The sequence below is a fragment of the Schlesneria paludicola DSM 18645 genome, assembly GCF_000255655.1.
In the GTDB taxonomy this organism is placed as follows: domain Bacteria; phylum Planctomycetota; class Planctomycetia; order Planctomycetales; family Planctomycetaceae; genus Schlesneria; species Schlesneria paludicola.
In genome coordinates, this window is sequence record NZ_JH636437.1 from 58,024 (window position 1) to 115,694 (window position 57,671).

Sequence of the window (57,671 nt, forward strand, 5' to 3'; positions counted from 1 at the left end):
GGCACATCTCCCATCACCGAAATCGAGAATCGTTCGAGCGGCTTCGAATCGTCGGCCGCGTCGACAGTCAGCGTGACGAACGAAATCGTCGCCACGATCAGCAACGCCATACGCCATCGCCCAATGGAATCTTGGATGCCACCATGCGAGGATTGAGAGCCGTTCATGATCGATCGTGTCATCGTCATCCTCAAATCAAAACTCGTTGTGCCCCTTCTTCGTGATGGTGCAAGGTATGAAATTCGACGGACAAGTGCGAGGATTTGTCGCGATGAAAAATCATTCACGGACGTTGCGGTTTTGAATGCCTCCCATGCCTGACGTCGCCTCGTCACGGTGTCCATCGCCCTCATGCCCGATTTGGAGAAGCGCGAGGATTCCCCGCCGAACGGAAGTTTCTCTCAATTTCCTCAACACATCGGTCGATTTCAATCTGTTGCTTTGTCGATTGAGACGGTATTCTGGACATTTCACATAAAGTCTGCAGCGTTCGTTGTTCGCGAGGCATCACCCGTTCGAGGTGGCAATCCCTTTTCGGTCCATGGCGAGGTGATTGGATGAGTGGTTTGTTTCACGCAATGCCGATTCCCACGATAGCACTCGGCCGCCGTGCATTCTTACAGGTCGGGGCACTTGCCCTGGGAAAGATGACACTTGCGGGAGCACTGCAGCGCCGGGCTCTTGCGGGAGCTCAAGCTGGCGAATCGACCGCCGTAATTCAAATCTACATGGGCGGCGGCCCTAGCCATCTCGATATGTATGACTTGAAACCGCTTGCCCCGCGAGAAATCCGCGGCGAGTTCCAGCCGATTTCGACGAGCCTGCCCGGCGTCCAAATTTGCGAGCACCTGCCCTACTTGGCTGGGGTCATGGACAAAGTCGCGGTCGTGCGGACAGTGCACCACCAGAACGCGGGGCATCTTCCTGCCTCACACTGGATGATGACAGGCCATCAACCGGCATCAGGCAGCACGGGGAACGCGAATCCTGCGGTTGGCGCGGTCGTATCGCGACTGCGGGGTTCGAACCATTCGGGCGTTCCCGCCTATGTCAGTATTCCCCGTCGGCAACTGCTGGGGGCATCGGCGTTTCTTGGCCCCGCGCACAACCCGTTCACACCGGAAAGCGATCCCAGCAAGAATGACTTTGCCGTCTTCAATTTGAAGATGCCGTCAGAGTTGAGCGTGCCGCGGCTTGAAGATCGTCGGGGGCTGTTGCAGTCGCTTGATCGCCTGCGATCGAATATGGATATTCGCAACGAGTTCGATGGAATCGACAAGTTCTCGCAACAAGCGGCGGATCTGGTCACCAGCGGACGAGCGCTCAAAGCGTTCGACCTGAAGCAGGAAGATCCTCGAGTTCGGGAAAGTTATGGTCCACACAGCGTGGGACAGGGATGTCTGCTGGCACGCCGGTTGGTCGAAGCGGGAGTCACATTCGTCACGGTACTCAGTGGTGGCGACTGGGACACGCATGTCGGCAATTTCCCGAAGATGAAGGACGATTGCCTGCCGCGCGTCGATCGAGCCATTGCCGCTCTTGTTTCCGACTTGCACGCACGAGGCCTGAATCGCCGGGTGATGGTCGTCGCTTACGGTGAGTTTGGACGGACGCCGCATATCAACAAGGATGGTGGCCGCGATCATTGGCCGGGCGCCAGTTGTGCCTTGTTCGCAGGGGGCGGCCTGAAAGTCGGGCAGATCATCGGACAGACGGATGCTCATGCCGCATTCCCGATCACGCGCGGCTATTCACCAGGGGACGTTCTCTCGACGGTTTATCAATTCCTACAGGTGGATTCGCATCACGAGTTTCGCGAGCAGAACCAGCAGCGTCCAATGCAGGTTCTGCCCGAAGGCCAACCAATCGCCGAACTGATCGGTTGAGTGATCGCTCGACAATTGATTCGTCGGGGAACACCGTCGTCCTTCGATAAAGATTTGGCCACGCAGACTGGCAGCAGACCTTTCGATCCGCGAAAGTCTTCGGCTTAGTGGCGTCGTGACGGCACTAAGCCGAAGACTTTCGTCATGACAATCAACTTGCTGCGCTCGCGATCGTGTCGAGAGGGTTCGTCATGCCGACGCGATGTCGAGCTTGATGTACAAAGGTTTGAAATGCTGGCCTATTTGCAATTGCTTCGTTTGCCGACTGTGTTCACCGCGATGGCCGACATTCTGCTGGGGTTTGTCCTGACTCATCGCTTCATCTACGGTCCTTTCCTCGCGCCAGAAGGCGGGCCGGTGCATCTGAATGTCGGATGGCACGAACCTGAGAAGCTACTGGGATTGCTGGCCGCATCCAGCGGCCTGTACCTGTCGGGAATGGTCTTTAACGATGTCTTTGACGTACAACAGGACACCATCGAACGCCCCGACCGCCCCATCCCGTCCGGTCGGATTTCGCGACAGAATGCGACGATCTTTGCACTGATTCTGATGCTGGGTGGATTGGCCTGTGCGGCGCTCGTGGGGCCGGTCAGCCTGCAGGTCGGACTGCTGCTGATCGTCGCGATTCTGAGCTATGACGCATACCTGAAGCGAACACCGCTCGGACCGATCGCCATGGGAAGTTGCCGCTTCCTGAATGTGCTTCTGGGAGCCAGCGTTCAGCCGGACTGGATTCCCTCACTGTTGTCGCAACCGCAGCTCGCAGCCGCCGCCGGGTTGGGACTCTATATTGCAGGCGTCACCTTGTTTGCCAAGACGGAAGCCCGAACCAGCAATCGCTGGCAACTGGCGCTGGCTCAACTGATCATCAACTCGGGCTTCGCTGTTCATGTCGCGTTGATTCTGACGAGCGCACATCAGGTGCCGATCGAAGTTCCCCTGGCGATGCTGTTCGTCGTGGCCTTCACGATTAATCGCCGCGCCACGGCAGCCGTTCGAGATCCTTCGCCAGCGCGAGTACAGGGAAGCATCAAGGTCATGCTGCTATCGCTGGTTATCATCGACTCGACGCTGGTTTTCTGGTTCTTGAATACCCCGGAAGGAGCTGGGTATGGCGCGGCACATGCAGTGGCGACCGCCATTCTCGTGATTCCCGCGATGCTGCTCTCACGTCTGATTCCCATGACGTAAAAGCGGCAAATGGCCTGGTTGCGATCGACGCTGCCCCTTGCCAACCAAGGTATGAATTCCACATCTCCGCGCCGTCGACAGGCCGTTTGCCGGAACGACCTATTGTGGCGATTGCGCTTCGATCGTTTGCAGCTTTTCGGTCAAGATTTCCTTGGCGTGCTTCAGCGAATTCGCAAATAGAACGCTGAACAACCCCAAGACCGCCCCCAGGATCGCCAGACGAATCCAACGTCGTGTCGTCCATTCGCGCAAGGGCGGCGAGAATGCGAGGAACGCCAACAGGGCAGAAATTGTGACCACCGCGTCAAAACTGGCTCGCTGCCAGTATGGTCCGCCCAGATGAAGCCACATCCCGAATTCGTCAAACGTCAAACCCAGTCCGATGGCGTATCCGATCGTGCAGAGATCGTGGATCAACCCCACGGGCTTCATGACCAGGATGTACGCACCCACCCCAGACAGCAGAAAGATCCCATAGTTCAGATGATGAACGTGGGTTCCTTTCACATGCAGATAAAGATCGGGCATCAACCGATCCATAATCAGAAAAACGACCATCCGCGACGTGACAAACGTCAACAAAAAGACGTACAGAATCAAGCGAAGCGTTCGCCGACGATCTCGTGAATTATCCATACACACCCTGAACTCGTACGCCAGCGGATTCCCGTGTCATCGCCGGGCGATCATAATCAGAAGTCTCCACCCATTGCACAGCCTCTGACGAGAAACTCATTTTGGACGACGAGTCGATTCCCGCAGATCGCGATGAATTCCTCAAGCTGGCCATCCTCTTTCAAGGGGGCCTACTCTTGTTGGCGGTCCTCATCGCGTGGCTGGTCGGTCGCCCTGTCTGGTCACAAATCACGTTCTCGTTCGTACAACTGGGAGTGGGAATCATCGCCACGCTACCCATGCTGCTGTTCCTGGGCTTGACGTACAAAAGCCAGTCCAACCAGTTCGCGCAGATCCGAACCATCTTGAGTGACACGCTGGGAGAGCCATTATCCGCCTGCCACTGGTATGACCTTGCCGGACTGGCCCTGCTGGCGGGCGTCTCTGAAGAATTTCTTTTTCGTGGTGTATTGGAACCCGCATTTCAACCCTGGGGCACCGTGCTCGCCATCATCCTGTCTAACTTGATCTTCGGGACCTGCCATGCAGTAACCCCTGCCTACGCGATCTACGCCGCACTCTTGGGTGCTTACCTGAGCCTGACACGATGGGTCACCGACGAGCCCAACCTGATGGTCCCAATCATCTGCCATTCGCTGTATGACTTTATCGCTTTCTTCATCATCAAGAACTCGTATCGTCGATCGGACAAGCAATCCTTGCCGATTGCGGATACGACAACTTCCGCGAATAACAACCCAAACGACCCACTCCACCCAGTCAATCATTAATCTTCTTGCGACGATTGGAAAACTGCCGCTATGATCCGCCCCATCGAAGATTGGCTTGCGTCTTGTTCAGACGGGGATCAAGGATTGATTCACGGGTGAGGGGACAGTGTGAATAAGGAAGCCCAGCGTCGCAATCGACGACGAACGTGACTTGCGCGATGGACATCCTTAAAAACACGAATCAAGCAATCGATTGTCAAACACACAGTTTGAGTCGATAGTTGCCACGGTCGGCTGCAAGGAAGTCGATCCGCCCCGGCAATTGTTTGCAAATAAAAAGTGCCGAGAGATTTGCATGCAGGCGACATCCGTCGATTCTCCTCAAAGATCCGTGCTCACTCAATTACTCAGTAAATTGACAGAGCTCTGCGCGCGAAACGCTTGGGCGACGATTTTCCTGGTGGTGCTCTCTGCCGCCGGATGCGTCTTCTACACGGCACAAAATCTGAGATTTAAGACCGACCGTTCGGATTTGATCGATCCGAAGTCGAAGTTCTATCAGCGCTGGCTGCGCTACACCAAGACGTTCGGCGAATCCGATGACATTGTGATCGTCGTCGAGTCCAAGCACCCTGAAATCATCAAACAAGCGCTTGACGAAATCGGTTCGCGGTTGAATGCGTACCCCACGCTTTTTAAGAGCGTGCTGTACAAAGTCGAGGCGGGCGCATTGCGTGAAAAGGGCCTGCAGTATTTGCCCCCCGAACTACTTACGCACGGGTTGGAGCGCCTTGACGAGTTTCGACCAATCCTGAGTGGCAACTGGGATCTGGTAACACTGAATGGCGTTGTCACACGCCTTCAAAGTCAGATTGCACGCCTACGCCGTCAACCCGAGGCGCAAACGGAACTGCTGCAACATGCACAAGCCCTCACGAGCAGCCTGTTGGCCACGCTTCGCAACAGCGATGAATTCACCAACCCCTGGCCCGAGATTCTCCAGGTCCCCGACGAGATGGAGGACCAGGAAAAACAGACGAGTTATCTGCTGAACGACGCGGGAACCATGGGGTTCGTCATGGCATCGGCCGTTCAGGACAAGGGCTCATTCGAAGGTCCAACGGCTGCCATCGACATGGTCCGTCAGCAACTGGACGAAACCCGACAGAACTTTCCCAAGGCCAATTTCTTGTTGACCGGCATCTCGGTGCTGGAGAATGACGAGATGCGTCGATCGATGGCCGACTCAACCACGGCATCGATTATTTCTTTTATCGGAGTCGCGGTCCTTTTATTTCTGGGCTTCCGTGGATTCCGTCACCCGATGCTCGGCTTGATCATGCTGGCCGTCGCGATGTCCTGGTCGTTTGGATACACCACACTGGTGATTGGGCATCTCAATATCCTTTCAGTATCGTTCGCCGCGATGCTGATGGGGCTGGGAATCGATTTTGCCGTTCACATTATCTCACGCTATCTCGAACTGCGACACGAGGGGCACGACCTGATCGAAGCCTTGGTCGCAACCTCTGATAGCGTCGGCGTTGGCATCATCACAGGCGCGGTCACCACATCGCTTGCGTTCTTTTGCGCGACACTGACCGATTTTCTGGGCGTGGCGGAATTGGGGATCATTGCTGGCGGGGGCATCATGCTCTGTTCCCTGTCGGCCTTCACCATCCTGCCCGCGCTGCTCGCTGTTGCCGACCGTCGTATCGAACTCAGCGAACTTCCAAGACCGATCCAAGCACGACCTCTTCGTCGCCTGACACGCAATCATCCCGGTTTTGTGTTGACCGCATCGTTGCTTTGCATCGGTGCGATTGGGAGCCAGGCCATTGACTGGTCGGGGCCTGTTCCGCAACTGAAGGTTGTCTATGATCACAACCTGCTGAATCTCCAGGCGGAAGGCCTGGAATCGGTCAAAGCTCAGAAGCAGATCTTTGACTCATCACAACACTCGCTACTGTACGCCCTCTCGATCGCCGACTCGGCGGAAGAGGCGCGTACCCTCAAGCAGAAGTTCGAGCAACTCGATTCGGTGCATCAAGTTCAAGAACTTGCCACGCGTTTGCCAAAAACGCCATCGAGCCAGACGAGTCTGCTGGTGCAGGGATATCATTCGCAGTTATCGACACTGCCTGCCGAACCACCCGAACCACGTCCTGTCAGTCCCGCCGGAATCGGACAACTGATGGAACGACTTTACGACGTGGTGAAGCAGCAGAAAGATCCCGTCTCGCAAGAGATCTCGAAAACGATTGATCAGTTTCTGGACGAACTTGAACAGAAATCAGCGAAGGATCAGGTAACGTTCCTGACCGAGTTCCAGTACCGCATGTCCTACGCACTGCTCGCACAGTTTCAGGCGATCGCCGCCGCTGCGAATCCTGAACCCGTCACCGCCGATGACTTGCCGTCCGAACTTCGTACTCGCTTCGTCAGCGCCGAAGGGAAATGGCTGCTGCAGATCTTCCCCAAAGATCAGATCTGGGACATGGAGCCGCTTGAACGGTTCGTCAATGACGTGCGAACGATCGATCCAGAAGCAACCGGAACGCCGCTTCAGAACTATGAGGCCGCACGCCAAATCAAGCAGAGTTACGAGATCTGCGCCCTGTATGCGTTGGGAGTGATCCTGCTGACATTGCTGGTCGATTTTGCCAGGAAGACAAAACTGCTGGGAATCTTTGTCCCCGCAGTGGCCGTGACCCTGTTCGTGGGTTTTATGATGCAGACCAAGCAGATGGAGCTGAGCCTGGGAATGCTGCTCCTCACGTTGACGGGTTTAGCAATGCTGGCCGCACTGATCCTGGATCGGCGCGCCGTCGGCGACAGCATCCTGGCACTCTTCCCCCCCATGATCGGGATGGGACTGACGTATGGACTGCTGGTGATGTTCGAGATCCCGCTGAATCCGGCCAATCTGATCATCCTGCCCCTGATTCTGGGGATCGGCGTCGACAATGGAGTGCATATCCTGCATGACTTCCATGCGAAGCCAAACGAAGTTTATTCCACTTCGCCCAGCACGATCAACGCCATCATACTCACCTCAACCACCACGATGGTGGGCTTCGGCAGCATGATGGTCTCGGCCCATCGCGGGCTGTATAGCCTAGGATTGGTGCTAACGATCGGCGTTGGTGCTTGCATGTGCGTGTCGCTCGTCATGCTTCCAGCCGTCTTAACGCTGATGTCACGGCACCGTACGACCGCGGCAACAGACTTCGCACCGCTTGAATACCCCGATCTGCTGCCGGTTCCAATGATCGACGAACGCGAAGCCGTCGTGATTCAACGCGAACCATTTGTCATCCACGAACCCATTCAGATCGCCTGATTTCGATCGAGATCACCCAGGCGTTGATCTCGATCGCATGGAATCTCTCACAAGAGTCGAGCACATTTCCACACAACACATTCCTCAAGTGACAACGTAAGTGTCGTCACTTGACATTGCACTTTGAACAACCTGTTTCGCTTGAATCGCGGCGATTTCACGGACGGGCGAACCTCCGCAAGACGCAGCCGAGACGTTGTCAGATCGATTTGTCAGTGTTGAGGACTGGCGGCCGCTTGTCAGAGTTTGCCTAATGAGACCATTCTCTGATCGTACGACCTAGATCGATCCCGTCAGGACCAATTCGGCCCAATCGTTCCAAACGATTGGAAGACTGGTGGCAGCTCTTGAGGTGCCGCCATGCAGGAAGTCGGCCTGATTCCGTTTTGCAGATGTTGAAGCAGACGAAGCATTCCCAATTTTGGAGCTTGGGAACGAGGAAAATCCCGTGTGAACGGGCAAGGACGTTCGACAGGGCGACCTCGCAGGACCTTCCATGATCGCTATGCGATTCGCTTATTTCCCTTGAGCATCGAGACATAGCCGATGATGCCGACCAACGACAACAAGACGACGTACTCGACTGGCCCGATGTGATTCCACCAGTCGATCGCGTATTGCTTATAGAACGAGATGTAATTCTGGCAGGTCTGGATCATGGCATCCTCGGCATCTTGCGGTGGGGGCAGCACGGTTGACCCCATCCGGCATTTCAGAAGAAAGCTTCGACAATCCCGTAAAACCTAGCTCATGATTGAAGGTATTGTGACAAAAACTCCTGTTTCGCGGCGATTTCTGGATACCGTCTGGATTTTCGAGGCACAATTCAACGGGCGAATTGAACAGCTGACAGAAACACGACGGCTGGCAGCCTGATGAAAGCAGAGCAGAGGCACCATGGTCGTCAGACGTTTTTGTATCTGCGAGGATTCCAGCCCCCTGTGACGTCAACAGGCAGCTAACCGGTGGTCGCTGGCATCAAAGTAGCGTCGTACTGGGATAACGCATCCGGTTACCGACCTGATCGAGCAAGGCCAGTTTTCCACCGTACGTTTCGCGCAGGTTTTCTGCGGTAAATGCCTGTTCGACAGGACCGCTTGCCACTAAACGCATGTTTAGAAGCAGGACTTCGTCGAAATACTCGGCAACAGTCTGTAGGTCGTGATGGACAACCAGCGCCGTTTTTCCGGTCGAACGCAGTTCGCGCAGCAATTCGACGATCGCCCGCTCCGTCGCCGCATCGACGCCAGCAAAGGGTTCGTCCATTAGATACAGGTCAGCGTTCTGTACGAGGGCTCGCGCCAGAAACACGCGTTGCTGCTGCCCCCCTGAAAGCTCGCTGATCTGGCGATTCGCGAATTCGCCCAGCCCTACGCGCTCCAAGGCTGCCAAAGCCTGCTGGCGATAGAAACGGGTAACGGGGCGAAACCAGCCAATCGTCCGGTAGAGTCCCATCGTCACGACGTCCAGAGCATTGACGGGAAAGTCCCAGTCGACACTGGTTCGTTGTGGCACATACCCAATCCGCCCGCGTTGCTCGTGGTACGGCTTGCCAAAGAAGCGAATCTCGCCATCCGTCAGCGGAACCAGTTCCAACACAGCCTTGATCAGCGAGCTTTTCCCGGCACCGTTCGGCCCAACGATCGCGACCAGTTTTCCGGCCGGGGCATCGTAATCGATGTCCCATAACACACGTCGCCCCTGATAGGCCACCGTCATGTCGTGAATCGAAAGTGGAGATGTCGAAGAATGATCAGCGGCCATGTTTTCCTGAGCGATTCCACGTCCAAAAGTTACGTGCCGAGATATTGACCGTGCTGTGATCTACCGCGAAACAAGTCGCAATTCGCCCGGAGCATTAATGCCGAGAACAAGTTATTGAAAGAAGACGCTGTTGAGCCGTGAAATAATGGGGACAGGCACGTTACGGAGCCAGTCTGCACTAATGCCGCACGCCCGTTCGCCTGAATTGATGGTCGGAATGATCGCGCGACAATATTGGGATCTTGAATACATCGTTCATCGCCTTGCCACGCGTTGCGACGTTCTTCGACCGCAACGCTTAATTTGCCGCGGAAACCGCGCTCGGGCGGTGCTCCCCCCAATGCAGCAGAAATTCGGGTGGCATTGTGATCTAGCATTCCGATGTAGGTGCCTTCGTACGTCCCTTCACTCCCCATGGCATCGGAATACAGTTCCCCTCCAATGCGGACGGTCACCTTTCGCGATGTGGTTCCTTCGATCACCGCCCGAATGTTCTTCTCGTTCACACTGCTTTCCACGAAAATCGCAGGAAGCTTACGCTGTACGAGAAAGTCGACCAGACGGTTCACGTCCTGGATCCCCGCTTCGGATTCGGTGGTGACACCCTGCACGGAGCGAACTTCAATTCCGTACCGTCTGCCGAAATAACCAAACGCATCGTGCGCCGTCACCAGCACGCGATGTTCGTCAGGAATCGACTTGATCACGGTGGTGATGTATTCGTCTAACTCCACCAGTTCCGCCTGATAGTGCTGCGCATTCTGACGGAACTCGTCCGCATGATCCGGATCGATCTTGACCATCACATCCACGATGACATCGAGACACCGGCTCCAGGCGACGACATCCATCCAGACATGGGGATCATAGTGCCCTTCAAACTCGGGTGGCGAGCGCAGAAAATCTTTCTCCAACCGCTCTGTGACCGCGATCACCGGATGCTCGGGCCGATTGACCTGTTGCAGTGCATCCTGCATCCGGCCTTCAAGCATCAGTCCCGAATAGAAGACAATGTCCGCCTCGTGCAACAGATTGATCACATGCCGCGTCGTCTTAAACAGATGCGGATCGACACCGGTTCCGATCAACGTCTTGACGTTGCCATGCGCCCCCACAACGGAACGTACCAGATCCGCCACCATCCCCGTCGTCGCCACGATCTGAAGAGTTTTCTTGTCGCTTCCCGACGGCACGGATGTCGTCGTTCCACCTGAACCTGAACTCCAGCAACCACTGAGCATCAGCAGTGTCAGACATAACGGCCAAGACCAAAATTGATGTGGCAGCATGGAAACAGGTTCCAACAAAGCAGGGCTCTTGCAGAGCATGGGGAAGAAAGACTGGTAAGACTATGAGTATCCTGGAAAGCAAAGTTTTGACTACTCAAAAATACGCCGTTGCCACTCGCGTGTCAATCTCACGTTCGCAACATGTCGAGCGTTTCGGATCACCGAAACCCCGTGTGGGCACGTTGCTTATGTACAGCCGCACTGTTTTGCACCGCGGCAGTGGCACTCGACACAACGCTCTGTAGAAATAAGAGCTAACGACGCACGGGCGCCACGCGTGCCGGCTTTGTGCGGTACTTCCGAATGGCGTCGAGTGTTCGCTGGAAATCATCGGGCAGGGGGGCTTCAAATTCCATTCGCTGCCCCGTCACGGGATGATCAAACCCCAACTTAAGTGCATGGAGTGCCTGCCGCGACATCAAGACTTCGTCGTCGTCTTCGGAAACGCCTTCGACCAGTTCGGAAAGACTGAGCGAACTATTTCCTTCGTAAAGGCGATCCGCCACGATCGGATGTCCGAGGTGATGCATATGCACGCGCAACTGATGTGTTCGACCGGTCTGTGGACAAAGCCTGACAAACGAAAAGCCATTGAACCGTTCCAGAACCTCGTAGAACGTCGCTGCGTGACGCGAGTTATTCCCTTCGGGACAGACCATCATCCGTTCCCGATTGCGATTGCTGACTCGGACGTGCGTTTCGATGTAATCACGATCGAACGAGAGTTCACCCCAAGTAATCGCCCGGTACTCCTTCTCAACCGTCCGTTCTTCAAACTGACGACTTAAGTGATGATGAACCGTATTGTCCTTGGCGACGACCAGGACTCCGCTGGTGTCGCGATCAAGTCGATGCACGATCCCTGCGCGAAACTTGCCCGCAACGTCGCTGAGACGATCAAAATGAAATTGCAGCGCACCGGCCAATGTCCCGAGGTAGTTTCCTCGCCCCGGATGCACGATCATATTGGCCGACTTGTTGATAACGATCAGCGCATCGTCGTCATAGAGAATATTCAGCGGAATATCTTCGGGCGGCAGGGTGCGATCGGGTTCTTCCGGCAACCGAAATTCGATGCAGTCATTCACACGCAACCGACGTGACATTTTGACCGGCAGCCCATTGATCAGGACGCCGTCATCTTCGAGCACGCGCTGAAAGGCGGCCCGACTGAAGTTGGGATAAAGCCGAACCAGATAGTGATCGACGCGCCAACCATGAGCCCGCGCTTCGACGATCGATTTAAGGGGCTCGCCAGGAGCCTGTGCAACTTCTTCGGTGGGCTCGAGTTCAGGTTCTTCGTCGCTCATTTTAATACTACTTCATCTCAGACAATTTAGACTCGGGCCAATCCGACATTGCGGACCACCCCGAACAGACTGCAGGGACGTGCAAGAAGCCCGGCTCCTTGAGGTGGCCGGGCTTCCTGAACGGCGATTTCAATACGATGGACGACTCTTGATCCCGAGTCGGTTTCAATTCTTTTCGGGTGACTTTTCACCATCTTTTGGCGGTTCGGCCGGTTTCGGCTGATCGCCCTCAGCGGGTTTTGCAGGTTCAGCGAGCTTCTCTGACTCTGCGGGCTTCGAGTCATCCAGCTTCGGCAGTTCCGTGTTTTTTTCCTCGGCCTTTGGCTCGTTCGCTTTCGGGTCAGCCGGTGCAGCGGGCGCCGCATCCTTTTTCTCGTCTGCGGCAGGAGTCTTGGCACCGTCCGGCTTGATGTCGAACGGCCGCACTTCTGGCGGCTTGGGATTTTCCTTGCTGAACCAGGTGTAGAACTCGGCGGCGTCTTTTCGCTTCAAAGCGGCCAGACGCTCGTCGGCCACGACTTTGAACATCGTCTCGGGATAGTCTTTCAACAATTGATCATAGGCTTCGATCGGTTTGGAGGTATCGCCGTCACACGTCGCTTCAACGCACTGAGCGACTCCCCAAAGAGCCCGTTCACGAATCGCCGCGGGAACGGACTTTTCGTGCAGCAACTTTTCAAAATCGCCGCGGGCCGACTTCAAATCGGTGACGGCCAGTTCACGATTCGTGAACATCAGCGGCAAGGCAGACTGCAATGTCTTTTCGGCATAGACCAACTGAGCCCACTGCGCCGGCAGCTTCCCTTTGAAGCGGTCGACCACTTTCCCGAAATCATCGAGCGTGCTGGCCTCATCCAGCTCTTTCCAAGCGGCAGCATTGTCCACTTCGCTGCTGCGAGTCCACCAGAACCCGATCGCTCCGAACACCAGTGCCGCACAGAGCACGGCAATCGCAGTTCCGAGATGACGTTCGAGGAAGCTTGCGGTCTTGTTGGTGACAACACCGAGATCATTTGTCAGAAGCTGATGTCGCTCTTCGCTTTTCATGCTGAGACTTCATGAGGGAGACCGGGCCACTTGTACGGAAGACGGTCAGTGTAGGTCGACCCGCAAAGACCGTCAAGGAATGTCTTTCCGGCGACATGCTGAGCTTGAACCTTCTTAGCAGCCTGTTGGAGCAACGGGGACTGGCTCCAATCGGATGAAAAAACTCCATGACGTCCCGACGACCTAACAGCTTGCCCCCTTACTTCAACAGGCTATTAGGTCGCCAATTCGTGGCGAGCCAAGCTGATTAACATCGACTCAGGCAGTTTTTCGACCCCCAACTGCCGCAGCATGTTAACGGTCTGGGCTGTGGTGTAATGGGCGTGCAGACACACATGCAGCAGAATGTCTGCGCGCCGGGTCCCAAATCGAACCCCTGCACCGGCGGTGCTCACAACCTTAAATACAGTGTCCTCGAGTTCCGATGGCTGCAGTCCATTCACATATTCGCTCCATCGCAGCTCAAGTTCTTCCCACTTCTGACGGAGTTCCACGAAATCAGCGATCTTTCCTTCCCCAAGCTGGTTTCCAGGAAGCTTTCCCCGCACATCCCCCTGAACCAGTGGCTCTTCTTCACCATGCAGCGCGCCAAGCCAGACGTACTCCGCGGCGTACATGTGCGTGAGCGATTTCCAGACACTTCCCTGCCCAATCGGAAGCGAAGTATGCAATTGTTCGTCATTCAGCAATGCGACAGCCGCCCGCAAATTGCGATTCGTCCACGCACGATGCTGATTCAACCGGGCAATCAATGGGATCGTCTCCATATTTCATAGTCTCGTTATAAAGGAATTTTTCTCTGTTTCTCCGTGTCCCTGCGTCTCCCTCATCCCCGCTGGTCCCACGACTGCGTTTCGCGTCCTTCGGAAGCACACTGGCGGTGGGGGAGACGCAGGGGCACGGAGAGACAGAGGAAGGAAGAAGAAACAGGTTCAAGGGAGGAGGGCCAAAGAGTTAATTCGCACGTACAATTCAACACTCGACCCCTGTATCGGCGGAAAAATCGACCTCTATCTTGCGGAAGATGTCATGCTCGTGACTTCATTGGACCATCTCGTGCTGACAGTGCGAGACATTCGGACCACCTGCCAATTTTATGAGCGCGTGCTCGGGATGACGGCGGTGACATTCGGAGCAGGGCGAAAAGCACTGCAATTCGGCAGTCAAAAAATCAATCTGCATCAAATCGGCCAGGAAATCGAACCGCACGCAGCCGTTCCCACACCCGGTTCCGCCGATTTGTGCTTTGTGGCGGGAGTCTCGACGAGCGAGCTCTTGACGCATCTAAAACGGGAACAAATCCCCATCCTCAAGGGACCGGTACCGCGGGCGGGTGCGATTGGACCGATCACATCGATTTACCTTCGCGATCCAGACGAAAACCTTTTAGAGATATCAACTTACTAAGATGGATCAAACGCGATTGATTGGAGAATTCTGTTACGAAAGGGACGTCCAGCGTTCTTGGAGTCCGAATTAAAAAATACGAATCGCAAAGCGCCCACCCCGGCAATACATTTGCCGCCTCACGGGATTGTCCCTGAAGTCGATCTACGACACGAAGGGGATAACACAGACAGAATGGCCCGATTTTGTCGCTCATCCAGCCCCCGCACCACTTGACGAGGATGTAAGAAAACCGGTCGGGATGCCACGCAGATGGAGGACGCCGGACGGCGTCCATTTTACAGTAAACCATTATTCAACAAATGTTTGCGACGATTTCAACCCCTACTGAAACTTCGGTGTTCCTCGCAGTTCATTGCTTCTCAACGATTTTGAAGCGTGATAACATTCACAATATAGAGTGAAATGTCGATTTAGCGACGCGTTTCAAGTCATCGCAATCGGGCGAATCACACCCAAAACGCAATCCGGCACACACGATCCGCGAACCTCGCGGTGGCCATTGAGTCAATTTAACGGGCAAGGAAACTGATATGGCGGCAACGAATCCGTTTGGGGCGGAGTCTGTTCTCAAGACGAGCGGCGGCGAGTTCAAGTATTACTCGCTGCCAAAACTCGCGGCCAAAGGATTTGGTCAAATCGATACGCTGCCGTTTTCGATGCGAGTTTTGCTTGAATCGTGTCTTCGCAATGTCGACGGGTTCCTCGTCAACGAAGAACATGTCGCCCAAGTCGCCAACTGGGACGCAGCCAAGCCGCAACAGGTCGAAGTTCCGTTCATGGTTGGCCGCGTCGTGCTGCAAGACTTCACGGGCGTCCCCGCAGTCGTCGATATGGCCGCGCTGCGAGACGCCATGATCCGGATGGGTGGCGACCCCAAGAAGATCAATCCCCTGGTCCAGTGCGACCTGGTCATCGATCACTCGGTGCAGGTGGATTACTTCGGCGCGAGCGAATCACTGCAGAAAAACGTCGATTTGGAATTCGAGCGAAATCTTGAACGTTACCAGTTGCTGCGTTGGGCACAACAAGGCCTGAGCAATTTCCGCGTGGTGCCACCCGCCACTGGGATCGTGCATCAGGTCAACCTGGAATACCTCGCGAAAGTCGTTCTGACAAAGAACGGCGTCGCCTATCCCGACAGCCTGGTCGGAACCGACAGCCATACAACCATGATCAACGGCTTGGGCGTCGTTGGGTGGGGCGTGGGCGGGATTGAAGCCGAAGCGGTGATGCTGGGCCAGCCGATTTACATGCTGATGCCGGAAGTCGTTGGCTTCAAACTGATCGGCAAGCTTCCTGAAGGCACAACCGCAACCGACCTCGTTTTGACCGTAACGCAAATGCTGCGTAAGCACGGGGTGGTGAATAAGTTCGTCGAATTCTACGGCCCGGGCCTCGACGGGATGTCCCTGCCAGACCGCGCCACACTCGCGAACATGGCTCCAGAGTACGGCGCCACGATGGGCTTCTTCCCGGTGGATGATGAAACCCTGAAGTTCCTCAGCCGCACCGGTCGCACCGCCGCAGAAGTGGAACTGGTCGAAGCCTATTACAAGGCTCAAGGAATGTTCCGCACCGCCAGTTCTCCCGAGCCACGTTTCACATCGAAGCTCGAACTCGACCTGTCGACCGTCGTCGCCTCAATGGCTGGCCCCAAGCGTCCGCAGGATCGCGTGCTGCTGACAGACATGAAAACAGCCTGGATCAAGGAACGCAGCACCAGCTTCGGCCACCCCACCCCAGCAGCGCCCGTCAGCGTCAAAGGTTCTGATGCGAAGATCGGCGACGGAGCTGTGGTGATCGCCGCGATCACCAGTTGCACCAATACCAGCAACCCCTCGGTGATGCTGGGCGCTGGATTACTCGCTCGGAACGCCGTCGCGAAAGGCTTGAAAAGCAAGTCCTGGGTCAAAACCAGTCTCGCTCCCGGTAGTCGCGTTGTCACCGAATACCTCGCCAAATCGGGCCTGGACAAACCACTCGATCAATTGGGATTCAACACCGTCGGCTACGGCTGTACCACATGCATCGGGAACAGCGGACCGCTGCCCGATTCTGTTTCGCAGGCCGTGTCCGAAGGTGACCTGGTCGTTTCCGCGGTGCTTTCTGGAAACCGGAACTTCGAAGGCCGGATCAACCCTCAGGTGAAAGCCAATTACCTGGCCAGTCCACCACTGGTCGTCGCCTACGCCTTGGCCGGAACCACCGACATCGACCTGACCACCGAACCGCTCGGCAAGGATCAGGCGGGCAAAGATGTATTCCTGAAGGATATCTGGCCGACTTCCAAGGAAATCGAAGCCACGATTGCGTCGTCGATCACCCCCGAAATGTTCAAGACGGAATATAGCCACGCCGCTCAGGGCCCCGTCGAATGGCAAAAAATTACGGGGGCCACCGGCCCTCAATACAAGTGGGACGAAAAGAGCACCTACGTTCAAGAGCCGCCGTTCTTCATCGACATGCCCGCCCAGCCGAAACCGATCCACGGGATCAGCGGCGCGATCTGCTTGCTGTCCGTCGGCGATTCGGTCACAACCGACCACATCAGCCCCGCCGGATCGATCAAGGCCAGCTCGCCTGCCGGCCTCTTCCTGCAGGCCAATGGTGTCGCACCGCTCGATTTCAACAGCTACGGTGCCCGTCGTGGTAACGACCGCGTCATGACCCGCGGCACGTTCGCCAACATCCGTCTGCGAAATCTGCTTTGTCCCGGCACCGAAGGCGGTGTCACGAAGTACTTCCCGACCGGCGATCAGATGTCGATTTATGACGCCGCGATGAAATACAAGACCGATGGCACGCCGCTGGTGGTGCTCGCCGGTGCCGAATATGGAACCGGGTCGTCACGCGACTGGGCGGCTAAGGGGACTTACCTGTTGGGAATCCGTGTCGTGATCGCCACCAGCTTCGAGCGAATCCATCGCTCCAACCTGGTCGGTATGGGGGTTCTGCCGCTGCAGTTCCGACCGGGCGAAAATCGAGAATTCCTGGGCTTGGACGGAACAGAAACGTTCGAGATCCAGTTAGATGACAATCTGAAGCCGCTGCAAGCGATTGAAGTGATGGCCACCAAGCCAGACGGGACCGCCATTCACTTCGTGGCCACGTGCCGCATCGATACGCCGGTGGAAGTCGAGTACTACCGTAACGGGGGCATCCTGCATAAGGTGCTTCGCGACCTGCTGAAGAGCTGAGGCGGGAAACGTTGAGGAGGAAGCACCACCAAGGGGGCACTTTCCCCCTCGCCTTCCTCATTCCCAAACTGCCGCTTTTGAAGTTGCGCAGTTTGGGGTTCGAATCAATTTGCAATTTCCTCGTTACCAAGCCCCAGCTTGGTAACGCCTTTTGCGATTTGACCTTCTGTCGAGCAGGAAAGCAGCATCGGACCGACGTATACATTTCGGATATGTAGGAAGCGTTCCCAAGCGGGACGGCGTGTTGATTTAATCGAAAAATTGACGACGCGCGACGATTAAATCAACAAGCCGGGGAGCATGGGAACGAGGGAAACAAGAGGAATTCCTGGATGCGCGTTCTGTGATTCCGCGTTCTATTCTGCGGCCGGACCGATCGAGAGCTCTTCACGCGGGTAATAGTGAATGCCGCCGTTTTCCTCGCTGATCAGCAGATCGATGACGCCGCGTCCCAAGTCGACCGGGGCAGGCGAGCAGTCATGAATATTGAAGGCAATCCGTTCGCCGCGGAATTGCACGAACCGCACATAGTCGAACACCGGATCTTCATTCGTGCCGACATTCCGCAGGAACAGAACCGAAGCCTTATGGTTCGGATAGAACGCACTCGGATAGTAGACCGTCTTCGACGCCGGAAAGGACAACCCGCGTGACGTTCCGATCAGCAGATCCATCTTTCCATCTTGATCCCAATCATGCGCCACGAGCTTGGCTCGGCCAGTCTGTCCGGCCTGTTCGTCGACATTGGCGGTGATGCTCGATCCATCCTGCAATGTCAGTAGTTCACCCCGCTCGACGTTTTCATTGTCGATCCGCCAGAAGCGGCGCAGCAGATTCTGTTCATCCAGACCGATCACGCAAAGGCGTCCGCCACGCTTTCCCCAATCGGTGACAGCCGGTTGGCATCGCCACGCCAAATGCAATTGGATTCCGTCGGAATACATCCACTTCGGTTCAGCGAACTTCGGGGTGCCATTCAGCGGCAACTGTAACAAGACGACATAGTCCCCTAGAACGCTGTTGAGAATCACGTCGAGCCGTCCATCGCCGTTCCAGTCAACTAGGGTCGGACAGGTGTAACCCCACATCGCTTCTGCCGGACCTTGCACCGATCCGCGATAGCCCGCCTTGATATCCAGCGGCTTACCTCCGACCGAGACATAGACGGGATTGTCGAACTCGGGACGCTGCTTGGTGCCAATGTTCTTGACGAACATCAATTGACCGGCATCGTTCCCCACGATCAGATCGATTCGCCCATCCTTGTCGAGATCGCCGGGACTGATGATTGGCAGTTCGCCCAGCGACATTGGAATTCCTTCGCCAAGCACCGCGGCAGGGGCTTTGTAGATCGGCGCGCCGTTGGCCGAGAACTTCCCGCTGAATGGATAGAACCAGACTCGCGCCGTATCACCGACAATCAGGTTGGAGAAACCGCTCTTCGGATCAGGAATCGATTTGACGCTCATGTTGATCGCGAAGTGCCGCAGACCATTCTGCTCTTCGTTGTTGACGAAATCATTCGGCTTCAGCGCCCCCGTCGCCGGATCGATCGCGTAGTAGTGGAACACCCCGAGATGTTCGCCGCTACTGAGACCGGGAACATGGTCCTTCCCCAGATTCAGCACCGCCATCCCCCAACAGTCGAAAGGGAATTCGCCCGGCCCTTTGGAAACACGTTCGACCAACTCGACTTTCTCGAGTTTCAATGAGTCGAACCGTGCCCGATAGAGCATCCGACGGGGAATGTTTCCACGCCAAAAACCGGCTCCGTCAAACGGCATGTAAGAGGATCGATGGAAGTAAGGTGGATAATCCCCTTCCTTGAAATCGGGCGGGGCCGGTGGTCGATAGGTCACACCGTCTGCAACGCTAAAGTACACATTTATCTTGTTGCTCGTATCAATGTAGCAAGCGATTCCCATTCCAAGATCGCCCGGAATATCCAGATTCGGCGACTCAGCAAATGGTTCGAAGGTTGAGCTGGCGCGATCGAATCGGCAGACGTGAACTGATTTGCCGCCACTGAACACCCCGTAAATCTGCTGGTCCATTCCCGTCAAGACCATTCCATTCATCGGATGTCCCTTGGTCGTGACCTGGGGACCGTAGTAGGGAGTCCCTTGCTGATCGAAACCACGAAACGGCATCAAACGGTCAGGAAACAGAAAGAGATCAAACGGCCCTTTTCCGGAAACGTCGGCCGTTCCCGCGATGATCGGACGATGCGTATTGCCGACTTGGCCGCGACCAATCTGAGCCATGCCACGCTTAGGTGAAACGCGAATTGCCTCACCTGGTGGAAAGTGCGGAACTGGAAGATTCTCGGCCGCGCCATTCTTCGACGGAGCTTCTGCGCCTGAGGAGGAAATCACACTCGAAACGAAGACGCCAAGGCCGAAAACGATCACAAGTCGGTTCACTAATGGTCCTCTATTCCTCACAACCCAGTGAACTCAAGACGTTCGGCATGCAGATCCGAACCGAGCGAGTCTGAGCAAGATTCCTGCGTCGGTATTGCAACGTCGAACCGGCGGGCTGGTTCAATCGTGAGCGGTTCGAAAATCGCTCCACAACCTCAGCTTCTAGTCCAAGTCAAAGTTGAATTCATTACGGCCTGGTTTGACGGTTTTCTTCAACTCCGAATTCGAGTTGTATTTCTTCGGAATCGATTCTTTGAATTTCGCAGCGGCAGGACTGTCTTCTTCAACGTAAGTCGTAATCCGCACTGTGTGCTCACCGACGAGCGCACCGCGAGTTTGATCGACGTAGACCAGGTCATATTTTCCCGCGGCATTCGTGATGGCGCTTGAACCTCGCCCCGTCGTCGGCTCGAACTGCACGAGGGCGTCCTTCAAAGGTTCACCATTGATTGTTACAGCGCCTGTGACCTGTCCCAATGGAGGAGTTCCGGAGGATCCGCCGCAGCCGACAACCGACAAAAGGAGCAGTGACTGAGCAACACTTCGAAAGTTCTTTTTTAGAATCATGATACTTTGCATAAACCTCTGAGAATCGGTTTCGAAACCTCCAATGGCGATCGAGGGCGACCGCACGAACTTTAAGGGCGAATATTTCGAAACCAGTTCGAGAAAAATGAACATCCAACCCAAAAAGACAGCAAAGAGCGAACGACGTTTCCGTTGCTCGCTCTTTGCTGATGACTCCTCAGGGTCCGGTTCGATCAAACCGCATCCGTGTCACTCGAGGTTGGCGACAACGCCGTCACTGATCGTCCCCATTCGCGACAGAATCGATGCATCAGAATTCTGGCTGATGAAACGAACGCTACCATCACCGTTCAGGAACTGTCCTCCGCCAGTGTGCCGACTGTTATAGGCATTGATCGACGTGCCGTTGACCTGGAAATTCGCCGATGGCAACAACAAACCGACGACCGCCGACTGGAACGTGTCGGCCGGACAGCCGATCCACATCCCTCCCACTTTCTCACCCAAAGTCCCATCGAATGCTTGAAGATTGGAGTCCTTATCAATCCTAAAACATTCGCCAACTGCAAGTGTCGTGCTTGTCCCATCGGTGATGTCTCGGATTCCGACGCAGCCCATCATTGCTGCGTCGCCGAACATTCCCTTGAGGCCAAGAGGATCCACCGATACGCCCGAATAGACCAACGGCGTTTGGCCAGTTCTCGTTTCAAGTCCGTAGAAATTCACCCCGGCAATGGCGCGATAGTTCGACTTCGCATGAGCACTGGGGCTGTTTGGGGTGGTGGTTGCGTCACGTGTCGGATTCAAGTCCGGATCGGAGGCGCTAGGGCAAATGTAGGCGGCAATTTTCGTCCTTTGCAAGACAGCGTTTCCGTTGGCAGGGCCACCGTTGTCGCAAACAGCCTGATTCTGGCCGACATTCAGTTGGTTATACAGGTTTGCTTGATCCAGGTAGGGCAGCACGAAGACGCCCCAACCCCATCCCTGCCCGGTCGAGCTGAAAGTGATGCCGGTTGCGCCGCCCGTAGTTGCTTTAACGATCACATTATTCACGCCCGAACAAGGTGTTGGCGTTGACGTTAAGGCTGGAACTCCCATGTAGCCCATTGGAAACACGTTGTAGACGTCGTGATAGTTATGCATCCCCAAGCCAATTTGCTTGAGATTGTTCTTGCACTGCGTGCGGCGAGCCGCTTCACGGGCTTGCTGAACAGCAGGTAGCAGGAGCGCAATCAACACGGCGATGATACTGATCACAACTAACAACTCGATCAGCGTGAAACCCCGCTGACGAAGCTTCTTTCGAACTTCAGACAATCTCGAATCCGACATGGCGCAAGTCCTCCGATTGAAAAACACTCGACGACAACAGACAGAAAAAAATCGGTTCGCGTGAATTAACTACACGTCCCGTAAGCGCTTATGGATTCGACAGGATCGGCGGAGAGTCGATAAAGTCAAGAATTGACGATCGACACTTAAGAGGCTTCCTCTGGACTCAGACTCTAGGCTCAGAAGTTACTTCAGATAAGAAGAGAGTCCGAGATTGGACGGTCCATCGACTCAATCCCAAACTTGAACGGAGGTTCAAGCGGATTGATTGACCGCCCACGTCAGGGGGCAAATCCTACTGGCACTCTGATATATTCAATAGAACGAACGTTGATTGGAGATTCACCCACACAAGTAAACAATTCCCCGTGCCGCGAAGCGAATGAAGAGACATTCGATGTCTCCGCGGTGGCCCCGAAATATGTATAATTGGTGAGTAGTCGAAGAGTATTCCGCGGGCAGGCCAGAGTCTTGTACATTTGCGACATTCTTTATGCGAAAAGCGACGTCGGGGACAATTCGCCCTTTCATGTCTGATTCAGGTTCGCTGCCTGCGGACGAGAAACAACGCCGTCTCGAAATGCGAGATCGCTGGTTTCGAAGCGTGCCGCCTGAGAATCACTTCAGCCAATTACTCGACGAGTTGACTGGGGTGTTTTTCTTTGCAAAAGACCATCTCGGTCGTCTCATGTTTCTCAATCGCGCGGCACGGGAACGATGTGGTCTACGCGATGACACCGACGTGATTGGACTGAGAGATGTGGAACTGATCCCCGATTTTCTCCAAACCGAGAGCGCAAGAAATGAGGCGCGAATTCTTGCCACTGGCGAATCCGTCCGTGGGTGCCTGGAGCTGTGGTTCGACGCCAACGGCATCCCTGATTGGTATGTCGTCACAAAACTGCCGATTCGGTCCCGAAGCGGAAAGATTGTCGGCGTGATGGGAATCAGTACTCATTACCAACAGGTCCCGAAGTACTCGTCGACCAGCGAAGGCCTGACCCAAGTCGTGGATTACATCCGTCAACATTTCGCAAAAACCCTGACGATTCCGATGCTGGCGCAAGTGGCCCAGTTGTCACCCAGGCAGCTTGAACGTCAGTTTCGAGCCACGTTCGATATCACGCCAAAACAGTTCCTGATCCGTACCCGGCTGAGCGTCGCCTGTCGGGCACTCCGCCAAACACAGGCCTCGCTCGCGGATATCGCCGCCGATTGCGGGTTTTACGACCAGAGTGCTTTGACCCTGCACTTCCATCAATCGATGGGCCTCACCCCCGGCCAATATCGGCGAAACGAAGCCGGTTCACATTGAGCGATTGAAGCATCGACGGAGAAATGAGTCTCGGTTGGAAGTTCAGTGGGACCGTGCTCTCCATGAAACCGCTTATTGCCCCAACCCAAGATGTTTCATGAGGAACAACACTTCCACCGCGCGCTCATAGTCGACATTGTCCTTTTTGGCGAAGCCGTGACCTTCGTTGTTCGCAAAGACGGTCCAAACCGATTTGCCATTCTGACGGACACGTGCGGCGATTTGTTCGGCCTCGAAGAACGGCACGCGCGGGTCGTTCTTACCATGCACAACCATCAGTGACGCGAGAATCTTGTCGGCATTATTCAATGGACTAATTTTCTCGAAGATCGCCTTCATCTGCGGATCGCGTTCGTCACCATACTCGGCCCTTCGCAGATCCACTCGATAGCCCGCAGTCTTCTCCAGAAAGGTGATAAAATTGGCGATCCCGACAACATCAATCCCGGCTCTGATTCGGTCACCAAAGTGAGTCAGGGATGCCAGCGTCATGTATCCACCATATGAGCCCCCCGCGACCGCCACGCGTGACGCATCGAGTTCCGGTTGCTGCGCAATCCAGTCGAGCAGTGCGCCGATATCCTTGACGCTATCTTCGCGTTTTTCGGCGTTGTCGAGTTTCAGATAGGTCTTTCCATAGCCGCTCGAACCACGCACATTCGGACAGATCACCGCGATGCCCAGTTCGTTCACGTAATACTGAAAGATCGGTGAGAAAAACGGCTGGTACTGCGATTCGGGGCCGCCGTGAATGCTGATCAACACCGGCAACCGCGCCGCGCTGGATGTCGCAGCCACTGCGGTACGCGGCTGGAAGTAATAGGCCGGAATCATTCGTCCGTCGAACGATTTGAATTGAATGCGCGAGGGTGTGACAAAGTTCTCGGGATTCAAGCCTCCGACTTCACTGTAGGTCCACCGGGTCAATTCGCCCGTGTCGAGCTGCATCGAGAACGCGTCAGGTGGCAAGTCGGCGCGCGCCAAGGTGAAACCCAGCCGCTTTCCATCGGGCGAAAACCGCATTCCCGAAACGATTCCCAGCGGAAGCTTCAGATCACGCCGCGGCGCATGCTCGTTCGGCAGCAGAAACAGCCGCGTCGCGCCGTCGTCATTCACCGCGAACGCCACCTGGCCTGAATCGGCATGAATTTCGATATCCGACACATTCCAGGGGATATCGGCCGTCAACCACTCGTACTTCCGCGTCGCCAGATCGAACCGTGCCAATCGGTTGAACTCACTTCCGCCATCGGTGGCAATCAAAATCGATTTGCCGTCGGGAGCAATCGCCATCGGTCCGACCGAGGCTTTTTCGTCTGTCGCCAGCGGCAGATCTGTGCGTTCCCCCGTCGCAACGTTCAGCAAGGCAGGATACGATTCGTTGGCCGACACGTATCGGGACAGCAGTATGAACTTGCCATCGCGCGACCAGTCATACGCCTGCCAGGTCTGCTTTTCGACCTGCATCAGCAGGACCATCGAGTCAGGCTTTCGTGGATCGGCGAGATACAGGTCGCTGTCGCGGCCGTTCCGCTGGTTACTGCTGATCACGACCTGCGAACCGTTATCGCGAATCGCGCCCAATTGATTTCGTGATTTCCCATCCGTCAGCAACCGCGTTTCGAACTTCCGGCGGTCGAACAAGTAAACCTGATCATTCTCGTTACCGCCGCTGTCCATCGTCATCAAGATGGCACCATCGGTCGCCTGCGGAATGAACATTCCCGACACCGGCTCGTTGTAGAAGGTGATCTGTTCACGACGGCCCGCGGGTTCATACACGCGATGCAACTGCGACGAATTTCCGAATCGCGTATTGATCAGAATTCCCGTCCCATCCGGCGCCCATCCCCGAAACGCCGCACCGCGAACACTCTGATACTGTGCCAGCTTTGCAAAGATTTCGGCCGGTACGACGGGAACCTCGCGCGCGTCGATGGCACCCGGTCGACGTGGATCGACCACACCTTGGCCGCCGGGCCCCTCCGCCGCAGCCAGGAAATGCCCAGCCAGAAGCACCGCAAGCAGACTTTGCAGCCAGATCTTCATTTTTGAACCCTTACTTTCAAAATCGTCGACGATAGGCTCGGTACAGTGGAAGCGTAACGGACGGCAAAGGTGATTTCGAATGAACCGGCCTCAAGTAAGGATTTCGGAAAACCTGAGGTGGCCCTTCAAACTCGTCCGATTGCAAACCATTACTCTAGAAGATCTTTCGGCATCTATTCCGACTTGACCGATTTCCCTATAGAATTGAGTGTCTCAGCCTGAAACGCGGACAACCGGTCCGTGAATCGAGTTTTTTTTGCCAACAACCTTCCTTCTGTTCTGATCGCCCATGTTTGACCAGCGATTCATTCGTAATTTCTCGATTATTGCTCACATCGACCACGGCAAGAGCACGCTCGCCGACCAATTGCTCCTCAAGAGTGGGGCGATCACGCAGCGCGAATTCCGCGAACAGATCCTGGATGACCTGAAGGTCGAGCGCGAACGCGGGATCACCGTGAAGGCGCGTGCGGTCGCCATCAATTACACGGTCGATGGGCAAGAATACGAGCTGAACCTGATCGACACACCCGGTCACGTCGATTTCCACTACGAAGTCTCGCGTAGCCTGGCGGCGTGCGAAGGGGCGTTGCTGCTGGTCGATGCGTTCCAGGGGGTCCAAGCCCAAACAGTTGCCAACGCCTATGCGGCCCTGAATGTGGACCTGGAAATCATTCCGGCCCTGAACAAGATCGACTTGCCCGTCACACGAATCGACGAAGTTCTGGAAGAAATTGAGACCGTTGTCGGCTTGGATACAGAAGGTTGTCTTCGTGTCAGCGGCAAGGCCGGAATTGGCATCGAAAGTGTCTTTGACGCGATCATCAAACGGATTCCTGCCCCCGCAGGCAAGCTCACCGATCCACTTCGCGCGCTCGTCTTCGACAGCAAATATGATCACTACCGTGGGGTCGTGACCTATGTGCGAATTAAAGAAGGTTCGATTCGCAAAGGTCAGAAGGTCTACTTCATGAAGGCTGGAACGGCCCATGAAGTTCTCGAACTGGGTCAGTTCCGGCCCGAGATGGTTCCGTGCGACGACCTGGGGCCCGGCCAGGTGGGTTACATCGTCACCGGAATCAAGGTCCTGGGCAATGTCCACGTCGGCGATACCGTGACCGACTTCCACAATCGTGCGCCAATCCCACTGCCGGGCTATGAAATCCCACAGCAGATGGTGTTTTGCGGGATGTACCCGATCGACGCCACCGATTTTGAGCGGCTCCGCGAAGAGCTGCAAAAGATGAGTCTGAACGACGCCAGTTTTTCATTCGCGCCGGATACGTCCGAGGCACTCGGTTTCGGTTTCCGTTGTGGCTTCCTAGGCATGCTGCACATGGAAATCATCCAGCAGCGTCTGGAGCAGGAAGCCGACGTCGACCTGATTCAAACCGCTCCCAACGTGACTTATCAATTGAAATTGCGCGGGGGCGAAGTCGCTCTGATCGACAACCCGCAACAAGTTCCCGATTCGGGTCAGATCGAGGAATTCGGAGAGCCGATCGCCAAGGTCGTCTTTATTCTTCCCTCGGACCGGATCGGTCCGATCATGCAACTCTGCTCCGATCGACGTGGTGTCTACAAAACGACGGAATTTCTCGGCCCACATCGAGCCCAGGTGATCTACGAACTGCCGCTCGCCGAAATCGTCTTCGACATGTACGACAAGCTGAAAAGTATCACCGCGGGCTATGGTACGATGAACTACGAAGTCATTGGTTATCGCCACGCCGATCTGGTGAAGATGGATATTCTCGTGAAGGGGGAAAAGGTCGACGCCCTTGCCTGTATCGTCCATCGCAGCCAAGCCGAACGACGCGGACGCGCCCTGTGCAAGAAGCTGAAAGAAGAAATCTCGCGACATCAGTTCGAGATCCCAATTCAGGCGGCACTCAGCGCTCGCATTATCGCTCGCGAGACGATTTCCGCGATGCGAAAAGATGTGACGGCGAAGTGCTATGGCGGTGACATTAGCCGAAAGCGCAAGCTGCTCGAAAAGCAAAAAGAAGGCAAGAAGCGGATGAAGCAATTCGGCCAGGTCGAAATTCCGCAGAAGGCCTTCCTGTCAGTCCTGGACGCAAACAAAGACGACTGACGTCAGGCGAACGGCACTGTCAGCCCGGTCTGATTGAAGTGTGTTGAAGACGCGTCTGCAAATCGAATCTTCGTTGATGGAGTTCGGAGGCCACTCAACGCTGTCACGTACGTGCATGCATCACGTTGTGAGGTCTTTCGTCAGGAACGAGGAAGGACGTGCTCGCTGGCCGCCCGATTCAACCGACAACCACTGCGGATTGTATCAGGCCGCATGACATATTCAGTAGTCGTTCACGGCATGGACCGTTCGGGCCAAGGGCCGGAGCCTCAACTGGTCACCCGACTTATCGACCAGGTAGAGCTCGATTCCGTTCGACGCGGTTTTGATGACCGACTCCGGCAGGAGGAATTCGAAGGCCAGATTCGTATGATCGGTTCGATACGACGTTCCCGTATCAACGATCGTGCCATCTACGGCAATGACCAGGTCGGCTTGAGCCTCTGGCAAATCGGCCGGCTTGAGCTCCCCCATCACTAGGCATGCGACTGTTTGCGATGGTTCGAAACGTTCCCATGAAGACCCCGCCTTGAGCGGATTGAGGGGCAGAAATGGAACGGGCCGAGCATCGATCACAAAGTCGCTCAAGGGGCGGTTGAGCCATTCCGGATGGCTGATCGATTCCCGGGCCGGTTGCTCAAGTTGCCGATCACCGAATAATTCGGCCTGACGCTTCACGGCTGCGGCGCGCTGAGGCACATTCGGTTCGATGATCGTCGTATTTCGATCCAGGTAAAGCGTCTTTCGCAGCCGGGCAGGCTCGCTTAGCACCGAACTTCCGTCAACCGGCGCTGGTAGCTCAACCCCCAAGACTTCGGCAATCGTGGGCAGGACATCGACGGACTCAACATTTCGATCACTGATCTCACCGGCGGATTGTCCCGGGAATTTGATGAACAAGGGAACGCTCAGGATTTCAGGCAGAGTTTCCGCATCGGGAAGACGTCGCGAATGACCGGGCCGGAACGAGACTCCGTGATCGCCGGTAACAACAAGCAGACAGCGATCCAAAATATTGGCCTCTTGTAGCCGATCAAGAATCTTTCCGATGAATTGGTCGAGGTAACCCGCCTGAGCCCGATAGCGCTGCTGATTCCGATACACGATGGGCGGATCGTCATGCCAGTCTTCCCCCAATTCGCCCGTCGCCCCTGTAGGAAAGCGCCACTGCGACGTCTCGGCCAGATACTGATCGCCACTGGGCATAAAGCACCAGGGATGGTGCGGAAACACTGTATGCAGGAAACAGAAACGGGGACGATCCGAACCTTTGAGGCAGCGAAGAAAGTGCTCGAGTTGGATGCGCCGATCTTCGCTACCCGGGTAGTTAAATACCCCTTCGGTCATCTGCTGTCGTTCGATGTATCGCTGGGTCGAAACGTCCCTCACCCCAAACCAGGTGCGGGGGATCGTGGGAAAGGGAATTGGAGTATCGGACGTGAAGATGAGACGAGGATAGACCGTCGCCAGCGTGTGCAACAATTCCACGCAGCGACCGGCAACGCCCGCCTGGACGGCGCGAACGTGCTTGACGGGTTCGGGGCTGAGTCGTGCAACCGGCTCAAACACCGCGGTTTCGTAGGATTTCGTCGAGTCAATGATCTGCAGTAAGTTGCCAGGGTACTCGGCGGCGAGCGGTGATCGAACCGTTGTCGGGAAGACCCCGGACAACAACGTGGGAACGGCAACATCGGTTCGCGGATGGTTCGTCGTCATGTTGCGGTACCAGGTCGACATTCCTGCCAGCCGCGCGAACTGCGGAAATCGAGCGGCATCAATTTCCATCTGCTTATCCATCAACGTCACCGAAGTGAACTCGTCCAGGATGACCATCACGACGGGAACGGGATTCTGGATCGCCAATGCGCCCTCGAGCGATCTCTCGGCCCGAACGATCGCCTGAAACTGCCACACGAACATGACGGGAAACACAAGGATTCCCACTGACGCGAACGTCAGCCAGGCTTTCATCCAACCGGTTCGCACATAAAGAAGCGTCAGCGCAACTGCAGTGGGAACGGCGATGGACAGCGCCAGAATCCCTCCAAGACCTGCGAAGACTAGCCACTCTGCGGCCACATAAGGTCGCAGCAGCGACAACACAAAAATGTTAAACAGCACGGTGACGACCACGTCACGACCGTATCCGTTCGTGCGACGCGACCATCGCGCGGCAAGTTGATCCAGAAGCACCACAATCACAGGGATGACCAGCACCAGCGCCAACAACATCACCCCGATTTCGAGCGTACTGAATTGTTGATCATGGATGTAGACCGTTTGACGTGAGAATGCCGTGAGCAGCGGCCCACTGACCGCAAAGCTACACAACGTGAACAGATGCATCGTTCGCACGCTGATCAGGTTCGAGCGTTCAATGTTCGCAGCGGTCCTTGTCGACATCATCACTCAATCAATGCTCCTGCTTTTGCTCGCCAAAAGATGGAAAAGCGAATCTCAGTTCCAAAGAAGCGCCGCGTGTTGACACACCGTCGTGTGAGACGCATCCAACCGTCGGCTATCTGCTAACCGCGGCGCGCGGCACGGCGTGGTAGATGGTCCGTTCGCCCGATGGCAGAGCGGCCTGGCGGCAAATCTCGAAGTGTTTGACCAGTTCCGATTCGAGGCATTCTTGCGAATAGTCCACGTACTGATCCCGTTTGTTTCGCAGTAACGCCCGGACCATCGCATCTTGCTTGGAAGGAAATTCAAGCACCAATTCGGCCCCGATACCCGCCAGCCAGTCAATGACGTCTGGCAACGGAATGTTCGCAGCGAGGACCAAATGGTGAATCAACCCCAGACATAACACCAGATCCGGAGTTCCTCGATCCTCAAGTCGTTTTCGCTCGCGACCGCGCCACCCCTGCGCGGGAGAGGGATTTGCGAGCTCCACGCACAACGGCAGGATATTCGATTGCTTTGAACTCAACGATTCAAAGAGACGATCGATACAGGCATGATCCTGATCCATGGCCACGACGGTGTTCGCCGACTGTGCGGCAATCATCGAATATCGTCCATCGTTGCAACCCAGATCCCAGACCAGTTTGTGGACTTTTGCATGGCTGACCTGATGCACGAACTGACTCTTGAACTGCCCGTCCTCGGCGACGTGTGGCAGTGAATTGTCGTATCCTGTCCACTGGGTTTTTTCGGGCGACCATGACAATCGCTGGACCAGTTGCGTCAACTTCGAAAGCAATTGTTCGATCATGTTGGACTGAAATCCGCTCGACTTCAGATCGCGAACGGTGCTACTTCCTAATGCCTGCGTCTTTCGCTCAAGCACGGCCTGCAGCCATCCATTCGTCAGTACGCCGGGACGAGAAAAATCACGCCAGCGCAGCCACTGGAGGAACTGACGAGCCGAAATCCCTTCCAACTGACTCCGAAGAATCGGCTGGAAATGGACGCCACGGTAGGCCTGAATCATCAATGGGAACAGCATCAATTCGCAGAACTGACGATAGGCGCACCAAGGCTCACCCGCCACCAGAGGAGTAAACGATCCGATGTCGATAAAGATTTCCCGTGGCCCCAAAAACTGGACGTTGTAGGGTGACGCGTCTTTCAGAATGAGTCCGGATTTGACTGCCTCGGTCAGGATCTGCAGGTGCAGCAGCGCGGCCTTGCGCAGCATCCCGAACGACCACTCGTAGGGATAGCTGACGAACGGAATCGTTTCGTGCCGCAGGACTCCCACCACCTGATCTGGCAGTTGGAACTGCCGATACTCGTCCCACGGCACTTCATCCGTCGCGACAATCCGCTGCCCCGCGACCAGTCGCTGAAAGAACGGTTCATTCGAGGCGTGACGCCACGCAGACAGCGATTCGACATTCAGGCTGCGATAAACCTGACCGTCCCGAACGAAGACTCGCGACGTTCGGTCCCGAAATGATCCAGGCTCATAATTCACCGCGTTTGATTCGGAAATGGAATCTGAATTTCGTGCGAACTCGACATTGCGGTTGGAGTGGCTCGATTGCCGAGAAACTGCATCCATAAGTATCGTCCGACGACAGCGATCCCTCCGAATCCACCCACGAGCGCTTGAAGTAATAAACTTCCGGCGCTCGGATCAAAGTACGCGAACATGAGGTTCATCTGTCACCCTTCCCGTAAGCAGGCATCTTTTCGTAAGGTAATCTGCGGGCGCGTGTGCTCGAACAACGCTTATTTAAACAACGGACAGGGCAGGAAAGTTTCGATGCAGAAATTCTGGCTGCCACTCCTGTCGCAATGCGTCGACAAGATTTCTAGCGTATGAACGTTAAAAGAAGATTGAACTGCGCAGAATTCATAAAGGCTTCAGGTAAACACCTGAACAGAACCAAACGACTACCTATCGATGAGTCTAATTTTGCGACAATTCTGATCCGTCGATTGCGTACTTGGCGGAATACAATAGTCATAGATTTCTTTCATGACATTTTCGTTACGCTCACGATTCCTTTATCGAGTACGAGCGATGCATCGCAACTTCAACATCTTCGCGTTTTTTTTGTGCACAATTTGCGCAATTTCCCTGCCTGAAGAATCATTCGGCCAATCGAAGAAACCACCGGCCGTGCGAAAGCCGAAGTCAACTGGCAAGGCGGAAACGCAACCTGTGTCGGCTTCGATCGAAGTCTACGAATCGAAGAATTTTCGGTTGCAGACCGATCTCTCTGCCGCGGCAGCGAACGAACTGTTGGAACGGCTGGAAAAGATGATCGAACTTGTCTCACGCTATTACGGACAACCGAACTCGCAAACGATAGAGATGTCGGTCGTCGATAGCCGCGAGAACTGGCCTGTGGGATCAATTCCCCCCGAAGCACTTCCCAGCATTGAAAGCGGGGCTGGCATTACCTTGAACGCCACGGCCTTCTTGCAAAATGCCTTGGGAGAAAAGCAGATCACGCGGGTCAAGTCGGTCGTCTGGGCCGTCGCGGAACGCGGAGTTCCGCAGCACGAGGCGGTCCACGCGTTCTGCCATCAAAACTTCGGACGGACGGGTCCGACTTGGTATTCGGAAGGGATGGCCGAACTTGGCAAATACTGGCGAGACCAGAACAAAGGCGTTCAAATCGACGATGAAGTCATGCGATATTTGCAACGCACCGAGCCCCAGTCGCTAGACGATATCACGCATTCCAAACACAAAACCGGTGACAGTTGGCAAAACTATGCCTGGCGCTGGGTTCTGTGCCATCTGCTTTCGACAAATCCGAATTACGCGCCGCGTTTCAAACCGTTGGGACTGGCACTGCTCGGTGGCCAGCCGACCCAGTTCGATGATGTCTATGGTTCGATGTCAAAAGAAATCTCATTCGAATACCTGCTGTTTCTCAAACAAATCGATCAGGGTTACCGATGCGATCTCTGTGCTTGGGACTGGAAAACCAAACCAATGCGGCTCAAGGGAACAAGTACCACTCAAGTCAAAGTCATTGCCAACCGCGGCTGGCAGGCGGCGAAGGTTCAGTTGAAACAAGGTGATCGAGTCTCGTTCGTCGCGACCGGTGACTGGTCATTGCAGCCGAATGGCCCCAAAATCGGTCCGGAAGGTGACGAACAGCAGCAGGGGCGGCTGGTCGGCATCTTGTTCGACGACTACGAATTGTTCGAGCCGTTTGACCTGGGGAAGAACGGCGAGTATGAAGCGGTCCGTGATGGCGTCCTGTTTGTCCGTTGCCAGGACGACTGGTGTCAGCTTGCCGACAACTCTGGAACTGTGACGGTCAAATTTCAGGCCGTCAAACCCCAGCCTGCGAAATCGAAGTAGCCTGAGACAGCCACTTCCACACGCCATGATCGCCACCATCGAGCACAGTGCTCGTTAACACCTAAGGAAAATCTCTTGGCTCGTCGATCGTGGCGGTCTCGACTCAATCCGTTTGCCTGGATTCAACGCTGGTTTACGATCGGCGCCGTCTTCTGGCTGATCGGCACCACAACGCTGCTCGCATTGGCATTTGTGCGCGACGGGGCGAAGGTCTCGGCAATCTTTGCGATCTATCTTCTCTTGACGGTGAGCTGCAGTCTGATTGCATTCGTGCTGTATGGCATCGACAAGCGTCGCGCGATCAAGAATCAGCCCAGAATCCCGGAACGAACGCTGCATATCCTGAGTCTGCTGGGCGGCTGGCCGGGAGCCCACCTGGCAACACGTCTCTTTCGTCACAAAACGCTAAAAATCAGTTTCCGTCTCGTTTTCTGGATGACAGTTGCGATCCATTTAATCATTATTGCCTATGGTATCTGGTCAGGATGGCCCATCACGGCCGTTCGTACTTTGATCGGTATTTAGCGACCTGTGGAAGTACGAGAGACAGCCACCTTGGCATTCGCGATGTCATGGCGTTTTCGAATCGAGTTCAACGGACATTTCGTCTCTTGATGGTCTCCTGAAAATGGAACTTGCACAATTGGCGAAATCGCGATGATGAACATTGCCGCAAGTTGCTCGTCACCCAGACTTCAAAAACGCTACGACACTTCAACGCGTCTCTCTCTCAACTGAGATTCCGCGACGTTCCGTCACACAACGGTTCGAGGACCGCGATGCTGATTGAATTCCAGTGCCGCTGTGGACATGAATTTCGGACCAAACCCGAAAATGCGGGGCGGTCGATCGTCTGCCCAAATTGTCTGGCCCACAACGTGGTCCCTGACGCTTCGGCAACCTGTGTCGAGCTGCCAAGTCACGATGAACAGCGGTCGCTCGCGCCGCTGGTCCGCCGCGCCAATGAGACCGATCAGGCCGAACAAACTGGATCGGACACCCCACACCGTCAACTTGATCACGCTGCGAAGAATCGACGATTGCCACCAATTCCGCAGGCGTCGTCACGTTCGAAGCGACATAACAACACTTCGGCCCCTGACGATGCCGATTCCCGCGGTCCCTCTGACAATTTCGAGCAGCTCGATGAGTGGACATCACCGCGGCGACGCAGACGCAAAGCGGACGACGACGGCGAATCACCTGCGGGAAAGCGAGGCAAACGTCCGTCAAGCAAGACGAAACGAGAAGGCGGCTCGAACGTATTCCTTGTTATCGGTGGAACAGTCACGGCACTCGTTCTGATCGGCAGTTTGGCATTCTTCGCCGTTCCGATCTTGGCCAAGGCACTCAAAGATGGAGGGAAAGTTCAGACACCGCAGGAATTCGAAAAGTACGAGGACAACGACTTCCATTTTCGCTGTGAGATTCCCAAGGGGTGGGACGTCGAAGGCCGCGGCGGTTCGGGGAATGTCCCTCCTTCCGTTCGCATCGAACAAGGACGCGTGAAAATTGTCTATCGCTCAAGTCAATCCGGCGCCGCAATCCAGGACATGGCCCAGGCCCAAGCGAACATGGTGGGCGGAGACGTGTCAGACGAACTGCAACCGGTCTCTCGCGTCCATGACTATCAGGGTGAAAAATTCAGCAGCGACCTGACCAACTACAAAGAAATTGGCGAGGCCGAGAAGATTGAAACCGGCTGGGGAGAAGGGCGATTGTCCACCTTCACCGCATCATCGGGACTTAATGGCACCATTTACGGCTATCGCGTGACGCTGCTGACGTCGCAGTTCCAGTGGAACGTCGTCTGCCAGTGTCCCACCAGACGCGAGTTCCTGGCGTATCAACCCACCTTCCGCCGCATCATCACCAGCACGGGACGATAGCTCGCGACCCGCGTTCGCCCGATCGAACCGATTGCCATGAGCAACCGCGCACCGAAACCGCGTCGTCACCGCGGATCCACCCAAACGTTCACCCAGAAACCGGCCATTCAATTTTCGCAGAAATTTCCGTTCGATGTTGCGCGGCCACTGGGGGACATTGCCGCCGCAAGTTATGCTGATGTCTGCTGGAAATCCCGCCCCGATGTGAATCCCTCTGTCGTAGACCACTGATGACCTGGCTGTTCTCGCTTTATTGGCTCGGTGCATTCGCCGTTGCAGGTCCCATCCTGTTCCATATGTGGCGACGCACCCCGCGCGGCGAACGTCCCTTTTCGACGTTGATGTTCCTTGCACCGTCACCGCCACGGTTGACCAGTCGCAGTCGAATCGAACATTGGTTGCTGCTTCTCCTTCGCACTGCGGCGTTGGCGCTGCTGGCATTCGCCTTCACGCGTCCCCTCTGGCGGGCTCCCATCGCACAGCCCGACGAAGCGTCGACCGAACAGTTATTGGCCGTGCTGGTCGACACAAGTGCCAGCATGCGCCGCGAAAACATCTGGCAAAATCTCATTCAGGAACTCGACGAACGCCTATCCCAGCTACCACCGCAAACACTGGTCGGACTCTACCGATTTGACCGGCATCTTGTCCCTGTTGCAGACTTCCATGAACTCAAGTCACTAGAACCCACCGCACGACGCGATCTCATCCGAATTCGGTTAAGAGAACTGGCTCCCACCTGGGAAAATACCCGGCTTGGCGAAGCCCTCGTCCGCACTGCAACCACCTTGCAAGAGGCTCAAACCGAACGTGCTAAGCCCGCATCCCAGCGGATCTGGTTGGCGAGTGACCTGCAAAGCGGTGCCGAGACCGTTGCGCTCCAAGGCTATGAATGGCCCGACGATTTGCCTGTCGAAGTGATCCTGGCACAAGCGGCATCTCCCTCGAATGCCGGGCTGCAGGTGGTCGAACGGAACCTTGAAGCCGCCGAAGACGTCGTGCGCGTGCGGGTTACCAATTCCAGTGACTCACTGAAAGAACAGTTAACCCTGAAATGGGACGCACCAGGTTCGGGCGAAGTTTCCGTGTACGTCCCCCCCGGCCAAAGTCGCACATTGCTGCCGCCCGCGCGCCCCACAGGTGTCCTCGCCGAGAAACTCCTCTTGCAAGGGGATGACAACGATTTCGATAACCGCGTCTACATCACCGACACCCCACTCGAAAAGCGACTGGTCGTTTACTGCGGCCCGGAAACACAGAACGACACCGACGGTGCCCGGTTCTACCTTGAACAAGTTTTTTCGGCGTCGCAGCGATACCAGATCGACGTGCAGGCGGCCTCTGATGTCAATACGGCAGCGGCAGACTCACAACCCTCGCTGATTGTGCTGGTTCAGCCTGACGCCAAGACTCAGCCGCTCATTCAACGGCATCTCGAAAGCGGGGGCATGGTGATTGTCGCTGCCCCGAATCCTGATGCAACGCTGACCAGTCTGGCGCTCTGCGGACGTCGCGATCTGGAAGTGACCGAGGCGAACGTATCGCGATACGCGATGATGGGGGACATTGACTTCAATCATTCGATCTTTGCCCCGTTTGCTGAATCGCAATTCAGTGATTTCACGGGCATCCGATTTTGGAAGCACCGCACGATCGCTGGTTTGCGACCTGCGATCGGCGAGAACTCTCCGAAAACAGGCGAGGCCAGTAGCCCCCCCGATCAGATCCTGGCGCGTTTCGATGATGACCAGCCCGCCGTCATCGAATTTCCGTTCTCCAAAGGACGCGTCGTGATTTTCACCGCGGGATGGCAACCCGCCGACAGTCAGTTTGCGCGTTCGTCAAAATTTCCCATGCTGATGTTTCGATTACTCGAGCAATCGACAGGCGTCGCTCGGCAACAGGGCAATCAATTTGTCGGCGATTCGATCGCCTGGCCCACGGCGTCGACAATGGAATCCAGCGCGACCGGCAGTGCCCACTTGCCTAGTGGCATGGAATTGACTTCCATGCCACTCAGTCAGCCATTCGCACAAACGGAGATGCCTGGCCTGTACGCGTTGAGTGTCCCGGGACGAACCGAACAGATCGCCGTGAACCTGGCCGCAGACGAAAGCCGTACCGCACCGCTGACCATCGAACAACTCGAAAGCTTCGGACTAAAATTGAAGTCGCGAGAAAAGCCGATCGATCCGCAACTAGTGCGTGACCGTCAACGACAACTCCAACTGGTTGAACTCGAACAATCTCAAAAACTTTGGCAGGCCATCCTGGTGGCCGTTGTACTGGTCCTGCTCGCCGAAACATTCCTCGGTCGTCAGCTCGTCTCGAAGGAACCCGCATGACTCGTTTGTCCGCACAATCGACGCAGACTCTGTCGCGCATGATTCCTGGTGTCGCGACCTTGCTCATCCTCGCGACGATCGCATCGCCTCGAATGACGCACGCAGCAGATAATCCGGGCTCGCTCATGGCAGGGGCCGCCAAAGTCGATATCACCAACGACGACGCAGGACCGGCAAACGACCGTCTCTATGCCAAAGCATTGGTCCTGCAAAACGGTGCTGACAAGGCCGTGATCATTACCGTCGATGCGGTCGCGATCGGTGAAATCGGTCCGATCAAGAACAGCTATCTGGGCAACGTCCGTACGGGGATTGAGAACGAACTTCAGATCAAGCCCACCTCCGTGATGATCAACGCCAGCCACTGCCATGGAATCGTTTGCAGTGACGTTGATGTTCGTACGATTCAGGCCGTCAAACAGGCCGCCAAAAATTTGGTTCCTGTCAAAGTTGGATCGGGCCGTGGTCACGAAAATCGGATCATGGAAAATCGTCGCTTCAAATTGAAAAATGGACGCGAGGTCGATGCGCGGCACGCCTATTCGATGCCACTGGACGAGGATGTCGCTGAGGTCGGTCCAGTTGATCCCGAAATCGGGATCTTACGCCTGGACCGAATCGACGATGGCCCCCAACAGGGACAGACTGTCGCCGTCGTCTACAACTTCGCCTGCCATCCCATCCAAGGCGTTCCCAGCGGCCACAACACCGCCGACCTGACAGGATTCGCTTCGCAGGTCATTGAAGACAACCTGAGTGAGGGTGCCGTCGCATTGTTTGTTCAAGGCTGCGGCGGGGACATCAATCCCGTGATGTACAAGGACGTCGAACATCCAAGAAACGCCGAGCCGCTGGGCCAGATGCTGGGACTGAGTACCTTGAAAGGGCTGAAAAAGATTCAGTGCAATTCGGACGCGCGATTGAAGGTTCTCAATGAAACAATCACCTTACCGCGTGCAGACGTCGCAGAGCGGATCGCGGCCATGGAAGCCGAGCAACAGCGTCTGCTGCTGTCACTCAAGGGAACCAGCCTGAACCTGAAAACGTTCCTGCCGCTGGTCGTCAAATACAACTTGGCGACCGAGTTCCCCTCATACTATTCGCATCGATACCTGCATGAGGAAAAGCTGGGTCGAAACGATTTTCGTCAGATGGACGCCGACAATCGCCGGAACATGAAACAGTACATCGAGAACATCATCACGATGGAATCACTCACTCGGCTGCAAACCAACCTCGCGCTGCTTCGCAAGCACCAGGCTGAAAACGTTGCTGCTGGGCAGCGAACGATCAACGTGGAAGTCGTGGGTCTGCGGATCGGCGAATTCACGTTGATCACGTTCCCTGGCGAATTGACCGTTCGCATCGGTTTAAACATCAAACAAAAGTCACCACACCCCAATACGTTCGTCGCGGGTTACACCAATGGCTACATCTACTACGCCCCCACTTCGGAACAACTTCTGAACGTCGGCGGTGCCCAGGAAGACAGCGACTGCATCCTCGCCCCCGAATGGCAAGCCTTATTTGAAGCGAAAGCGGCGGACCTGTTGAAGCGACTCTAAGACCGCAATCGTGCGTTGGTCGATCATTGAAGTCGGCTTCAAGGACGACTGTAAGGCGAAGACGTCTTGGCTCGCCTGGAGTCGTGTATTGGGAAGAGCAGTCATGACAGTTGCTCGAATCAGCAAAAGATTGAATCGCGTCCCGACTTGTTGGCCAGTTTAATAGTGCGTCCATTGAAGCCAGCCAACACCGAGGAGTGTCGTGATGATCGTCACCGGAATGCCGACTTTCAGGTATTCCTGAAAGCTGACGTTGAACCCCGCTCGGCGGGCATTCTCGACGACGATCAGATTGGCAACCGAACCCAGGACGGTCAGATTCCCGGCAAACGTGCTGGACATCGCCAGTGCTAGCCAGGCTTGCTCGGGATTGGTTGTTGCGGGCACGATTGGTTTGAACAGCAACACGGCCGGGACATTCGAAACCAGATTCGATAACACGACAGACAGCCCGCTGACCGCAATCACTGGCGACGTTGTCACGAACGTCCAGTCCTCAATCGCCCAACCACGGACGACGTGTGTGTTGAACACATCAACGATAATAAACAGCCCGGCGAACATCAGCAGCAGTGGCCAGTCGACGCGGCGATAGACATGCGAAGGATCGATCGTGCTGAGCATCATGATCGCGGCGGCAACAAGTGCCACGACGGCGATTGGAGATCCTAGAAAGAACAACGCGACGACGCCGATTGTCACGATGCTGCCTTTCATCAACAGCACACGATCGATCGGCTTGGCTTCGGCAGGATCATCAGCCACTTCGACTCGTCCCGCCGACGAGAGCGACCGACGATAGACGCATGCCACGATCAGAAAGTTGACTACGAGCCCCAGGATCGCAATCGGTGCCAAACGTCCCACGAAGCGCAAATAGCTGATCTCAGAAAGTGATCCAATAATCATGTTTTGCGGATTGCCCGTGATCGTCGCGACCGAGCCGACGTTCGAGGCCGTCGCCAATCCGATCAAATGCGGCATCATCGGTTGTTTCGTGCGACGACAGAGATCCAGGATTAACGGCGTGAGTGCCACACAAACCACGTCGTTGACGAGAAACGCCGAGAAGACGCCGGATACCGACATCGTCATCGCGAGCAGACCAAACGCACCGAGCCGCAACTGAAGAATCCGATCGGTCGCCACCTGAAAGAATCCGCCGATTTGAAGGTATGCAACCAAGACCATCATGCCAAATAGCAAGGCAATCGTTTCAAAGTCGATCGCTTCTGCCGCCGCCTTGAGATCAATCAATCCGACCGCCAGCATGATAACCGCACCGATCAGTGCGATCCCCGCGCGATCGACGCGAAGGCGGGGAATCTTGCCAATGGCGAGCGCGATGTAAGTCAGGCCGAAAATCACCGAAGTCAGACGAACTGCAGTGATCGTGTCCATTTGGATTCAGTACTCCCGTCATTTCGATTGAAACAAATCGTCCGTCAACTTCGATGTCATCTTCGCGATTGGAGATTAAGCATTACTAAAGATGATTGATCCTCGTTCCCAAGATTCCACTTGACGGCGGTTCACGCCCCGAAGTGGCAAGAGCGTCGCAGGTCGTATTCCCGCTCAGCAGGGACCGAGATCGCAAGAGGCATTTCCAAAGCGCGCACTTTGGAACGAGGGAAAGTGTGCACCTTCCAAACCTCCAAAGTCGCGACAATGCGGCCATCTTTCGATGGCGATTTGTAGTGGCGAAGTCGCCATTCTGACAATGAACAATCAGATCTGGTACGGTAGTTCAGAACTTCTGTGTTCTCCGTCGTCTCGGATGCCCTTGCCGCAATTGTGGCCTTGCGTTCATCGGCTGAACGGGTCGAAATCGAAACGAAATCAGGCGTTTTAAAGTTGGATACCACGGTTCGTCGCGCATCCGTGACGTTCGAAAAAAAAGGACTGGCATGCCGCGAAGCTGGCTGGTATTTGCATTGGGATCAGCGTTCTTCGCGGGATTGACGGCTATTTTTGGCAAAGTGGGTGTGGCCCAGATCAATTCGAATCTGGCGACACTGATCCGGACCGTCGTCATTTTTGTCGTTACCGCCGCACTCGTCGCTTACCGCAACGAGTGGGAGCCGTTGAACAAGTTGTCCGGACGAGCCGTGTTGTTCTTATGCCTGTCCGGGATCGCAACGGGCCTGTCATGGCTGTGCTACTACCGCGCCTTACAACTGGGAACCGCTTCTGAAGTAGCACCCGTCGACAAGCTCAGCCTGGCATTCGTCATTCTGCTCGCATGGCTGTTTCTGGGTGAGCCGATGACGTGGCGCGTCGCGCTGGGAGGGACTCTCGTCGTGGCCGGTGCGTTGACTCTGGCCACGAAATAGGCCAAGAACAATCCATGGGGATTCCATTGCGAAACCGGCGTCTCCTCGGCCCGCGTCAAAGCTTCGCAAGTCCCATGGTCGTGCGGCCAACATGCTGGGGAATTCGCCTCTCGTCTCCGCCACTGTTACTCGATCGGTTCGACGATCAGGCGTCGAATGGCTCGGTATTCTTTTTTGAAGGTGAGACCTGTTTGCGCAGTGAGGTTCTTCAGAACCAGTTCGGGATTGCGATTGTCTAACGGATTTCCTCGTTTGTCTTGCATGTCATTCAGGTGCCAAACGACATCTTCTGAAGGACGTTCTTCCACTTCATCGATCAAAGGAACTTCGATCCAGCGACCAACCCATCCCAAAAGTTCTTTGAGATCACCCGCACCGCCGCCGCCTAAATCGGTGGGCCCCAACTTTTCCCCATAGATTTCAATCCGGTCAGACTTCGATTTCTTTTGAGTTTTCTGATCTGTCTCTGCGTCTTCGAGATCGACCGCCGTGAACTGGTACTTTCCCCGTGCAACATAAACTGTCCGCACGCGTTTCGCGAATGCCAGCCGCACAGGCAATTCCAATTGCCTCTGAAGAATTGCTTCGAGCTCCTTGAGGACTTGTTCCTCGCTGGCCTCGGGCCGGATGACCCAATCTCCAGGTATCGGTTTGTTGATGACGTCCTCGGGACCCTCGATATCCTGCTTCTTGATCTTTAGAGCACTGTCGAGAATGCCGACGAGGTTGTACGGCTCCCCGAATGTCATTCCCCAGCCCTTCAGACGCTTTCCGTCCCAAAAGAATGTCATGGCATTAGGAGGTCTTTGGATTGCTTTTGCCTGCCCTGGATGTCCGACTTTGTAGTACGTCGCACGCAGTTCCGGAAACGGTGGAACGACTCGGGCGATGACTTGGTTCTCGTCCAGGCGGTATCCATGCTTCTCAACGAGTTCCTCCAAAATGGACGCAGAAGAATCCCGTATCTCGCGAAGCCGATTTGTACTGCTTTTCTTTGCCGGATCGGCAGGCGGATTCTTCTCGTCCCTCCCTTTCTCCTCGGGAACTGATGTCGATGCGGCATCTGGTTCGGCCGCAGGAGTGATCTGCGACGAGAGAAAACACGCGGCCAGGGACAGTCCGAATAGAACTCTGCGAATCGAAAGATTGATCCGGATCATGACAATCGTCCTTAGAGATCGACATTGCCTGCCTTGCAATCAAGAAGCTCTGCGTCCCGATGATACAACGGGAAACACACGTTGCAACGACTGGCCGATTCACAGCAATGAGTATCCTGACCGCGGGCCATGTTACATTATCTTCCCACCAAAGAATTGAAACCAGATGTGTCCAATCGGAAACAAGCGCCATAGGCAATATACTTGAGAAAGCAGCATCTCAGATCCTCATTGTTCAACTCGGATCACCACTATGACTGAAACTTCAGTCCGGCTCTTCGCGATTCGCCGATCCGGCGAAAGCGATTCACCCCTTGAGGGAACTCGGGCTGCAAGTGGACCTGGATGGATCAGACACCACTTGGCGCAACGCGACGGTTGTCTTGGAGCCGCCAGATCAGGGATCACTTTCATTCGTTAGAGAATCCGACAACACATTTGATCCCGAAAAGTCAGAAGCAATCGCGGAAATGAATCGATGGCTGGCATCCTTTCCGGAAACCGAACACAAATCCAAAGTGGAATTGCGCTGCACAAGCTTCAATTTGGTCCTGGAAGTTCGATCGAATACGAATCTTGATTTCAAGGAAACAAACGATCCGCGATTGCGAGTCTTGTTTTCTATCTGTGAAGCACTAGACGGTGTTTTGATGTCGCCCATGACACTACGCGACGCACACGGGAGAATCCTTTGCAGTATCAATGGTGACGCCGACGAGCAACCGGACGCCCGTTTTCCGCAGGTGATCGCCGTCGTCACCATTCCCAATCCACCAGGAACGGCCAGCGATCAGCAAAATTCGTCACAGGAAGACGTCACGAACGAGCCACCGAGTGCAGTCCAGGTCGCTCGGCGGACCTTGGCCTTCGCTGCACTCACCGCGCGTGCGCTTTTAGAACAGCATCCCGCCAATCTGAATATGCTCGAAACCTGGAAAAATCGGCCCAAGAACGGTGGCCTCATTCCGCACCTCATCAATACCATTCGGCGTTCGCACCCAAACCCAATGGCCGACCTGTTGATCTGGATCGACGAGATCGGCATCGGCGACGACCTTGAACCGGATGAATGGGAAATCCTGCAGCGACCACTGGGTCGCCTGGACGCTCAGATGGCGATCAACTCCACATGGCGACTGGAAGGACTGGTCATTCTCAGTTGGGCACTTCGTCGCTTCAAACTGCACCCGCATGACCAGCTCACCAGTTTCTACCCAACGTGGGAACACCTTGGTCTGCTTGACACGAAACGCACGAAAGCGTTGCTGGCTGATCCAGTTCTTCGATCACGTGACGAACACCAAGCCGTCCGATCGCGCCTGTTCGCTGTCCATTGGAGGCTGCGAAATTTTAGTTTGCGTCGCGAAGTCGTCGATTTTGCTGACTTCGCAGCGAACCGCTGGTTCGGCCCCCTCGACATCACCAGCCTGCCACTCGTGGATGGCGACCTCGCATTGAATGGCGTACGCCTCGACAACGCCAACCCTGATTCATTCTCTGCCGCGCACAGCGCCTCCCTCGAACGCCATCAAGCGGCCAACTGGCTTTGCGACGGCCCGCGTCGTTGCGCCGAAACCAGGGCCGACACGTGAAGTCGACTCAGACCGTACACCTCGCGGGTCAGGAACTGACAAAGAAGTTGAATTCCTTCAGGAGAACTGAGTCACGTCTGATCCTGTTTCGTCATCGAAACAGAAGGCGCCCGCTCGTCGAAATTCTCCGCCAACGCGACGAATGGTCCAAGTAAAACGCCAGCGACAAACCCAATTGGGCCAATGATCAGAAATGCAACCATCGGTCCCAGATTGGAATTTGGCATCAGCATCGCCGATCCCATGAAAGCTAAGCTCGCGCCTATTCCCCCGAGCAGGATCCCTCCCAATCCGGCGGACGCGACCTTCCTCCGACAAATCGCATCATTCCCCCCCACCACGAACTGCCAGCTCAAATACGCCACGATTCCCATCGGTACTCCCACGGCCGTATGAACCCAATCAAAACCATGATGGACTTGCTTCGAAGCCAGAAGCAGAACAAACGCACTCAGCGGCAACGCAAAAAGGCCCACGGCGATCCGCAGCCCCATCCAGTTGCGGGAAGGATGACATCTCATAATTCAAATCTTCGATTCAACGTTTTCAAATATCCTCCGTGAAATTTCGTAGACGAGCATCGTGGATTAACCGCGGATGAATAACAAAATTAACTGTTTTTTTTTGCGCCACTCCTTGCGATGGCCCAATTGCCGGTTGAGCTCGTAATACTCGCCAATTCTGAATCGTGCATGGCGATTCCTTCATTTTTCGCCAGACGGAATTTTCGAATGAAGTCGCGAGATTGAGGAGAGTGAGCCACCTGCAAAACTTCGCTGTTACACTGATATCTACGAGGACAATGGCATTTGCACGCGAAGTCGAACCTGCAAGAGTACGAGGTCACCATCATGGCCGACGAACGCGACAGCCTTACAAACCAAAATCAGACGAACTTTGATCAACAGAACAAACATCAAACCTCGATTCGTGCCGGGCTGTTGGCAATCGTGAGTCTCGCGGTGATCCTAGGCCTACTTTGGCCGGTCGGAGGGAACAATCGTGGAAGGGGACATCGCACGATCTGCAGGAACAACGTCAAACAGATCTTGCTCGCACTTCTGAACTATGAATCCATTCATCACGCCCTGCCACCTGCCCATACGGTCGATGCGAACGACAGTCCGCTGCACAGTTGGCGTACGTTGATCTTACCAATGATCGGTGAGCAGGAACTGTACGATTCGATCGACTTGTCGAAGCCTTGGGACGATCCGGTGAATGCGATCGCCAGGAAAGCGCGCGTGGACACATTTCGTTGCCCGGCAACTGCTTGTCCCGAGAACTTCACGACCTATCTGGCCGTGGTCACGCCCGATAGCTGCCTTCAAGATCATGAAGCACGTCACCTGGCCGAGATCAAGCAAAGTTACTCGCAGACTGTGATGATCCTGGAAGTTGTGTCCAAAAATGCGGTCCCGTGGATGTCACCCCAAGATGCGGGCGAAGAGCTGTTGATGGGATTCGGACCAAAGACCGTGCTGCCACACCAAGTGGGACCGACTGCTGGAATGCTGGATGGACATGTCGATTCTCTAATGCCGACAATGCCCGCGCCTGTACGTCGAAAACTGATCTCGGCGACGATTGACGATCGATGATACATCGATTCCGGAATGACCAGGTGCTTGACTTTGTCAGAAGGATCTTCAGATGGATTTCCCGTTCCCTCCTCCACCCCCAGGCATGCAAACAATCTTGATCGCGCGGTGGATTCTTACGTTCTGGTCAGTGGTTGGACTTGTCGTCTTGATCTGGAGAATGAAACACAAGCAGTTCCTCCGCCCCAGAGAAATGGCCTACTGGTTGCTGGCAACGCCCGTCTGCGGCATTGTGGCGTTCTTCGGATACAGTCGATTCGAACAGTGGGACGACAATCTCTGGCTGCTCCCCGCCATCGTCGCTTCACTTTCGGTGTCCGTCGCGGGAGTCACAATCGGATTGTCGAAACTTTATGTAGACGGATATTGGGCCGGATTCACATCGAGTGTCGCAGATTGTTTCATGGCCGCTTGCATCGCACTGCCTGTGCTATTGTTTCTGGCACAACCAGTCATGATGCCAGCCGTAGGGTCTCGTCGAACCTCTCCCGTAATCCTCTGCAAGATCAATCAGCGACAGCTCGGCATGTCGATGCTGATGGCCGCGAAGGAACCACAAACATTTCTTCCCGCAAGACAAGGCAGGGGACCGGTATCATGGCGTATTCTGATATTGCCGCATCTCGACTTGACCAGAATCTACAAGCGGTACGATCAGAGTCACCCATGGAATCATCCGCAAAACGATGAATCTTCGCGTGCCTGGGTTCCAGAAATGACATGCCCTGCAAACTACTACAAACAAGCCACGGAAGGGCACTGGTACTCGTCGTTCTCGATGCCGACGGGACCTCATACGATTGGCGCCAATCCCAATGGAACTCCCTTTTCCGACATTTCGGATGGGTTAACCAATACACTGCTGTTTGTTGAAGCCAGTGGGGCCCAGATCATCTGGACCGAACCCCGCGACGTGAACGTTGCAATCCAGCCAACGGGTGTCAATCTGAACGGAAACAAACCGGGCCATTCCGCAGGTTGGCTGTCGTCATACCATCGAGACAATGTCAACGTGATTCTCGCCGACGGCTCTGCGAGATACCTGTCCAATAAGATCGATCCCGCATTGCTCAAGAAACTGGCGACGATTGACGGTGGCGAAACCATTCGAGCCGACGAAGACTTTTGAAATCAAAATCGATCTTCGGCCTCGCGAATTACAATCGCTCAACCAGAGCAGGATTCTCTCTCAACACGGGTTCTCTCGAATTCAATGTTCTTCCAGACAGTGAACTCGACTGCACGACGATCGTGTCCGCCAGTCGATCCCCCAATCGTTGGCAAGTCGATGAGAATAGAAGACTCGTCGCGGCGGGCCAGGGTGAGAGAAACAAGGGGATGTCGCACCAACACATCAGATTGCGTACCAGCGCCCTCGCAAAACCACACGGACGAAGAGTGCTACGCACGGTGCGAAGACCGAGCAGCCATTTCCCCGGTGTAGTCCCCGTTCGTCCCTCGACAACATGACGCAGCACGATCACCACAATTGAAACGTCGACCAGAACACCGTTCAGCAGATGCCACACTTGGATCATCTGCTCAGGCTCAACAAATCCAAACAAGAGGATCGATATCGGTGTCAGTGCCAACGCAGGCATGGCCAATAGCCCTCGCCAGCCTCGACTAAGACCGCCATCCATCATCCGATGAATCGCCCCAGCAAACGTGGCATCGTCGAGTTCAAGAAAGGTCGGTTGCCGATACCAAATCACACACCACGCGGAGAAGTAAATGATCGCCGCGAACAACACGAGGTCGAGCGCAAGCGCCGCACCACGGCGCGCGATCGATGCCAGAGCCACATTTTGATTTCCGAATTGGTATCCCATACCGGAATTGCGCGTTTCCAGCAGACAGGCCCCACCCACGACCAGTCCAACATGAAGCAACCAAGCCATCGTGAAGCTAAAGAGCAAACGCCCCCAGCGTTTTAGATACGGTTTCTCATCCCCTGGAATCGACGTTTGAATTGGAGGGCTTCCGTCCGTCGCAACCCGAAGCAACTCAGCGGAATGCCATTGATTTTCCTGCATCAGGATGATTTCGCCATCCGTGGCCCCCGGAATCAGTCTAAGGTTCTTGCTGGCCGCCGAGATCTTCTCAAGCCCTGGAACTTCGTCCCAACGCCCGTCCGAATGTCGACGGACACAACGAAATCGCGCCGGCGCACTAGGAGAAACAGAGAAGCCACCAAAAATAATGCTGTCGCCCTCACGACTCATGACGCGCCAATAATCCTTGCCCACAACCGGTTGGATCGGTTCCCAACCAGAAACATCGGGCGGGGCGTTCTCAGGAACCATGGCCGATACCGGACCTCCATCGGCTTCTGTGTCGTTCTCGCTCACAAACTCGAATCCACGCCGATAAGCACCGAACTCAAAATGGTCCCTTGCAAATAGATGAAACATTCCATCGCTGTCTTCAAGGACGGTGAGCATCGACTGTTGTCCCGCGGCAGCCGGATCATTCGACCAATCTTTTGAGCGGCGCGAAACGATCGTCAGGCGACCTTGCTGCGAATATTTCTTCCAGAGTCGACCCGATGCCGGCAGAACAAACTTCGCTCCATCGACCCATTTGCCATCGACGAGGTGAATCAGCCGGTGGACCGATTCCAATGGACGACGACTCACGGGATCAATCACTGAGACAAACGTCGTTAACTTACCGTCATACAAAAATGGCATCGCATTTGGGCCACGCAAACCTGTGGGCCACTTCGCAAGCTCACGCAATGAGGTCCCTTCTTGCTTGTAGATCGCTGTATCGGAAGACGCATACAGTTCGTCCTTGATCCAAGTCACATTGACAGAATAACCACGAACCTCGAGACCCGTGTCGTGCTCAACACCAGTCGCCAAGTCCAGGCGCCGGATCGCAGTTCCGCGCGAGCTGGGTGTCCCGGGGCCCGCCCACCACTCGTCCGAAAGCTGAATCGCCGGAAACCAGAGCTCGCCGTTCCTGATCCAACCATGTGAATACATGGGAATCCGGTTCGCCATCTGCCGCAACGGCGTGCCAGACATTGCCACACTGACGGACCACCAGACAATGGCCCCCGGCAGGATCAGACTGAGCAACGTGATAACCGACCACCAGCCGACCGGACGTGGGCGCAGTGTCGTCTCACTCATTCGGGCTTGCATTGATGGCCTTTCACCCGAAACAAGAAACCTTGCCAATCCGCATCATGACCCTGAAAAGGGTAAAAAAGGACGCGTTCAGCTTGAACGATCGCCAGCAAATTAGTCAGTATGTCTCTGTTAGACACTCGGATCAAGCCAGAACGACGGTGGAAATCCGATCAATCAGTGCGCCGTCATCTTCAGGCCAATGATCGAGATCAACAGCAGGCTTAGAAAGCCGAGACGGACGAGGCTCGCGGATTCGCCGAACAGCAAAATCCCACAGACCACGGTGCCCGCGGCGCCGATTCCGACCCAGACGGCATAGGCAGTGCCTATCGGCAAGGTGCGGACGGACATCGAGAGCATCACAAGGCTGGTCACGATCCCGATGATCGTGAAGACACTCGGCCAGAAGCGAGTGAATCCGTCGGTGTATTTCAACCCGATCGCCCAGCCCGTTTCAATCAAACCCGCAATCACAAGAATGAGCCACGCCATGACAATACCCCTTCTAATAGGACGTCGTCTTTGCATGACCGGGTACGGCGCGTCTCGTCCGGGGCCAACAGCGGCCAGTCCCCGATTATAGCAGCCGGATTGGCTGCGGAAAGTCGGATTCGAGATGGTGATGGCATCGATTCAGTCAAGTCGTATGGTGCAGTACCGCTGTTTCCCACAATTAATACGTTTGGATTCGCCAACGATCAGGTCGGTGCGAAGTCTCAACACATTTGCAAAAACGACCTGAGTCGTTTTCTCACCAGCGATATATTTGTTTGAGTACTCGAACGTCATATCGATTCTTTGACGACCATGTCGATCCTTCTTGATCGACGCATCCAATCGCGTTCCGAACGGAATTGAGGAACCGTCAGGACTTGATGGTAGCTCACCTCCATCATGAGTATGAATCGTCCCTTCGTCCGCCGCGAGTGCGACGACGCGCTCTTTGATTGTTGGCGTCTGTGACTCATCCACCACAGTCACATCAAGTTGAAACGGTTTGACTGGCGTTTCTGTTCGATCCGCAGCCAAGATGGCTCCGCAGATCAAAACCATCAAGACGACTGCCATTTGACGCGTCATTTCGATCTCCGATCCATCGGTAGTTTTGATGGCAGCTCGCCCCCAACGCAACGACTGCGGCCCACGCAGGCACTCCGACTTTCGAGCAATGTAGGACTTAGATTCATTTGGGTCGAGTCCAATCAAACGCCGTTCATCGGACCGAAAACCCGCCAATTGACCCTCAAGAACAATTGTGAACGCCACGGTGCCTGTCCCTTTACTTCAACAGGCGGCTAACTGAGATCGTTCATATTAAGAACTGAAGTTCCGGCATTTGCACCGGTCCATTAAAGTCTGCAGAAGAATCCCATCGGGACGCTTCTTGGAAGCCCTTCCGAAGCCGTTGTTCAAGATAAGACACGTGAAAGGAATCACAATGAACGCAAGGCAAGCCATTGCAGGAATTCTCATACTGTTTTTAATCAGCGGACCGATGATTAGCGCCGCCGAGATTGAAGGCGTCACGTTTCCAGACAACCGACACATCGGTAAAACCAAACTGGTACTAAATAATGTCGGTTTGATGCGCTACAACATCGTCATCAAAGCGATGGTCGCAGGACTGTACCTTGGCGAGGGCATCGAACCAAAACAGGCCCTCGCCGATGTCCCAAAACGAATCGAGATTCATTATTTCTGGAACTTGAAGGGAACCGACATCGTTGATGCATCCGAAAAGCTGCTCGTCGCCAATGCGACCAGTGAACGAATTCAGAAGGTCCGAGGTCAGATTGATCAGATGCACAAACTCTACGAAAACATTAAGGCGGGAGACCGTTACTCGCTCACCTACATTCCAAGCGTCGGGACGGAATTGGCGCTCAACGGAGAGCCCAAAGGGCTCGTCAAAGGAGCGGATTTCGCCAAAGTCTACTTCTCAATCTGGCTCGGCAAGAAGCCCATGGACATCGCCCTACGGGATCAACTCGTGAAGCCGAGATCTTAAGCAGCCATAACGGCCTTCGCGGCGGGATTGATTTGCCGCAGTCAATCCCGCCGACCGAACTCGGTCTTTTTCTGAACAGGCGAACTGAATGTGGCGCAGAAGCAGATTCCAACCGGAACCAGCGCCGCCAGCAGAGTACGTTCGTAATACATCACCTCGATCCACGAGGGTCTCGTCGCACCAGGAATTCGATCCAAACGTTCACGGGTGGCGGCAGCGATCCATTGCCGCTCTGAAACCGCATCACCATCGACTTAAGACGGAACGGAGCCAAATGAGATGCAGTAGATTTGACGGCGCATGATGTCGCGTTCGGTGCTCGCCCTCGTGGATGCAATCAACCCGCTGAGTGGCCACGATCTGCGTCAATAGGAACGTTTAGGTCCAAATCCATTGCTCCTCAACACCGTAGTCTCCAAGGCAGTCAAATATCACACAAGAATTGTCCTGAGATTCTTTGAGAGCACGCTTTCGAGCGAAATCGTCCCGTTTGGGGCGAAACTCTATGTCGTTCAAAGCGTGAAAATGAGAGCGCAGCAAGCCCAATTGCCGTTGACGTGCGCCTACAGCCGTCGGTAGACTACTGCCGCCCACAGGTGTAGGCGCACGTCGAGGGATAAATGCGGATGCTCAAGCCACGAGATTTGCCGCCTCTGTCCGAGGCGCAACTGGAAATCATGAACATTGTCTGGCTCGCCGGTGAATGTTCTGTCGCTGATGTTCTTGAACAGCTCAGCACACGGCGGACGGTCACGCGGAACACCGTACAGACCATGCTATCGCGACTCGATGAGAAAGGCTGGCTGATTCATCGCGACGACGGTGGAACATTCATCTACCGCACCAGCGTTCCCCGCGAGCGGGTTCAGCAGCAACGGCTTGAGCAAGTGGTCGAGACCGTATTCGATGGATCGACCGCCGGCATTCTGATGGCATTGCTCAAAGACAGCACGTTGACCAGCGACGAAGCGAATCGCATTCGGAAAATGATTGATCACGCGGAGAAACGCCCATGACCACGATCGCCAGCCGATTCGTCGAGGCCACGTTCGATCTGCTTTTGATCACAACGTTGCAATACACGCTCTTCGCGGTCCCGCTGCTCATCGGGTTACTCATCTGGCATCGGCGACCTGCGATTTGTCATGCTCTCGCTCTTGTGCTGGTTTCTGCGGCACTCGTAGCACCATTGGCCGCAACGACGGCCCGACAACTTCATCTGTGCTGGCTGCCATTACCGGCTGGATTGACCACGACGACAAACCGAGCGAGCGAACTCTCGGAACCCGAATCAGTTGACAATGAATCTGCCAATACCGCATGGATCGGCATAGCGTCACCCGTAAATCCGCACGAACATCCAGTGCCCAAGAATGAACGCACTGAACAACCAGCGAGCGTTGCAAATCGAGTGACTGCCAACGAGTCACCAACAACTCGCAGTCTCCCACCTGTGGTAACCATTGCGAAGACTGCAGTTATCGATTCGACAAACTCAGCGAGCAGCCAACCGGATGTCGCCGCAGGGATGGCGTCCGGCAAATCGATGCAACGATTTCATCTGATGGGATTCCTCAAAACACACGCCTCAAAACTTCGAACTCTTCTAGTCGCAGTCTGGTTGATGGGATTCGCATATCGTGTCTGGCAATTCGCACGCCTATGTCGGCGAGTTCATAGTTTGGTGGAGCACACTACACTCGTCACAGAACGCCGCATACTGGATGTTCTGCAAGAAGTCGCCGACCAACTTGAATTGCGCCGGACGGTCACAATGTCGGCCTCACCGGCTCTCAACAACCCATTTGTCTTTGGCGTCATTCATACACAAGTGATCGTTCCGATCTGGCTCCTTTCGTCCGACAATGAATCGCAATTGCGACATGTCCTGTTACACGAATTGAGTCACATCGCCCGCGGTGATTTGCAAATTGGATTGATCCAGCGTTGTGCCACGACTCTGTTCTGGTTTCACCCGCTGGTCCACCTTGCCAGCATAATTCTCTCCAATGCGCGCGAAGAACTGTGCGACAACGATGTGCTGCGGAACTCGTCAGCCGTTGACTACTCCCGCACCCTCCTGCGGATCGCTGAGATGTTCGCGGGCCCGGTTGAACGTCCGGCGTTGTCGCTGTTTTCACGTCGCCAAACATTGGAATCGCGCATCGCGGCGCTGCTTGACCCAAGACGAGACCAAACGACGCGATTGCCACGAAGAATTTCACGAATTCTAGTTGCGATTGCAGGGATTTTGGGATTCCTCGCGGCCGGCGTTGGTACCGCCAATTCATTTCGCTTTCTGGTAGCCGATGCGGAGGCACCGGCGAATGCAGCCGACGGCCCTAGGTCTGAACAACAGCAATTGATTGATCGAATCCGCGCGCGTGTGAAATACATGCTCGGGCTCTCTGCGACCATTAAGAAGTTGGAATACGAACTGGAACTCGGCGGGAACGCCACGTCAATCTTGGTCGAAGACCATTCGGCGGGTCGTTTGGCCCCGTGGCAAGGGACAACGCTTCAAGGTGGATTGCAACAGCTTCTCAATTCCCCGGATCGATTCGACATTCAAATCGATCAGCAGGCAAGCGAAGGCACATTGATACTCCATGCCGTCTGGAAAGTCCCTGAGGGCAACTTCAGTTTTCACTGCGGCAACGGGGTGCAGGACACGTACCAGGGGTACTTTTCTCATCCCGCTCGCGAAACCACCATCACCATTGATGCGAAGAGTTTTGTTCCCCTCAAAGAGCTGACACGGGACACCACGGTGCTTTACGAAAATTGGGAAGAGGTTGAAACGGGCAGATCGGTTCCAAGGCAGATTCAGATCATCCGCTACGGGATTCATGATCGTCTGAGTTTCGATTGGCTTGGCCAGTCGATCTGGCTGCTGCGTTCCTCAGAATCGCTTCTGCCGAGATCGACGATGATCAGGACGTATGTTCGGAACGTACGCATCGATTCGAAAGCGGTTGAGCGGGCGCCGACCGCACACGAATTGCGTTCACGGGCTGGTGTGCGTGCGCTGCGTGATTTGCTGGATCACAATCGCCCGTGGCTGGATCGGGGGCTCACCGGTTCTGGCTGGAAACCACCCTTCGAAACCTTGTCCTATACCTTTCACACCGAACGCGAAGACATCCTTGAGTCTTGCAACTTCGACCGCACCGGTGAAGCGGTCTTCGAAGTGACTCGCGACGGCAAGGGGCAAGTGAAAAATCACGTTGGTGCCCTCAGCACTTCGCTCAACACGCAGGAAACGGCCGACGCGATGCGCGACGCCAACTATGCGCACATTCAAGGCCGGCCCAAGCGACCGGAAGGACCACCTCGTGATCTGGCGTTGAAACATTATGCTCGTATCGGATGTCAGTTCGATCTGCCACTGTTTCACTATCAGGGGCGACTTGAATCGGCGGAAGTCGAGATCGCGGACGGCGAATGGAATGGCACAAGTTGTCGAAAGGTGATCGTCACGAATCTTAGTGGCCGCCCCTTTCTGGGTTGTGGCACGATGTTTGGGTTTACGTCATGGTCCTACGTGCATCATATCTATCCTGAGTCCGAAGTGCTTTACGTTGATCCGGCTCGAAATCAGATCCTGCATGAAACGCTCATCGGTCGTGATAGAACATTCGAAATCGACTTCGGCGACTATGTCGAAGTGGCGTCGGGTCAGTTCGCGCCGCTCTCCATTCGGATCGAGTCACCTGCTTACTTCACCTGTGAATATCGATTCCAGATTGTGGGTCAGACGCATTGGATGCTCGATCACGTGGCCTCATGGTTTGATCCCAACGACAAGAGTCGCGGGATCGTCAAAGAGATCGAAATCAATGGCGGTCACATGCTGCTCGACAACGCCCGACGACAAGTCGCCAATACGCGTCAATTGTTTCAGGGCGAAGGGGAATCTCAAGACCACGTGAATCTCGCCCAGATCCCCTTTGTGCTGGGATCCGTCATGCAAGTTGGCTCGTACAAAGTTCAAGTGACATCTTCCGACGCACAGTCGGTGGTGATCGATGCAAAGGCGACCGACGCCGCGGCACCAGATTCGGTTCCGATTTGCTTCTTCGATGCGGATGGACGGTTGCTGTTCGCACCGACGCTGACACTGGAAGAACAAAACGGTGTGAAGCAGGGACAGAGCAAGATTCGTGGGTCAGAGGTTTGGAATCGCGTTCGGTTCGTCGCCAGCCCGGCGTTGCGATCTGGTGAAAACACGAATCCCGTCTCCGTGATACCGTTTCACTGGAATGAACCGATCGCCGTCAACGTCGCCGCTCCTCGAAGCGTTCCCTCAGGGCTCCCGCGGGATGCTCGCCCGACAATTGAGATAAAGACACGCAGTTTTCGAATGGAAGTCGTCCGTGATTCGGAAGGTAGAGCCAAAGCCAAGCTGAACGTTGTCAGCCTTGATGGTCCGCAGGAGTTCTGGTTTGACATCGCTCTGGCACTGATCAGTGAATCGGGCGATCTGTTGTCGACGGGACATCTTGCAACAGCCTTGCGGGTCGAATTCAAACCTGTCGAGAACCAGTTCGAGGTTGAACTCGGGTCGATTCCTGCGGGGACGGAACCTCGACATCTGATTGTCGGGTTGTCCCCCGGCAACATTACGGGCGGGCATGTGGGATCCATGTGGGGGCAATTCATGAATGAGACTCCCGCATTTTCGGTCATCACGTTGCTGAAGAGTGGCGACGAACACAATTGGAAGACCGGGATGGCACAATTGGCTCGTGAGGACATCGACATCAGAATCTTCAAAGAGTTCCACGACGAGTATCCGAAGCGGCTTCGTTCGGACGGCTCAAGAATCAGGTTGCTCGAACCACATCGCGACGCCTTGCGAACGATCGTTGCGAAGGCGCAGCAACCTGACGCGTTGGCGGCCGCCGTGCGATTCCTTGCCTATTCCGAGGACCAAGCCGCTGCCAAGTTGCTCGAACCACTCCTGAGGCATCCTTCCGCTCAGGTTCAGGAAGCGGCAGCAATTGGTCTGACCTTTCTTCATGGTCATACACACTTCGAACGGGTTCGCAACATCCTCGCGAGTAAGGCGGCAACAGCGTCGCTCGATAAACCACGGTTCTATGATTTGCAGGAACAAGACGCATTGATCTCGCTGGTTCATCACGATTCCGATCGCGCAGTCGATCTGTTGGGAACCACGTTGCTTGACGATCTGAAGCAATTGACTGTGGAACGGGATGAGAAGGATCGAATCTTTCTGGCGGGTTCCCACCAACGAGCACTCAATCTGTGCAATCTACTCGGAAACACCGGACGACCACGGGCGGCCAGTTGGATCATGGCGGCTATCGATCTGCTGGCCGAGCGACAAGAAATTGCAAAGCACTTTGAGCAGTATCGACTCCTCGCATCAGCGCTCAAGTTCGAGGCGGAAACTCAAGCCTACATCATGGCGAGTATCGAGACTGGAAAATTCGCCGGGGAATGGATTCACGCGCTGCGTTACAGCAAGAATCCACAATACGTGTCGGCAGTCCTTCGATTTCACCAAAGTAGTCATCTGACCGCACACGACGGCGATGATGTTGTGTCCTATCTTTCGAACATCAATACCCCCGAGTCACTGGTGGGTCTGCAAAACTTCTACGAAAGCGGGTGGAATCGCGATGACCGTTCAATGTGGCTACACCTCTGCCAGTCACTCGCCGCAACCGGTGATGCACGGGGTCTGAAAGACGCATTTGAAACGTTGGTGATGCTGGATCAAACGGCTCAGCCTCCGGCAACTGATCGCGAACACCGTACCTGGAAAAGCACCCGCGATCAGTTGCATGATCAGGCGATGTTGGTGATCACCAAGGCCAATCAAGATACGTTGGCGAAGTTCCTCGTGAAGTATGTCAGCACGCAGACATTGGAAGAACAGCATGTTGTGCTGGAATGCCTGTGGACGTTTCCAACGTTCCCTCACGAGTTCGGCCCAGTGTTAAAACGGTGGTCCGAGAGCGAAAACGATCGAACTAAGACATCTGCCAAGCGATTGATGAATCGTGGTTAGCAGTGCTGTAGAGTCCACGCGGTATTCAACCGATATCACATTACAACGCCGTGATGACGCCGATCATTCCAAAGACGAATCACGGGATCTTCGCGTCCGTGTTCATAGCCAAGGACACTGACGGAGGCCGTATTCAGGAAGAAGCAACGAGCGGCCGTTGCCTCAAGCTTCAACCACCGCGCCGTCAGGACGCGCAGAAAATGGCTGTGCGAGAACACCAACGCCGTACCGCTGACCGAACTCAGTTGGCTGACAATACGATCAGCCCTCGCGGAAATCTCTGCGACAGACTCACCATCAGGACAGCCGTCTCGGAAGAGATTCCAGTCGGGTCGCTGTTCATGAATCTGAGCACTCGTCTTGCCCTCATAGTCGCCGTAGTGCCATTCAGTGAGATCCTGATCCGCGTACGCGACTTGACCGAAACCGGCAAGCTCGCACGTTCGCATCGCCCGTTGTAACGGGCTGGTCAAAATTCGGTCGAATGAGATTCTTTTCAGACGATCACGAAGAAGTTCTGCCTCACGTTCACCGTTCGCAGTCATAGGGATGTCACACAAGCCCGTATGCTGTCCTGTGATGCTCCATTGCGTCTCGCCGTGCCGGACTAGATAAACCAGAGGACAGGCTTGATTCATACGGGGTCACCTTTCTGACCAATGCGGTCTATTGAAAAAACAAGGTCGGACATTGCACA

Annotated in this window: 42 protein-coding genes and 1 riboswitch (1 of these 43 running past the window's edge); of the genes, 20 read left to right on the forward strand and 22 right to left on the reverse strand. The window is 55.1% G+C overall.

Annotation, left to right across the window (positions count from 1 at the left end; all coding sequences use genetic code 11):
• On the reverse strand, nucleotides 1-182 hold the start of the coding sequence (locus tag OSO_RS0138435) for a heme oxygenase-like domain-containing protein (protein WP_157606152.1). 736 nt of this gene lie to the left of the window's left edge; only the first 182 of its 918 coding nucleotides appear in the window; the start codon lies at nucleotides 180-182; the stop codon falls past the left edge of the window.
• A 375-nt stretch (nucleotides 183-557) separates the two neighbouring features.
• Here OSO_RS0138435 and OSO_RS0138450 point away from each other — a divergent pair, with 375 nt between their 5' ends.
• Both OSO_RS0138450 and OSO_RS0138455 read left to right on the forward strand, forming a co-directional pair.
• Nucleotides 558-1,886, forward strand: a complete 1,329-nt coding sequence (locus OSO_RS0138450; protein ID WP_010588044.1) for a DUF1501 domain-containing protein — start codon at nucleotides 558-560, stop codon at nucleotides 1,884-1,886.
• A gap of 231 nt (nucleotides 1,887-2,117) precedes the next feature.
• Nucleotides 2,118-3,080, forward strand: a complete 963-nt coding sequence (locus tag OSO_RS0138455) for a UbiA family prenyltransferase (RefSeq protein WP_029247912.1) — start codon at nucleotides 2,118-2,120, stop codon at nucleotides 3,078-3,080.
• A gap of 99 nt (nucleotides 3,081-3,179) precedes the next feature.
• On the opposite strand, the gene OSO_RS0138460 is transcribed toward OSO_RS0138455, so the two are convergent.
• Nucleotides 3,180-3,716: a hypothetical protein gene (locus OSO_RS0138460; RefSeq protein WP_010588046.1), complete on the reverse strand. Its 537-nt coding sequence runs from the start codon at nucleotides 3,714-3,716 to the stop codon at nucleotides 3,180-3,182.
• A 101-nt stretch (nucleotides 3,717-3,817) separates the two neighbouring features.
• On the opposite strand from OSO_RS0138460, the gene OSO_RS46780 reads away from it, so the two are divergent.
• Nucleotides 3,818-4,486: a CPBP family intramembrane glutamic endopeptidase gene (locus OSO_RS46780; RefSeq protein WP_010588047.1), complete on the forward strand. Its 669-nt coding sequence runs from the start codon at nucleotides 3,818-3,820 to the stop codon at nucleotides 4,484-4,486.
• A gap of 295 nt (nucleotides 4,487-4,781) precedes the next feature.
• Entirely contained in the window at nucleotides 4,782-7,769 is a 2,988-nt protein-coding gene (locus OSO_RS0138475; RefSeq protein ID WP_010588048.1) for an MMPL family transporter, read from the forward strand.
• A 503-nt stretch (nucleotides 7,770-8,272) separates the two neighbouring features.
• Here the strand turns inward: OSO_RS0138475 and OSO_RS0138485 are convergent.
• The 6 genes from OSO_RS0138485 to OSO_RS0138515 form a co-directional block, all read right to left on the reverse strand.
• Nucleotides 8,273-8,473 (reverse strand): hypothetical protein, encoded by a 201-nt coding sequence (locus tag OSO_RS0138485; RefSeq protein ID WP_010588050.1) that lies wholly within the window; start codon nucleotides 8,471-8,473, stop codon nucleotides 8,273-8,275.
• A gap of 274 nt (nucleotides 8,474-8,747) precedes the next feature.
• A complete protein-coding gene (locus tag OSO_RS0138495) occupies nucleotides 8,748-9,533 on the reverse strand; it encodes a metal ABC transporter ATP-binding protein (RefSeq protein ID WP_010588051.1) in 786 nt (261 codons plus the stop codon).
• A gap of 29 nt (nucleotides 9,534-9,562) precedes the next feature.
• Entirely contained in the window at nucleotides 9,563-10,822 is a 1,260-nt protein-coding gene (locus tag OSO_RS46785; RefSeq protein ID WP_010588052.1) for a metal ABC transporter solute-binding protein, Zn/Mn family, read from the reverse strand.
• Between the two features lie 254 nt (nucleotides 10,823-11,076).
• A complete protein-coding gene (locus OSO_RS0138505; RefSeq protein ID WP_010588053.1) occupies nucleotides 11,077-12,132 on the reverse strand; it encodes an RluA family pseudouridine synthase in 1,056 nt (351 codons plus the stop codon).
• 165 nt (nucleotides 12,133-12,297) lie between these two features.
• Complete coding sequence (locus tag OSO_RS0138510) at nucleotides 12,298-13,179, reverse strand: hypothetical protein (RefSeq protein WP_010588054.1); 882 nt, start codon at nucleotides 13,177-13,179, stop codon at nucleotides 12,298-12,300.
• 215 nt (nucleotides 13,180-13,394) lie between these two features.
• Nucleotides 13,395-13,946 (reverse strand): DinB family protein, encoded by a 552-nt coding sequence (locus OSO_RS0138515; RefSeq protein WP_010588055.1) that lies wholly within the window; start codon nucleotides 13,944-13,946, stop codon nucleotides 13,395-13,397.
• A 262-nt stretch (nucleotides 13,947-14,208) separates the two neighbouring features.
• Here OSO_RS0138515 and OSO_RS0138520 point away from each other — a divergent pair, with 262 nt between their 5' ends.
• Both OSO_RS0138520 and acnA read left to right on the forward strand, forming a co-directional pair.
• Complete coding sequence (locus OSO_RS0138520) at nucleotides 14,209-14,586, forward strand: VOC family protein (RefSeq protein ID WP_010588056.1); 378 nt, start codon at nucleotides 14,209-14,211, stop codon at nucleotides 14,584-14,586.
• Nucleotides 14,587-15,119: 533 nt separating this feature from the next.
• The gene (gene acnA, locus OSO_RS0138525) at nucleotides 15,120-17,786 is read left to right on the forward strand and encodes an aconitate hydratase AcnA (protein ID WP_010588057.1); all 2,667 of its coding nucleotides are present in this window, start codon (nucleotides 15,120-15,122) and stop codon (nucleotides 17,784-17,786) included.
• 356 nt (nucleotides 17,787-18,142) lie between these two features.
• Here the strand turns inward: acnA and OSO_RS0138530 are convergent, their stop codons facing one another.
• From OSO_RS0138530 to OSO_RS46790, 3 genes are all read right to left on the reverse strand, one after another.
• Nucleotides 18,143-20,209, reverse strand: a complete 2,067-nt coding sequence (locus OSO_RS0138530) for an FG-GAP repeat domain-containing protein (protein ID WP_010588058.1) — start codon at nucleotides 20,207-20,209, stop codon at nucleotides 18,143-18,145.
• A gap of 162 nt (nucleotides 20,210-20,371) precedes the next feature.
• Nucleotides 20,372-20,776, reverse strand: coding sequence for a hypothetical protein (locus OSO_RS0138535; protein WP_050986309.1), 405 nt, complete (start codon nucleotides 20,774-20,776; stop codon nucleotides 20,372-20,374).
• Between the two features lie 210 nt (nucleotides 20,777-20,986).
• The gene (locus OSO_RS46790; protein ID WP_010588060.1) at nucleotides 20,987-22,069 is read right to left on the reverse strand and encodes a DUF1559 domain-containing protein; all 1,083 of its coding nucleotides are present in this window, start codon (nucleotides 22,067-22,069) and stop codon (nucleotides 20,987-20,989) included.
• Nucleotides 22,070-22,598: 529 nt separating this feature from the next.
• Between OSO_RS46790 and OSO_RS0138545 the strand changes: the two genes are divergently transcribed.
• Nucleotides 22,599-23,384, forward strand: a complete 786-nt coding sequence (locus OSO_RS0138545) for an AraC family transcriptional regulator (RefSeq protein WP_162130587.1) — start codon at nucleotides 22,599-22,601, stop codon at nucleotides 23,382-23,384.
• A gap of 72 nt (nucleotides 23,385-23,456) precedes the next feature.
• Here the strand turns inward: OSO_RS0138545 and OSO_RS0138550 are convergent, their stop codons facing one another.
• Nucleotides 23,457-25,433 carry a S9 family peptidase gene (locus OSO_RS0138550; RefSeq protein ID WP_010588062.1) on the reverse strand — a complete coding sequence of 659 codons (1,977 nt, stop codon included), beginning with the start codon at nucleotides 25,431-25,433 and terminating at the stop codon, nucleotides 23,457-23,459.
• 289 nt (nucleotides 25,434-25,722) lie between these two features.
• Between OSO_RS0138550 and lepA the strand changes: the two genes are divergently transcribed.
• Entirely contained in the window at nucleotides 25,723-27,528 is a 1,806-nt protein-coding gene (lepA, locus tag OSO_RS0138555; RefSeq protein ID WP_010588063.1) for a translation elongation factor 4, read from the forward strand.
• Nucleotides 27,529-27,750: 222 nt separating this feature from the next.
• On the opposite strand, the gene OSO_RS0138565 is transcribed toward lepA, so the two are convergent.
• From OSO_RS0138565 to OSO_RS51235, 3 genes are all read right to left on the reverse strand, one after another.
• Nucleotides 27,751-29,934 (reverse strand): sulfatase-like hydrolase/transferase, encoded by a 2,184-nt coding sequence (locus OSO_RS0138565; protein ID WP_010588064.1) that lies wholly within the window; start codon nucleotides 29,932-29,934, stop codon nucleotides 27,751-27,753.
• A 112-nt stretch (nucleotides 29,935-30,046) separates the two neighbouring features.
• Nucleotides 30,047-31,450: a class I SAM-dependent methyltransferase gene (locus OSO_RS0138570; RefSeq protein WP_010588065.1), complete on the reverse strand. Its 1,404-nt coding sequence runs from the start codon at nucleotides 31,448-31,450 to the stop codon at nucleotides 30,047-30,049.
• Nucleotides 31,447-31,638 carry a hypothetical protein gene (locus OSO_RS51235; RefSeq protein WP_010588066.1) on the reverse strand — a complete coding sequence of 64 codons (192 nt, stop codon included), beginning with the start codon at nucleotides 31,636-31,638 and terminating at the stop codon, nucleotides 31,447-31,449. Before OSO_RS51235 ends, OSO_RS0138570 begins: the two co-directional genes overlap by 4 nt.
• A gap of 463 nt (nucleotides 31,639-32,101) precedes the next feature.
• Here OSO_RS51235 and OSO_RS0138575 point away from each other — a divergent pair, with 463 nt between their 5' ends.
• The 5 genes from OSO_RS0138575 to OSO_RS0138605 all read left to right on the forward strand — a co-directional run bounded on the left by OSO_RS0138575 (nucleotide 32,102) and on the right by OSO_RS0138605 (nucleotide 39,100).
• Entirely contained in the window at nucleotides 32,102-33,301 is a 1,200-nt protein-coding gene (locus OSO_RS0138575; protein ID WP_157606158.1) for a hypothetical protein, read from the forward strand.
• A gap of 75 nt (nucleotides 33,302-33,376) precedes the next feature.
• Nucleotides 33,377-33,826, forward strand: a complete 450-nt coding sequence (locus OSO_RS46795; RefSeq protein WP_010588068.1) for a DUF1294 domain-containing protein — start codon at nucleotides 33,377-33,379, stop codon at nucleotides 33,824-33,826.
• Nucleotides 33,827-34,080: 254 nt separating this feature from the next.
• Nucleotides 34,081-35,190, forward strand: a complete 1,110-nt coding sequence (locus tag OSO_RS49170) for a hypothetical protein (protein WP_010588069.1) — start codon at nucleotides 34,081-34,083, stop codon at nucleotides 35,188-35,190.
• 230 nt (nucleotides 35,191-35,420) lie between these two features.
• Nucleotides 35,421-37,535 carry an N-terminal double-transmembrane domain-containing protein gene (locus tag OSO_RS0138600; protein ID WP_010588071.1) on the forward strand — a complete coding sequence of 705 codons (2,115 nt, stop codon included), beginning with the start codon at nucleotides 35,421-35,423 and terminating at the stop codon, nucleotides 37,533-37,535.
• Entirely contained in the window at nucleotides 37,532-39,100 is a 1,569-nt protein-coding gene (locus OSO_RS0138605) for a hypothetical protein (RefSeq protein WP_010588072.1), read from the forward strand. The genes OSO_RS0138600 and OSO_RS0138605 overlap by 4 nt, the downstream gene beginning before the upstream one ends.
• Nucleotides 39,101-39,259: 159 nt before the next feature.
• On the opposite strand, the gene OSO_RS0138610 is transcribed toward OSO_RS0138605, so the two are convergent.
• On the reverse strand, nucleotides 39,260-40,501 hold the full coding sequence (locus OSO_RS0138610) for an anion transporter (protein WP_010588073.1): 1,242 nt from the start codon (nucleotides 40,499-40,501) through the stop codon (nucleotides 39,260-39,262).
• Nucleotides 40,502-41,007: 506 nt separating this feature from the next.
• Between OSO_RS0138610 and OSO_RS0138620 the strand changes: the two genes are divergently transcribed.
• A complete protein-coding gene (locus OSO_RS0138620; protein ID WP_010588074.1) occupies nucleotides 41,008-41,433 on the forward strand; it encodes an EamA family transporter in 426 nt (141 codons plus the stop codon).
• 125 nt (nucleotides 41,434-41,558) lie between these two features.
• Here the strand turns inward: OSO_RS0138620 and OSO_RS0138625 are convergent, their stop codons facing one another.
• On the reverse strand, nucleotides 41,559-42,593 hold the full coding sequence (locus OSO_RS0138625; protein ID WP_010588075.1) for a hypothetical protein: 1,035 nt from the start codon (nucleotides 42,591-42,593) through the stop codon (nucleotides 41,559-41,561).
• 470 nt (nucleotides 42,594-43,063) lie between these two features.
• On the opposite strand from OSO_RS0138625, the gene OSO_RS0138630 reads away from it, so the two are divergent.
• Nucleotides 43,064-44,185 (forward strand): DUF4272 domain-containing protein, encoded by a 1,122-nt coding sequence (locus OSO_RS0138630; RefSeq protein WP_157606161.1) that lies wholly within the window; start codon nucleotides 43,064-43,066, stop codon nucleotides 44,183-44,185.
• Between the two features lie 71 nt (nucleotides 44,186-44,256).
• On the opposite strand, the gene OSO_RS0138635 is transcribed toward OSO_RS0138630, so the two are convergent.
• Nucleotides 44,257-44,706 (reverse strand): hypothetical protein, encoded by a 450-nt coding sequence (locus OSO_RS0138635; RefSeq protein WP_010588077.1) that lies wholly within the window; start codon nucleotides 44,704-44,706, stop codon nucleotides 44,257-44,259.
• A gap of 330 nt (nucleotides 44,707-45,036) precedes the next feature.
• On the opposite strand from OSO_RS0138635, the gene OSO_RS46805 reads away from it, so the two are divergent.
• A complete protein-coding gene (locus tag OSO_RS46805; protein WP_157606164.1) occupies nucleotides 45,037-45,786 on the forward strand; it encodes a DUF1559 family PulG-like putative transporter in 750 nt (249 codons plus the stop codon).
• Between the two features lie 52 nt (nucleotides 45,787-45,838).
• The gene (locus OSO_RS0138650; protein ID WP_010588079.1) at nucleotides 45,839-46,915 is read left to right on the forward strand and encodes a DUF1559 family PulG-like putative transporter; all 1,077 of its coding nucleotides are present in this window, start codon (nucleotides 45,839-45,841) and stop codon (nucleotides 46,913-46,915) included.
• A gap of 28 nt (nucleotides 46,916-46,943) precedes the next feature.
• On the opposite strand, the gene OSO_RS0138655 is transcribed toward OSO_RS0138650, so the two are convergent.
• The 3 genes from OSO_RS0138655 to OSO_RS0138670 form a co-directional block, all read right to left on the reverse strand.
• On the reverse strand, nucleotides 46,944-48,926 hold the full coding sequence (locus OSO_RS0138655; RefSeq protein ID WP_029247918.1) for an RDD family protein: 1,983 nt from the start codon (nucleotides 48,924-48,926) through the stop codon (nucleotides 46,944-46,946).
• A 174-nt stretch (nucleotides 48,927-49,100) separates the two neighbouring features.
• Nucleotides 49,101-49,418 carry a DMT family transporter gene (locus OSO_RS0138665; RefSeq protein WP_010588081.1) on the reverse strand — a complete coding sequence of 106 codons (318 nt, stop codon included), beginning with the start codon at nucleotides 49,416-49,418 and terminating at the stop codon, nucleotides 49,101-49,103.
• 18 nt (nucleotides 49,419-49,436) lie between these two features.
• Nucleotides 49,437-49,499, reverse strand: a riboswitch (guanidine-III (ykkC-III) riboswitch).
• A 60-nt stretch (nucleotides 49,500-49,559) separates the two neighbouring features.
• The gene (locus tag OSO_RS0138670; RefSeq protein WP_157606167.1) at nucleotides 49,560-50,006 is read right to left on the reverse strand and encodes a hypothetical protein; all 447 of its coding nucleotides are present in this window, start codon (nucleotides 50,004-50,006) and stop codon (nucleotides 49,560-49,562) included.
• A 358-nt stretch (nucleotides 50,007-50,364) separates the two neighbouring features.
• Here OSO_RS0138670 and OSO_RS0138675 point away from each other — a divergent pair, with 358 nt between their 5' ends.
• The 3 genes from OSO_RS0138675 to OSO_RS0138695 all read left to right on the forward strand — a co-directional run bounded on the left by OSO_RS0138675 (nucleotide 50,365) and on the right by OSO_RS0138695 (nucleotide 56,974).
• Nucleotides 50,365-50,934 carry a chalcone isomerase family protein gene (locus OSO_RS0138675; RefSeq protein WP_010588083.1) on the forward strand — a complete coding sequence of 190 codons (570 nt, stop codon included), beginning with the start codon at nucleotides 50,365-50,367 and terminating at the stop codon, nucleotides 50,932-50,934.
• A gap of 626 nt (nucleotides 50,935-51,560) precedes the next feature.
• The gene (locus OSO_RS0138690; protein ID WP_010588084.1) at nucleotides 51,561-51,950 is read left to right on the forward strand and encodes a BlaI/MecI/CopY family transcriptional regulator; all 390 of its coding nucleotides are present in this window, start codon (nucleotides 51,561-51,563) and stop codon (nucleotides 51,948-51,950) included.
• The gene (locus OSO_RS0138695; RefSeq protein WP_010588085.1) at nucleotides 51,947-56,974 is read left to right on the forward strand and encodes a M56 family metallopeptidase; all 5,028 of its coding nucleotides are present in this window, start codon (nucleotides 51,947-51,949) and stop codon (nucleotides 56,972-56,974) included. Before OSO_RS0138690 ends, OSO_RS0138695 begins: the two co-directional genes overlap by 4 nt.
• Before the next feature lie 35 nt (nucleotides 56,975-57,009).
• Here OSO_RS0138695 and OSO_RS0138700 read toward each other — a convergent pair whose 3' ends face one another.
• Nucleotides 57,010-57,612, reverse strand: coding sequence for a histidine phosphatase family protein (locus tag OSO_RS0138700; protein ID WP_010588086.1), 603 nt, complete (start codon nucleotides 57,610-57,612; stop codon nucleotides 57,010-57,012).
• Nucleotides 57,613-57,671: the final 59 nt, after the last annotated feature.

Bases quoted from the DNA above. Each gene is read 5' to 3' on its own strand.
- OSO_RS0138450 (WP_010588044.1), top strand. From the start codon at position 558: ATGAGTGGTTTGTTTCACGCAATGCCGATTCCCACGATAGCACTCGGC.
- OSO_RS0138455 (WP_029247912.1), top strand. From the start codon at position 2,118: ATGCTGGCCTATTTGCAATTGCTTCGTTTGCCGACTGTGTTCACCGCG.
- OSO_RS0138460 (WP_010588046.1), bottom strand. From the start codon at position 3,716: ATGGATAATTCACGAGATCGTCGGCGAACGCTTCGCTTGATTCTGTAC.
- OSO_RS0138475 (WP_010588048.1), top strand. From the start codon at position 4,782: ATGCAGGCGACATCCGTCGATTCTCCTCAAAGATCCGTGCTCACTCAA.
- OSO_RS0138485 (WP_010588050.1), bottom strand. From the start codon at position 8,473: ATGGGGTCAACCGTGCTGCCCCCACCGCAAGATGCCGAGGATGCCATG.
- OSO_RS0138495 (WP_010588051.1), bottom strand. From the start codon at position 9,533: ATGGCCGCTGATCATTCTTCGACATCTCCACTTTCGATTCACGACATG.
- OSO_RS46785 (WP_010588052.1), bottom strand. From the start codon at position 10,822: ATGCTGCCACATCAATTTTGGTCTTGGCCGTTATGTCTGACACTGCTG.
- OSO_RS0138505 (WP_010588053.1), bottom strand. From the start codon at position 12,132: ATGAGCGACGAAGAACCTGAACTCGAGCCCACCGAAGAAGTTGCACAG.
- OSO_RS0138510 (WP_010588054.1), bottom strand. From the start codon at position 13,179: ATGAAAAGCGAAGAGCGACATCAGCTTCTGACAAATGATCTCGGTGTT.
- OSO_RS0138515 (WP_010588055.1), bottom strand. From the start codon at position 13,946: ATGGAGACGATCCCATTGATTGCCCGGTTGAATCAGCATCGTGCGTGG.
- OSO_RS0138520 (WP_010588056.1), top strand. From the start codon at position 14,209: ATGCTCGTGACTTCATTGGACCATCTCGTGCTGACAGTGCGAGACATT.
- acnA (WP_010588057.1), top strand. From the start codon at position 15,120: ATGGCGGCAACGAATCCGTTTGGGGCGGAGTCTGTTCTCAAGACGAGC.
- OSO_RS0138535 (WP_050986309.1), bottom strand. From the start codon at position 20,776: ATGATTCTAAAAAAGAACTTTCGAAGTGTTGCTCAGTCACTGCTCCTT.
- OSO_RS46790 (WP_010588060.1), bottom strand. From the start codon at position 22,069: ATGTCGGATTCGAGATTGTCTGAAGTTCGAAAGAAGCTTCGTCAGCGG.
- OSO_RS0138545 (WP_162130587.1), top strand. From the start codon at position 22,599: ATGTCTGATTCAGGTTCGCTGCCTGCGGACGAGAAACAACGCCGTCTC.
- OSO_RS0138550 (WP_010588062.1), bottom strand. From the start codon at position 25,433: ATGAAGATCTGGCTGCAAAGTCTGCTTGCGGTGCTTCTGGCTGGGCAT.
- lepA (WP_010588063.1), top strand. From the start codon at position 25,723: ATGTTTGACCAGCGATTCATTCGTAATTTCTCGATTATTGCTCACATC.
- OSO_RS0138565 (WP_010588064.1), bottom strand. From the start codon at position 29,934: ATGATGTCGACAAGGACCGCTGCGAACATTGAACGCTCGAACCTGATC.
- OSO_RS51235 (WP_010588066.1), bottom strand. From the start codon at position 31,638: ATGAACCTCATGTTCGCGTACTTTGATCCGAGCGCCGGAAGTTTATTA.
- OSO_RS49170 (WP_010588069.1), top strand. From the start codon at position 34,081: ATGCTGATTGAATTCCAGTGCCGCTGTGGACATGAATTTCGGACCAAA.
- OSO_RS0138600 (WP_010588071.1), top strand. From the start codon at position 35,421: ATGACCTGGCTGTTCTCGCTTTATTGGCTCGGTGCATTCGCCGTTGCA.
- OSO_RS0138605 (WP_010588072.1), top strand. From the start codon at position 37,532: ATGACTCGTTTGTCCGCACAATCGACGCAGACTCTGTCGCGCATGATT.
- OSO_RS0138610 (WP_010588073.1), bottom strand. From the start codon at position 40,501: ATGGACACGATCACTGCAGTTCGTCTGACTTCGGTGATTTTCGGCCTG.
- OSO_RS0138620 (WP_010588074.1), top strand. From the start codon at position 41,008: ATGCCGCGAAGCTGGCTGGTATTTGCATTGGGATCAGCGTTCTTCGCG.
- OSO_RS0138625 (WP_010588075.1), bottom strand. From the start codon at position 42,593: ATGATCCGGATCAATCTTTCGATTCGCAGAGTTCTATTCGGACTGTCC.
- OSO_RS0138630 (WP_157606161.1), top strand. From the start codon at position 43,064: ATGAATCGATGGCTGGCATCCTTTCCGGAAACCGAACACAAATCCAAA.
- OSO_RS0138635 (WP_010588077.1), bottom strand. From the start codon at position 44,706: ATGAGATGTCATCCTTCCCGCAACTGGATGGGGCTGCGGATCGCCGTG.
- OSO_RS46805 (WP_157606164.1), top strand. From the start codon at position 45,037: ATGGCCGACGAACGCGACAGCCTTACAAACCAAAATCAGACGAACTTT.
- OSO_RS0138650 (WP_010588079.1), top strand. From the start codon at position 45,839: ATGGATTTCCCGTTCCCTCCTCCACCCCCAGGCATGCAAACAATCTTG.
- OSO_RS0138655 (WP_029247918.1), bottom strand. From the start codon at position 48,926: ATGAGTGAGACGACACTGCGCCCACGTCCGGTCGGCTGGTGGTCGGTT.
- OSO_RS0138665 (WP_010588081.1), bottom strand. From the start codon at position 49,418: ATGGCGTGGCTCATTCTTGTGATTGCGGGTTTGATTGAAACGGGCTGG.
- OSO_RS0138670 (WP_157606167.1), bottom strand. From the start codon at position 50,006: ATGACGCGTCAAATGGCAGTCGTCTTGATGGTTTTGATCTGCGGAGCC.
- OSO_RS0138675 (WP_010588083.1), top strand. From the start codon at position 50,365: ATGAACGCAAGGCAAGCCATTGCAGGAATTCTCATACTGTTTTTAATC.
- OSO_RS0138690 (WP_010588084.1), top strand. From the start codon at position 51,561: ATGCTCAAGCCACGAGATTTGCCGCCTCTGTCCGAGGCGCAACTGGAA.
- OSO_RS0138695 (WP_010588085.1), top strand. From the start codon at position 51,947: ATGACCACGATCGCCAGCCGATTCGTCGAGGCCACGTTCGATCTGCTT.
- OSO_RS0138700 (WP_010588086.1), bottom strand. From the start codon at position 57,612: ATGAATCAAGCCTGTCCTCTGGTTTATCTAGTCCGGCACGGCGAGACG.